Raw genomic sequence first — 56,245 nt, 5'->3', positions numbered from 1 at the left:
GACCGGGCGTCCAGGACCAGGCCGTCGGCGGCGGCCAGTTCGATCCGGAACTGGAGAAGCGGGTGCGCGTACTGGGGCGCCCAGCCGTACGCGTTGTGCTGCTTCTGCATCTCCCCCACCAGGGCGCGCGCCGTGTCGACATCGCCCCGGGCGAGCGCGATCCGCGCGAGACGCTGCGCGGCGAGCGCCGTGCTCACCGGTGTGCGGGCGGCGCAGCGCGACTCGTCCGCGGCCGTCTCCGCCTCCGCCCACCGGCCGAGCGAGAACAGGGAGTCGGAATGGTTGCCCAGCAGCCACGCCCTGCCGTCGCCCAGGCCGTGCCGGCGGACCAGGCTCAGCCCCTCCTCCGTCACGGCCAGCGCGTCCTGCGAGCGGCCCACCGACTCCAGGTTGGACTGGTAGTTCAGGTGGGTACGGGAGTAGAGGTTCACGACGCCCTCCCGCGTCGCGTCCGCGATGACCGCGAGGAAGAGGGGAAGCCCCTCGTCGCCCCGGCCGCTCTGCGTGAGCAGGCCACCGAGGCACAGCCGTGCCCCCAGCTCCAGCTCCCGGTCGCCGACCTCGCGGGCCAGCGCGACGGCACGCTCGGCGACGGCCACGTTCTCCGGCCGAGCGTCGAACACCGAGCACCACCCGGCGGACTCGGCGAGCACCTTGGCGTGCACCCGGGTCGGCGGCATGCCGGTCAGCAGCTCCTGCGCGGCGGCCAGCTCGTCGGCACCCGTGCCGCGCCCCGAGTTCCGCAGGAGCTTGGACTGCTCGGAGAGGAACCACGCGGCCCGGAGCGGATGCGGGCGCGCGAGACCGTCGAGCACGCGAAGGGCCGTACGGACGACGGGCAGGCCGCGCTCCGGTTCGCCCGCGTTGCGTGCGGTGAGGACGGTCTCCGCCAGCAGGTCGAGGAACGCCAGGTCGTCGTTCGGACACTGGCACAGCGGGTACGCCTCGGCCTCCTCGGCGAACGTCAGGTCCCGGCGCGTCTGCGGCGGCGCGTCGTCCCACAGCTCCAGCGCGCGGGTCAGCAGGCCGAGCTGCTCCGCGTACGCGTAGCGCAGGTGCGCGCCGCGCGCCGCGTCGAGCACGGCGGGGAGGGCGCGGGCGGGGTCCTTGGCGCAGTACCAGTAGACGGCGCGGCGGGCGACCAGCTCGTCCGGGTGCACGAGGGAGGGATCGGCTTCGAGCGCCTCCGCGAACCTGCGGCTGAGACGGGTGCGCTCGCCCGGGAGGAGATCGTCGTCGACGGCCTCGCGCAGCAGCGCGTGCCGGAAGGTGTACGTCTCGTCGTGGCCCGCGCGCAGGACATGGGCGCCGACGGCGGCGCGCAGGGCCTCGATCAGCTCGTCGTCGGTGAGGCCGGTGACGGCCCGCAGCAGGCCGTGCTCGACGCGCGAGCCGCCCGCCGCGGCGACGGCGACGACGCGGCGCGCCGCCGCCGGCAGCCCCTCGACCCGCAGCAGCAGCAGGTCGCGGACCGATTCGCTGAGCGCGCCCGGCGCGTGGTCCGGCGCGGTGGCCAGCTCCTCGACGAAGAAGGCGTTGCCCTCGGAGCGGCGGAACACCTGGTCGAGCTGCTCGCGGGTCGGTTCGGCGCCGCGGATGGCGGCGAGCTGGCCGCGGACCTCGTCGCGGGTGAAGCGCGCGAGATCGACGCGGCGCACGGTCGGCAGCCGGTCGAGTTCGGCGAGGAACGGGCGCAGGGGGTGGCGGCGGTGCAGGTCGTCGGAGCGGTAGGTCATGGCCAGGAGGAGCCGCCCCTGCCGCAGGGAGCGGACGAGGTAGCCGATCAGCTCGCGGGTGGAGCGGTCCGACCAGTGCAGGTCCTCGATGGCGAGGACGATGAGGCGGTCCTGCGCGAGGGACTCCAGGAGGCCGGCGATGAGATCGAACAGGCGGGTGCGGGCCTCCTGTTCGCCGGTGGCGGGGATCGCGGGCACCGCCTCGCCCGGCACCGCGAGTTCGGGGAGGAGGCGGGCCAGCTCCCCGCCGGATCCGGCCGTGGCCCGGCTCAGCTCCGCGCCGAGGGCGCGGTTGAGGAAGCGGAGGAGGGTTGCGACGGGCGCGAACGGCAGCCCGTCCGCCCCGGCCTCGACACAGGCGCCAAGCGCCGTCGTGGCGCCGGCCCGCCGGGCGTCCGCGAGGAACTCCTCCAGCAGACGGGTCTTCCCGACGCCCGCCTCGCCGCCGACGAGGACCGCCTGCGGCCGGCCCGCGTCGGCCCGCGCGAGCACGTCGGCGAGCGCGGCCCGCTCGGGGCCGCGTCCGATGAACACTGGGCTGACCGTCCTGCTCTCCATGTCGCGCAGCATCGCACACCCGTCCGACAACGGCACCGGACCGGCATCGCGGCCGTCAGGCACCGGGCTGCCTGCGCGGGACGAGCCGGGTCAGCTCCAGCAGAGCCCGGCCGAGCGGTGTCCGGCTTCCCGTGCCGGTGCGCTCGCGCGCGGCGCGGCGGAGGGCGCGGCGCCGGTCACGGCGGGCGCGGACGACGGCGGACACGAGCCGCTCGCGCTCGGCCTCGGCGAGGAACGCGTCGAGCCGGGCGCGGACGAGGATCGGGTCGGTGTGCATGGCGGCGCCTCCTGGGCTGTCCGGTGCCGGGGTCGTTCCCCGACGTCCACCAGACTCCCGTCCGAGGTGCCGCCGCCACATCGGGAAGCCGCCGCATACCGGCTCACCACAGGTACCTCAGATGCCCGCGGTCTCCGCCTCAGCCGCGCGCCGACCGGCGTAGAACGATGCACCACGACCGCGTCATGGGCGTCCGACCCGCCGCCCGAGCGGCGGTAGAACGATCCACGGAACGGAACCACAGCCAGCGGAACCGCCCGCCCACCGGGGAAGACACCCAAGCCACCCGTACAACGATGCACCTGCCGGGACCCGACTCCCCGAACGCACCACCACCGAGCCGGTACAACGATGCACAACGACCGCGGGGCGCCCACAGCTCCGCCTTGCGGTGACCGCGTCCGAACCCGTCCGAGGCCGCGGTAGAACGATCCACGGAACGGAACCACAGCCAGCGGAACCGCCCGCCCACCGGGGAAGACTCCCAAGCCGCCCGTACAACGATGCACCTGCCGGGACCCGACTCCCCGAACGCACCACCACCGAGCCGGTACAACGATGCACAACGACCGCGGGGCGCCTACAACTCCGCCTTGCGGTGACCGCGTCCGAACCCGCCCGAGGCCGCGGTAGAACGATGCACGGGCCGGGTCCGCCGCGCGACGGTGCCCCACCGCCCCGGGACACGGAAGCGCCGTCCCGCCGCCAGCCACTCGTGGCCGGAGGCCGGCCCGGTACAACGATGCACAGCGGCTGCGGGGCCGGTATGACCGCGCCCGTCGGGAGCGGTCGTAGAACGATGCACCCCCGCCCCGGCACGCAGCCGTGCGGGCACATGACGAGCGCCCCCCACCGGGCCGGTGGGGGGCGCTCGTCAGAACCGCTGCGGGGCTCAGGCGTCGGTGGACTCCGGCGCCAGGCGCTCAAGGATCAGCTCCCGTGCCCGGCCCGCGTCGGCCTGGCCCCGGGTGGCCTTCATGACCGCGCCGACCAGCGCGCCCGCCGCCGCGACCTTGCCGCCGCGCACCTTGTCGGCGATGGCCGGGTTGCCCGCGATGGCCTCGTCCACGGCCGCGCCCAGCGCGCCCTCGTCCGAGACGATCCGCAGGCCGCGCTTCTCGACCACGTCGTCCGGGCCGCCCTCGCCCGCGAGCACGCCGTCGATGACCTGGCGGGCCAGCTTGTCGTTGAGCGCGCCCTCGGCGACCAGCGCCGCGATCCGCGCGACCTGCTCCGGCGTGATCGGCAGCGCGGACAGCTCGACCGCCTGCTCGTTCGCCCGGCGGGCCAGCTCGCCCAGCCACCACTTGCGGGCCGCCGCGGCGTCGGCACCGGCCTCCGTGGTGGCGACGATCAGGTCGACGGCGCCCGCGTTCAGCGCGGACTGCATCTCGTGCGCCGAGATGCCCCACTCCTCGCGCAGCCGGTTGCGGCGGACGAGCGGCAGCTCCGGCAGACCGGCGCGCAACTCCTCGACCCACGCCCGGGACGGGGCGACCGGCACCAGGTCGGGCTCGGGGAAGTAGCGGTAGTCCTCCGCCTCCTCCTTCACACGGCCCGAGGTCGTGGTGCCGTTCTCCTCGTGGAAGTGCCGCGTCTCCTGGACGATGACACCGCCGTCGCCCAGCACCGCCGCGTGCCGCTGGATCTCGAACCGCACGGCCCGCTCGACGCTGCGCAGCGAGTTGACATTCTTCGTCTCACTGCGGGTGCCGAACGCCTCCCGGCCCAGCGGCCGCAGCGACAGGTTCACGTCGCAGCGGAGCTGGCCCATCTCCATGCGGGCCTCGGACACGCCGAGCGCCCTGATGACCTCGCGCAGCTCGGCCACGTACGCCCGCGCGATCTCCGGCGCGCGCTCCCCGGCGCCCGTGATCGGCTTGGTGACGATCTCGATCAGCGGGATGCCGGCGCGGTTGTAGTCCAGCAGGGAGTGCGACGCGCCGTGGATACGGCCCGTCGCACCGCCGATGTGCGTGGACTTGCCGGTGTCCTCCTCCATGTGGGCGCGCTCGATGCCGACCCGGAAGACCTCCCCGTCCTCCAGCTGCACGTCGAGGTACCCGTCGAACGCGATGGGCTCGTCGTACTGGGAGGTCTGGAAGTTCTTCGGCATGTCCGGATAGAAGTAGTTCTTCCGGGCGAACCGGCACCACTCGGCGATCTCGCAGTTCAGGGCGAGCCCGATGCGGATCGCCGACTCGACGCCCGTGGCGTTGACCACGGGCAGGGAGCCGGGCAGGCCGAGGCACGTGGGGCAGGTCTGCGTGTTCGGCTCGGCGCCGAGCGCGGTGGAGCAGCCGCAGAACATCTTCGTCGCGGTGCCAAGTTCCACATGGACCTCGAGGCCCATGACGGGGTCGTAGGACGCGAGCGCGTCCTCGTACGACACCAGGTCGGTGACGGTCACGGTTACCTCTCGGATGATGCTTGCGCGTCGTGGTTCATGCGGCGGATGTCGCGGGCCAGCAGCGCGACGCCGGTGACGATGGCGGCTGCGGACACGACCGCGTCGGCCAGCCGCAGCCTGTCCTGCTCGACCCGCGCCTCACGAAGCTGCCGCACGACGCTGATCGCGCCGAACAGAGTGGTGCCGATGGACAGGTAGGTGCTGGACTTCGACTTCTGCTTCCGCTTGCTCATAGCGCGGGTGCCTCCTCCAGGATCGGGTGCCCCCAGCGTGCCTGGTACGCGGCCTCGACCGCGGCTCCGACGCGGTAGAGGCGGTCGTCCGCCATGGCGGGCGCGATGATCTGCAGCCCGACGGGCAGACCGTCCTCCGGTGCCAGACCGCAGGGCAGGGACATGGCACTGTTACCCGCGAGATTCACGGGAATGGTGCACAGATCCGCCAGATACATGGCCATCGGGTCGTCCACCCGCTCGCCGATGGGGAACGCGGTGGTGGGGGTCGTCGGCGAGACGATGACGTCGACCCGGCCGAACGCCGCCTCGAAGTCACGGGCGACGAGGGTGCGGACCTTCTGCGCGCTGCCGTAGTAGGCGTCGTAGTAGCCGGACGACAGGGCGTAGGTGCCGAGCATGATGCGGCGCTTCACCTCGGGGCCGAAGCCGGCCTGGCGGGTGAGGGAGGTGACCTCCTCGGCCGACCTCGTGCCGTCGTCGCCCGTGCGGAGGCCGTAGCGCAGGCCGTCGAAGCGGGCCAGGTTCGACGAGCACTCGGACGGCGCGATCAGGTAGTACGCGGCGAGCGCCTTGTCGAACGACGGGCAGGACAGCTCCACGACCTCGGCCCCGAGGCCGCGCAGCAGCTCGACCGACTCGTCGAACCGCTGGAGCACCCCCGCCTGGAAGCCCTCACCGCGGAACTCACGGACCACGCCGACGCGCAGCCCCTCGACCGACCCGCTGCGCGCCGCCGCCACGACCGCCGGCACCGGGGCGTCGACGGACGTGGAGTCGAGCGGGTCGTGGCCGGCCATCACCTCGTGCAGCAGCGCCGCGTCCAGGACGGTACGGGCGCACGGACCGCCCTGGTCCAGGGAGGAGGAGAACGCGACCATGCCGTAGCGCGAGACGCCGCCGTACGTCGGCTTCACACCGACCGTGCCGGTGACGGCCGCGGGCTGCCGGATGGAGCCGCCGGTGTCGGTGCCGATGGCCAGTGGGGCCTGGAACGACGCCAGCGCCGCCGCCGAGCCGCCGCCCGAGCCGCCGGGGATGCGGGTGAGGTCCCACGGGTTGCCGGTGGGGCCGTAGGCGCTGTTCTCCGTGGACGAGCCCATGGCGAACTCGTCCATGTTGGTCTTGCCGAGGATGACGACCCCGGCGTCCTTGAGGCGCCGGGTGACGGTCGCGTCGTACGGGGGCAGCCAGCCGTCCAGGATCTTCGAGCCGACGGTGGTGGGCACGCCCTCGGTCGTGAAGATGTCCTTCAGGGCCAGGGGGACACCGGCGAGCGGGCCGAGCTTGTCACCGGCGGCGCGGCGCTCGTCCACGGCGCGGGCCTGCGCGAGGGCGCCGTCGCGGTCGACGTGCAGGAAGGCGTGGACCTTCTCGTCCACGGCCTCGATGCGGGACAGGTGGGCCTCGGTGGCCTCGACGGCGCTCACCGAGCCGTCGGCGAGCCGCTCGGACAGGCCGGCCGCGGTGAGGCGGGTCAGGTCGGACGTCACATCGCTCACGGTCACTCCTCCCCCAGGATCTGCGGCACCTTGAAGCGTCCCTGCTCCTGCGCCGGGGCGCCGGCGAGGGCCTGCCCGGCGGGCAGGCTGGGGCGGACGCGGTCCTCACGCATCACATTCGTGAGGGGCAGCGGGTGGGAGGTCGGCGGCACGTCCTGGTCGGCGACATCGGCGACGCGGGCGACCGCGCCGATGATGTCGTCGAGCTGTCCTGCGAAGTGTGCGAGTTCTTCGTCGGTCAGCTCCAGACGCGCCAGCCGGGCGAGGTGGGCGACCTCCTCGCGCGTGATGCCAGGCATGTGGCGATCCTCTTGCTCGTCGCGGGCTGGGTTTCCGCCGCCAATCCTATGGCGGTGCCGCGACGGGCCGCGCACGGATTCCCCGGGGGCCGGTACGGGGGGCGGTCAGGCGCCCGCCGGCAGGCTCCGCCCCGTGGGGCGGCCCCCCGCCCGGGCCTGCGCGGGGACGGCCGGGGCGCCGTCGCGGGCGCGGAGCCAGGCGGTGGCCTCGTCGGCGGGCATCGCGGCGGCGACCAGCCAGCCCTGGACGGCGTCGCAGCCGAGGTCGCGCAGCCGCTCCCACGTCCCGTCGTCCTCGACGCCCTCGGCGACCACGACGAGCCCGAGGGCGTGGGCCAGCTCCAGCGTGTGGCGGACGATCTCGGCGTCCTCGGGGTCGGAGGTGAGGCGGGCCACGAACGACCGGTCGATCTTCAGCTCGCTCACCGGCAGCCGCCGCAGGTGGACGAGGGAGGAGTAGCCGGTGCCGAAGTCGTCCAGGGAGACGCGGACGCCGTGCCCGGTGAGCCCGGCGAGAGTGTCGGCGGCCTGCTCGGGGTCCTCCAGCATGGCGTGCTCGGTGATTTCGAGCTGGAGCGCGGCGGGCGGCACGCCGTGGTGGGCGAGGCGGGCGGCGACGGCGCCGGCGAAGCCGGGGGTGTTGACGTCGCGGGGGGACACGTTCACGGCGACCGGCACGGTCAGCCCGGCGGACCGCCAGCGCGCGGCCTGGCACAGGGCCGTGTCGAGGACGTACTCCGTGAGGCGGGGCATGAGGCCGGACGCCTCGGCGATGGTGATGAACTCGTCGGGCGGTACGCGGCCCCGATCCGGGTGCTGCCAGCGGACGAGGGCTTCAAGGCCGGTGACACGGCCGTCGAAACCGACCTTGGGCTGGTAGTGGAGATCGACCTCGCCCGCGTCGAGGGCGCCGCGCAGGTCGCCGAGGAGGGCGAGACGGTCGGGGGTGTTGCCGTCGCGGCTGGCGTCGTAGACCTCGACGCCGGTGCGGTCGGCCTTCGCGTCGTACATGGCCACGTCGGCGCGGCGCAGCAGCCCTTCCGCCTCGGGGGCGTGCTCGGGGTAGACGGCGACGCCGGCGCTGGCCTCCACGACGATGGTGAGGCCGTCGAGGTCGAGGGGGGCGCCGAGGGTTCCGACGAGGGTGCGGGCGACGTGCTGGGCGCTGGTGGCGGAGGCGACGCGGGGCAGCAGGACGGCGAACTCGTCGCCGCCGAGCCGGGCGGCCTCCGCGCCGGGCGGCAGGGAGCGCTGGATGCGGCCGGCGATGCTCAGCAGGAGGCGGTCGCCGGCGAGGTGGCCGAGGGTGTCGTTGACGGCGCGGAAGCTGTCGAGGTCGATGAGGACGAGGGCGGCGCGGTCACCGGTGCGCTCGGCGTCCTCCAGGGCGGTGCCGGCGCGCTCCAGGAGCCACTGGCGGTTCGGCAGGCCGGTGAGGGGGTCGCTGAGCTGGTCCTCGGTGCGGGCGCGGGCCATCCAGAAGGTGGAGTCGAGGGCGATCAGGGGGACGGCGAACAGCGGCAGGAGGACGGGCGCCTGGTCGGCGACGACGGCCATCAGGGGCGCCGTGCACAGGAGGGCTATCGCGACCAGCCCCTGCTTGGCGAGGGCGCCGAAGGCCAGGGAGGGGAGCCCGCCGGGCGGGGGGCTGACCAGCCACAGCAGGAGGCGGGTGATGACGAGGTAGGCGCAGGCGCCGAGCAGGAGCTGCGGGAAGGTGGCGGCCTGCCACTCGCCGGGCTGCCAGGGATGTTCGACGGTGGGTCTTGTGCCCCAGGCCGCGAGGGTGAGGGCGGCGCCGCCGACGCCCAGTATGTCGATGGCACCGTGGCGGACGGCTATGAGGCGGCTCTCGCGGCGGGCGATGCCGGCGAGGGTGACGACGGCGAGGCTGACCAGCATGGCCGGGACCCAGCCGTACAGGAGGAGCATGGCGAGGGCGAGGGCGGCGCCCGAGCCGGAGCCGCCGCCCCACCAGCTGTCGCCGCCCAGTGCCACGAGGTGCGCGACGATGACGCCGGTGAGGACGGCGAAGCCCCAGCCGGGCCGGTCGCCGGGGAAGAGGGCGTGGCCGCCGCCGAGCAGCCGGCAGACGCCGATGAGCAGGGCGATGCCGGCGGCGGCGAGGACGGCCGTGCCGGCGGTGCGGGACCACCGGGTGTGGACGTGCGGCGAGGTCCTTCTCCCGTCGGCTGCTGTGTGCATTGGGGTCCCTCTCACGGCCGTGCCCCCGCGTCCGCGGCGGGCGCTCCGCCCCAGATTAGGGGGCGGAGCGCCCGGGGCGCCGGTCAACCCGGTCTGTTGCCGAAAGCATGGCGCTCCGGCGCGTGCCTCTGGTATATGCCGACGCGCCGGGGTGCGCCGTGGTCCCGACGGGCCTGCGGCGTCAGCTCTCTGACGCGCCGTCGGCCGGGGCCGCCTGCTCCTCCGTGGGGAGGGCCGCGGCGCGGGCGGCGTCGGGTCCCTCGGCGAGCAGGACGGCGAAGCCCGCCTCGTCCAGCACGGGCACCTTCAGCTGCACCGCCTTGTCGTACTTGGACCCGGGGCTCTCCCCCACGATGACGAAATCGGTCTTCTTCGAAACAGAACCGGTCACCTTCGCGCCGAGGTTCTGCAGGGCATCCTTCGCGGCGTCCCGGGTGTGGCTGCCCAGGGTGCCGGTGACGACCGTGGTGAGGCCGGCGAGGGGCCGCGGGCCGGTGTCCTCGCCGCGCTCCTCGGCGAGCCGGACGCCCGCCGCGCGCCAGCGCTCCACGATGGCGCGGTGCCAGTCCACGGTGAACCACGCCGTCAGGGACGCGGCGATGGTCGGCCCGACTCCCTCGACGGCCGCCAGCTCCTCCTCGCTCGCCTCGGCGATGCGGTCGATCGAGCCGAACTCGCGGGCCAGGGCGCGCGCCGCGACCGGCCCGACGTGCCGGATGGACAGACCGGTGATGAACGCCGCCAGCGGCCGGGTCTTCGCCGCCTCGATGCTCTCCAGCATCGCGAGGGCGTTCTTCTTCGGCTCGCCGCGCTGGTTCGCGAAGAAGCTGACGATCTTCGGCTCGCCCGTCTCCGGGTCGCGCTTCGGCAGACCCGTGTCCGGGTCGAGGACATAGGACCTGATGGGCAGCAGCTCGTCGACGGTCAGCTCGAAGAGGCGCCCCTCGTCCTTCAGCGGGGCCTCGGCCGGCGCCAGCGGCTGGGTGAGGGCCGTGGCTGCGACGTACCCGAAGTGGTCGATGTCGAGGCAGCGACGGCTCGCCAGGTAGAAGATCCGCTCCCGCAACTGGGCCGGGCACGACCGGGCGTTGGGGCAGCGCAGGTCGATGTCCCCCTCCTTCATGGGCTGGAGGCGGTGCCCGCACTCGGGGCACTCCTCCGGCATCACGAAGGCGCGCTCGGTGCCGTCCCGCAGGTCCGCGACCGGGCCGAGGATCTCCGGGATGACGTCCCCCGCCTTGCGCAGCGCGACCGTGTCGCCGATGAGGACGCCCTTCGCCTTGACGACCTCCTGGTTGTGCAGCGTGGCGAACTCGACCTCGGAGCCCGCCACCGTGACCGGCTCCACGACCGCGTACGGCGTGACCCGGCCCGTGCGGCCGACCCCGACGCGGATGTCGAGCAGCCTGGTGTTGACCTCCTCCGGGGGGTACTTCCAGGCGATGGCCCAGCGCGGCGCGCGCGACGTACTGCCGAGGCGGCCCTGGAGCCGGATCTCGTCCACCTTGACGACGACGCCGTCGATCTCGTGCTCGACGGCGTGCCGGTGCTCGCCGTAGTACGCGATGAACTCGCGGACGCCGGCCAGCGTGTCCACGACCTTCGCGGCGCGCGCGGTCGGCAGGCCCCAGGACTTCAGCAGCTCGTAGGAGCGGGACAGGCGATCGACGGACAGCCCCTCGTGGGCGCCGATGCCGTGCACGACCATCTGGAGCGCCCGGCCCGCCGTCACCTTGGGGTCCTTCTGCCGCAGCGAGCCGGCGGCGGCGTTCCTCGGGTTGGCGAACGGCTTCTCGCCCGCCTCGACGAGCCGCGCGTTCAGCTCCTCGAAGCGCTCCATCGCGAAGAACACCTCGCCCCGGATCTCCACGAGGTCCGGCACGTCGTCGCCGGTGAGGCGGTCGGGCACCTCCTCGATGGTGCGGACGTTGGGCGTGATGTCCTCGCCGGTCCTGCCGTCGCCGCGGGTCGCCGCGCGGGTGAGCCGGCCGTGCTCGTAGGTGAGGTTGACGGCGAGGCCGTCCACCTTCAGCTCGCACAGGTAGTGGTAGGGGATGCCGGACAGCTCATCGGCGACGCGGTCCGCCCAGGCGCCCAGCTCCTCGTCGTCGAAGGCGTTGTCGAGGGACAGCATGCGCTCGCGGTGCTCGACGGAGGTGAACTCCGTCTCGTAGTGCCCGGCGACGGCCTGCGTCGGCGAGTCGGGGGTGCGCAGCTCGGGGTGCTCCTCCTCCAGGGCCTGCAACTCCCGCATCAGCGCGTCGAACTCGGCGTCGCTGATCACCGGGGTCCGCACGTAGTAGCGGAAACGGTGCTCCTCGACCTGCTCGGCGAGGCGCGCGTGCCGCTCGCGCGCCTCGGCGGGCACGGAGGACTCCGCCGCACCGGACCGTGTCCCAGCCACCACTTCTCGTCTCCCGTCACTCAGGGTCGTCCGCGAGGGATCGTGCCGCCCGGACGCAGTGCGTCAGCGCGGCTCGCGCGTACGCCGGGGAGGCACCCGCGAGCCCGCAGGCCGGGGTGACCGTCACGGACGCCGCGAGCGTGCCCGGTGACAGCCCCAGCCTGCGCCAGAGCGATCTGACTCCACTGACAGTACCGGCCGGGTCCGACAATTCCCGGGGCTCGGTGCCGACGGCGGGCACGACTCCGGCGAACAGGCCGATACCGGCTTCCACCGCCTCCCCGACCGCGTCGTAGTCACGCTCGGTGAGCAGCCCCAGGTCGAAGGAGACGGCCGCCGCGCCCGCGCGCCGCAGCAGGGCGAACGGGACGCCCGGCGCGCAACTGTGCACGATCACCGGGTCGTCCCCGGCCGCGCCCAGCACGCCCCGCAGCGTCTCCTCCACCACCGCGCGGTCCACGGCGCGGTACGTGCGGTAGCCGCTGGCGGTGGGGACGCGGCCGGTCAGGACGGCGGTCAGCGACGGCTCGTCGAGCTGGAGGGCGATCCGGGCGCCCGGCACGCGCCGCCGCACGTCGGCGAGGTGCGCGGCGAGTCCCTCGGTGAGGGAGGCGGCCAGGTCGCGGCAGGCGCCGTGGTCGCCGAGCATCGCCTCGCCGTTGCGGCGTTCCAGGGCCGTGGCGAGCGTCCAGGGTCCGGTGGCCGCCACCTTGAGGACGCCGGTGAAGCCCTGCGTGAACTCCTCGATGGCGTCCAGGTCCTCGCGCAGCCAGCCGGTGGCCCGCCGGGTGTCGCGGCCCGGCCGGTCGCTGACGCGCCAGCCGCTCGGTTCGACGTGCGCGTACAGCTCGGTGAGGAGGCCCGTGGTCCGCCCGATCATGTCGGCGCCCGGGCCGCGGGCGGGCAGTTCCGGCAGGAACATCAGGGTCTCCAGGGACCCGGTGACGATCCGTGCCGCCTCCCTGGCGTCCTCGCCGGGCAGGGAGCCGACGCCCGTGGCGGCGGCGGGACCCCAGGGGCGCTTGTCGGCTGCTGTGTCGTTGGTCGTCGTGTCGGTCACGGGGACAACGTAGGTCACCGCCGGGCGGCCCCCGCCACCGCCGCCGTCAGCCCGTGGGGCGGACCGTCAGGTCGGTGACCTCGGCGCCGCGCGGCAGGTCGAGGGCGGTGAGGACGGTGGTGGCCACGTCGTCCGCCGTCATCCAGCGGTCCGGGTCGTACGCCTTGCCCTCCTGCTGGTGGATCTTCTCCTGCATGGGGGTCGCGGTGCGGCCCGGGTAGACGGAGGTGACGCGCACGCCGTTCGCCGCCTCCTCGCCGCGCAGGGCGTCGGCGAGGGCGCGCAGCCCGTGCTTGCTCGCCGCGTACGCGCTCCACTCGGGGTTCGCGCGGAGCCCGGCGCCCGAGTTGACGAAGACGACGTGGCCGCGGGCCGCGCGGACCTGGGGCAGCAGCAGCCGGGTCAGCTCGGCGGGGGCCACGAGGTTCGCGGCGAGGGTGGCGCGCCAGACGGCGGGCGTCAGGTCGCCGACGGGACCCAGCTCCGCGACGCCGGCGCAGTGGACGAGCCCGTCGATGCGGTCGGGCGGTGACTGGTGGCCGAGCGCCCAGGAAAGGCGCTCCGGCTCGCCGAGGTCGCCCACGAGAGTGCGCGCGCCGGGGAAGTGCTTCTCCAGCTCCCGCGCGCGCCCCGCGTCGCGCGCCCACAGCCACAGGTCCTCGCCGCGCTCGGCGAGCCGGCGCGCGAGCGCCGCGCCGATTCCGGAGCCCGCCCCGGTGATCAGGTGTGTTGCCATACGACCATGGTCCCCCACGGTGTCCCGGCACGCTGCGGCGGGCGCGGAACGCGGTGAGCGGTGACGACGGACGGAAAGGGGAGAGGTCATGCGGATCGCGGTGGTGCAGATGCTGTCGGGCACTTCGCCGGCGGAGAACCTGCGGGAGGTGCGCGCCGCCGTCGCCGGGGCGGCGGCGGGCGCGGACGTGGTGGTGCTGCCCGAGGCGGCGATGGCCCGGTTCGGCATCCCGCTCGGGCCGGTCGCCGAGCCGCTGGACGGGCCGTGGGCCGAGGGGGTGCGCGAGGCGGCGGCGAGCGCCGGGGCGCTCGTCGTGGCGGGGATGTTCACGCCGGCGCCCGACGGGCGGGTACGCAACACCCTGCTGATCACCGGGCGCGGCGTGGACACCTCGTACGACAAGCTGCACCTGTTCGACGCGTTCGGCTTCGCGGAGTCCGCGACGGTGGCGCCGGGCGACCGCCCGGTGACCGTGGAGCTGGACGGCGTCGGCCTCGGGTTCGCGACCTGCTACGACGTGCGGTTCCCCGGGCTGTTCACGGGGCTCGCCGATCGCGGGGCGCGGGTGATCCTGCTGCCGGCGTCCTGGGGCGCGGGGCCGGGGAAGGCGCGGCAGTGGGAGCTGCTGGTGCGGGCGCGCGCCCTGGACAGCACCTGCTGGGTCGTGGCGGCGGGCCAGGCGGACCCGGCGACGGTCGGCGATCCACCCCGGACGACGGCGCCGACCGGCATCGGGAACAGCATGATCGTCTCGCCGCTGGGCGAGGTGCGAGCGCGCCTGGGCGGGGAACCCGGCACGCTCGTGTTCGACCTGGACCCGGCGGAGACGGACGCGGCGCGCGCGGCCGTCCCCGTCCTGGCGAACCGGGTGGACCTCCCCCCGGCGCCGCCGCCCGCCGGCTGAGCGGCCCGGGGAGCGCCCGTCAGACGCGGGAGGCGCCGGCGCGTTCGGTCGTGGCGATGGTCGCCGAGCCGACGACGCGCGTGCCGTCGTACAGGACGACCGCCTGGCCGGGCGCGACGCCGCGCACCGGGCGCTCGAACCGCACCCGCAGCCCCTCCCCGCCGTCGGTCGGCTCGGCCACCACCGGCGTCTCGCCGCCGTGGGCGCGCAACTGCGCCGTGTACGCGGCGGGACCGGCCGGTGCGGCGCCGCACCAGCGGGGGCGGATCGCGGTGAGGACGGTGACGTCCAGCGCCTCGGCCGGGCCGACCGTGACGGTGTTGGCGACGGGCGAGATGTCGAGGACGTAGCGGGGCTTGCCGTCCGGCGCGGGGCGGCCGATGCGCAGGCCGCGCCGCTGCCCGACCGTGAAGCCGTACGCGCCGTCGTGCGTGCCGATCTTCTCGCCGTCCTCGTCGAGGATGTCGCCCTCGGCGGTGCCGAGGCGGCCGGCGAGGAAGCCCCGGGTGTCGCCGTCGGCGATGAAGCAGATGTCGTGGCTGTCGGGCTTCCGCGCGACGGCGAGGCCCCGGCGCTCGGCCTCGGCGCGGATCTCGTCCTTGGTGGCGCGGGTGTCGCCGAGCGGGAACAGGGCGTGCGCGAGCTGCCGCTGGTCCAGGACGCCGAGGACGTAGCTCTGGTCCTTGCCCGCGTCGGCGGAGCGGTGCAGTTCGCGGGTGCCGTCCGGTGCGGTGGTGACGGTGGCGTAGTGGCCGGTGCAGACGGCGTCGAAGCCGAGGGCGAGCGCCCGGTCGAGGAGGGCGGCGAACTTGATGCGCTCGTTGCACCGCAGGCAGGGGTTGGGGGTGCGGCCCGCCTCGTACTCGGCGACGAAGTCGTCCACCACGTCCTGCCGGAAGCGTTCGGCGAGGTCCCAGACGTAGAAGGGGATGCCGATGACGTCGGCCGCGCGGCGGGCGTCGCGCGAGTCCTCGACCGTGCAGCAGCCCCTGGCTCCGGTGCGGAACGACTGCGGGTTCGCGGAGAGCGCGAGGTGGACGCCGGTCACGTCGTGGCCGGCCTCGGCGGCGCGGGCCGCGGCGACGGCGGAGTCGACGCCGCCCGACATGGCGGCGAGGACCTTCAGGGGGCGTCCGGCGCGGGGAGTGAGAGTCATAGCGCCTCCAGGGTACGGGCCGCCGCCGGGTCAGCTCAGGCCGGCGGCGCGCGCCCGCTCGACGACGGGGCCGATGGCCCGTGCGACGGCGGCGACGTCGTCGGCCGTGGTGGTGTGCCCGAGGCTGAACCGCAGCGTCCCGCGGGCCAGTTCGGGTCCCGCTCCGGTGGCCAGCAGGACGTGGCTCGGCTGGGCGACGCCGGCGGTGCAGGCGGAGCCGGTGGAGCACTCGATGCCCTGCGCGTCGAGGAGGAGGAGCAGGGCGTCGCCCTCGCAGCCGGGGAACGCGAAGTGGGCGTTGGCCGGGAGGCGCCCGGCCGGGTCCGGGTCGCCGCCGAGGACGGCGTCCGGCACGGCGGCGGTGACGGCGGCGACGAGGTCGTCGCGCAGGGCGCCGACCCGGCGGGCGAACGCGTCGCGGCCCGCGACGGCGGCCCCGGCTGCGGCGGCGAACGCGGCGATGGCCGGCACGTCCAGGGTCCCGGAGCGGACGTCCCGTTCCTGGCCGCCGCCGTGCAGGACGGGCATGGGCGTGACGTCACGGCCGAGCAGCAGCGCGCCGATGCCGTACGGGCCGCCCACCTTGTGGCCGGAGACGGAGAGCGCGGCGGCGCCCGAGGCGGCGAAGCCGACGTCGAGCTGGCCGACGGCCTGGACGGCGTCGGAGTGCAGGGGGACGCCGTACTCGGCGGCGACGGCGGCGAGTTCGGCGACGGGCTGGACGGTGCCGATCTCGTTGTTGGCCCACATGACGGTGACGAGCGCGGTGCCGTCGGGGTCGCGGGCCAGCGCCTCCCGCAGGGCGTCGGGGTGGACGCGGCCGTACGGGTCGACGGGCAGCCATTCGACGGCGGCGCCCTCGTGGTCGGCGAGCCACCGGACGGCGTCGAGGACGGCGTGGTGCTCGACCGGGCTCGACAGGACGCGGACGCGGCGCGGGTCGGCGGCGCGGCGGGACCAGTACAGGCCCTTCACGGCGAGGTTGTCGGCCTCGGTGCCGCCGGAGGTGAAGACGATCTCGCCGGGGCGGGCGCCGAGCGCGGCGGCGAGGGACTCGCGGCTCTCCTCGACCACGCGCCTGGCCCGCCGTCCCGCGCCGTGGAGGGCCGAGGCGTTGCCGGTCGCGGTGAGCTGGGCGGTCATCGCGGCGATGGCCTCGGGCACCATCGGAGTGGTGGCTGCGTGATCGAAATACGGCATGGTGACCAGATTCTACGAGCCTGCCGGGAACCGGTGGTGCCGCGCGGACGTTGGGCGGAGCGGGAGGAAGCGGTGGGTGAGCGCATGATCACGGATGGGGAGGCGGCAGGCGAGCGGTCCGGCGCGGGCGGCCCGGACGGCTCCGGCCGCGGTTCGCCGGGGCGCAGACGGCTGCTCGTCGCGGGCGGCGCCGCCGTGACGCTCGGCGTCGGCGGCGTGCTGGCCCGTGGCCCGCTGGAACGCCTGTGGTGGCGGTACGGCGCGCAGGACGTCGCGCGCACGGAGGGCGAGGTCGACCACCCGGGCGCCGAGTGGGTGCCGGCGTCGGCGGCCAACTACCGGCGGGCGAACCGGCCGCGCGACTACCCGGTGGACCGTGTCGTGATCCACATGCCGGAGGCCACGTACGACGTCACGCTGCGCGTCTTCCAGGACCCTTCGCACGAGGCGGCCGCCCACTACGTGGTGCGGTCGGAGGACGGGCACGTGGCGCAGATGGTGCGGGAGCTGGACGTCGCCTACCAGGCGGGCAACCGCGCGTTCAACGAGCGCAGCGTCGGCATCGAGCACGAGGGCTGGGCGGACGACCCGTCGTACCTCACGGACACGCTGTACGAGTCGTCGGCGCGCCTGGTCGCCGGGATATGCGGCCGGTACGGCATACCGGTGGACCGGCAGCACATCGTCGGGCACAACGAGGTGCCGGACGTGGTGCGGATCTGCCCCGGGCCGCACTGGGACTGGGACCGCTACATGGAGCTGGTGCGCGCGGCGGCGGGCGCGGGTTCGGGGGCGGGGGCGGACGCGGAGGCGTGATCAGCTCAGGGTGCCGAGGCGGCTGAGTTCCTCGGCGCAGCGCTGGGCGTCGGCCTCGCGTTCGAAGATGGCGGCCCGCAGTTCCCGGGTGTCGGGGTCGGGGACGTGGGCGAGGTGTCCCTCGTCGGACACGACGTACCAGCCTCGGTCGGCGCTGTGGCGTGCTTCGTACTGCATGCGGAAACGGTAGCGGTGCCCGCGTCCCGCCCGGGCCGTTACGCGGGAGACGCACGGGACGGGCGGGACGCGGGGCGGGTTCATTCCGCCGGCCTCGCGAACCGGGCGATGTCGACCGGCGCGCAGTCGCCCGGATCCCCGGCGAAGAACCGGTAGTCGACCAGGTCGAGATCGCTGTAGTTGGCGATGACCACCGTGTCACCGGCCCGGAGCGAGATGTACGGTTCCGACTGCTCGGCGTCTTCCCCGTGCCGCACGGGCCGCGGCCTCCCCTCCTCATCCGCGTCCAGGTCCATCGCCCGCAGGTCCACCGCGCCGACTGAGTTCAGCGTTCCCGGGGCGAACACGGCATCGGGCCAGGTGCACACCTGTCCCTCGGACGCGGGGTCGATCAGGACGCGCACCCCGTGCGCCTCCAGGTCCTCGGCGAACGCGCGCTGGGCGTCCCGGTCGAACGTGGGCTCCGCGTCGGACATGGTGAGGGTCACGGAGCCGTCGGGGTTCTCCTCGATGGCGTACGCCGGGGTGGCGCCGCCGCCCGGCAGGAGGATGTAGCCGCCCGCGACGGCCGCCGCCGCGGTCAGGCCGGCGGCGACGCGCAGCGGTGTCCTGGCGCGGCGGCCGGCCGGCGCGGGGTCGGCGGCGGCGGCGATGCGGACCTCGTTCTTCAGCTCGTCCAGGAGGCGGTCCTCGAAGGTCGTGGTCACGCTGAACTCCCTGCGGTGACGGGAAGGGTGGTGGGTTCGGCGGGCGGTGCGGCCGCCTCGGCCAGGGACTTGCGGGCGCGGTGCAGCCGCACGCGTGCGGTGACCGGCCGGATGCCGAGTGCCCGCGCGGCCTCGGTGACGGTGAGCTGGTCGACCGCGATGAGTTCCAGGACGGCGCGTTCGCCGTCGGGGAGCGTCGCGAGGGCGCGCAGGGCGCGGCGGCCGGCCTCCTCGGCGGCGAGCCGTTCCTCCAGGCGCGCGATGTCGTCGGCGGCGAGCAGGCGGCGGCCGGCGATCCGGGTGGCGGCGGCGGTCGCGCGGGCGGCGCGGCGGCGTTCGGCGGCGACGGTGTTGCGGGCGATGCCGTACAGCCAGGCGATCTCGCTGCCGCGGGCCGCGTCGTAGGTGTGCGCGGAGTCGATGGCCGCGAGGAAGACCTCGGCCGTCAGGTCCGCGACGGTGTGCGGGTCGTCCACGCGCCGGGCGAGGAACCGTGTCACGGCGTCGATGTGCCGCCGGTAGAACTCCTCGAACAACGCCGGGTCCCGCGCCACGGCGGCCGGGCCGCCGCGGCCTCGTACGGGGATCTTCACAAGGGGGTGCTCCCGTCCTCGTCCTGCTTTCTGCCTCTACTTGGCGGGAGGACGGGAGAACGTTACGGCGGGCCGTCAGGCGGGCCAGTACAGCGACTCGGCGCGCGCCCAGTCGATCTCGACCGGGGTGTCGCCGACGGTCTTCACCTCGACGCGGATGCGTCCCTTGTCGGTGGCGGAGATGAAGCCCGTCCAGGTGTACGTGAAGTGGCCGTCGCCGCCGTCGTGGACGGGTGAGGTGATCGGCATGGTCCCGGTGCGTTCGAACGATCCGTCGGCCGCCTCCCGGTACTCGGCCAGCCGGATCTGGAACTCCTCACCCGCCACCAGGCCCCGCACCCGCACCCCGACCGACGCCGTGTAGTGGCAGGGGCCGAACAGGATCGACGGTTCGGCCTCCTTGTCGACCCAGCCGCTGCCGTCGTGCCGCCGGTTGAACTTGAGGGTGGTCCAGGTGTCCGGCTCGGCGGTCCGGACGTAGTCGGTGGTGCCGTAGACCGTCCACTCGGGCATCTCGTCCTCCTCGCCCGGCCCGCTGCCGGGGGTCCAGTCCGCGTCGTGCCGGAGGCGTTCGGCCACGCGCGCGCGGACGTCCTTCATGGTGATGCCGGGGCCGCGCGGGTCGATCTTGCCCGGCTGCCACTCCAGGTGGCCGATGACGGAGGTGTCGCCGTCCTTGCCCCAGCCGTGCGCGCGGCAGACGGCGGCGGACGCGCGCACGATGGCCTCGACCTGCTCGGCCGGCCACGGGTCCTTGTTGTCGCCGAGGTTGACGCACTCCCAGCCGTAGAAGTGGGTGTTGCCGTCGGTGTCGGCCTCGTTGTCGGCGGGCAGGGACGCCTCGGCGATGACGGCGTCGAGGACGTCCCCGTCGCCGGCGCCCGCGTGGTTGGCGCGGCCGTGGCCGACGAGGTACAGCGTGCCGTCCTTGGCGATCACGCCGTGGCACAGCGGTCCGGGGAGGTCGGAGCGTCCGTCGTAGCACAGGTCGACGGAGGCGTCGGTGCCGGTGGTGACGGTGTGGTGGACCATCACCCCGTGGACCGGCCCCCATGCGCCGGCGCCATTGCGGTTGTGCGTGCGCCAGTTCTTGTGTTCGACGACTTTCACTCCCTCGTCCTTGAGCGCCTTCAGGATCGCGTCGGCGGAAAGCGGAGTGGCCATGGAGTGACCCCCTCGGCGGACGGGTGGAATGGGTGGGGGAACGCGCCCGGAATGCGCGGCCGGGCACGGTACGAGATGTACGGCCGACGGCCCGCGACGCGCAAGAGGGCTGTTCACGCCCCCAGCGCCGGAATCACCCAATGACCTTTCCCATAACGGCAGTTGACCCGACGAAAGGGAAATGTGAAAACTTGGCGGCCGGCCGCGTAACTTCAACACACGCTCCTGGACGGCATTCCCGGGCTCGGGCAGTGTTCCTCCCGCCCGGCGCGCGGTGCGCCGGGCGGCGAAAGGCGAGGAGGATTCACATGGCCGTGACACGGCGAGGCGTACTGGGTGCCACGGGCGCCGCCGCGGGACTGCTGGCGGCGACCGCCGGCACCGCACGCGCCACCGGCCGGCCGCGCCCGGTCATCGGTGAGGCCACCGGCGACCGGCTGCACATCATGTCCTTCAACATCCGCTACGACGCGAACGCCGCTCCCGGCACCGACGACGCCTGGACCGACCGGCGGCCCGTGCCAGGGTCTGTCCGGCGGATCTTGCCTGTCTCGCGACGCCGGCTACGGCACCTCGCTGCGTTGCCGTATCGCGCGAATACGGTCGGGTATGAGCTGCGATCCGGCGCCTTGCGATGCACCGCATCCGACGCCGCGAGCCGCGACAAGACCCACCGGACAGACCCTGGCCGCGCTCCTCGACCGGGAACGGCCGACGGTGCTGGGCGTGCAGGAGGCCCTGTACCACCAGGTCGGGCAGATCGCCGCCGACCTGGGGGACGGCATGGACTGGATCGGCCTCGGCAGGGAGGGCGGCGGCCGGGGCGAGTTCATGTCCGTGCACTACGACACCCGCCGCCTCGAACCGCTCGACTTCGACCACTTCTGGCTCTCGGACACCCCGAACGTGATCGGTTCCGCCTCCTGGGGGAACAACGTCGTCCGCATGGTGACATGGGTGCGCTTCGCCGACCGCCGTACCGGCAAGGAGTTCGTGCACGTCAACACGCACTTCGACCACCAGTCGGAGAACGCGAGGCAGCGCTCCGCCGCCCTGGTGCGCGACCGGATCGCCGCCTTCGACGCGGACCTGCCGGTACTGCTGACCGGTGACTTCAACACACCCGCCGAGTCCTCGGCGTCCTACGGCATCCTGGTGACGGACGGCGGCCTCGTGGACACCTGGAACACCGGCCGCCGGGTGACCGAGGCGTGGGGCACGTTCCCCGGCTACGGCGAACCCGTCGCCGGCGGCGACCGCATCGACTGGATCCTCGCCCGCCCGAACGTGGAGGTCCTGCGCGCCGCGATCAACACCTACCGCGCACGCGACGGCCGCTGGCCGTCCGACCACACGCCCGTCCAGGCCCTCGTCCGGCTGCCCTGACCTACGCCGGACGGGTCGCGGTTTCCCTCGTTCGAGGGATTGCCGGAAGAAAAATGTTGGGGAACGGCATACGGGGGTAACCGGAGAACACCCCCCAGGGACCCCGGGCGGGGCCGCCGGAGGCGGGTCCTCCCCGCCGGCGGTACGCGCCCCGGCCCCGGCACCGCTCAGGCGGTGCCGGGGCCGACGTCGTCCGGGACCTGTGCCCGGCAGGCCGGGCACCCCTCGATCAGCCCGGGGTGCGACGCCGCCGCCCGCCGTACGTCCGCCGCCCGCAGGTCGGGCTCACCGGGGCACCAGCAGCCGCGCCGGTGCAGTACGGCCCGCGCCGGCCGGCCCGCCGGCACCCGCATCCACTGGAGCCACCAGTGCGGCCGGTCCGCCTCCTCGGCCGCGCGGCGCTCGGCGGCCTCGATGGCCTCCCTGACCCGGTCGAGGTTCAGTTCCAGCCAGGTCGCCAGGACCCGGAGGCGCGGCAGATCGGGCGGCATTTCGGACACGTGTTCGATAATAGGCGGTGGGGGTGTCCCGTGCCGCGCACCGGGCCGGGGCGGCCGTCAGCCGAGCGGCTCGGCCAGGCCGACGAGGACGCCCTCGGGGCCGCGCAGATAACAGAGCAGATAGCTGTCCTCGTAGCGCACCACCTCGCCCACGAGTTCGGCACCGTGGGCGCGCAGGCGGGCGACGGTGTCCTCGATGTCGTCCACGGCGAACATGACGCGGCGCAGGCCCAGCGTGTTCACCGGCGCGTCCGCCGGCCGGGCGGCGACCGCCTCCGGGGTGTGGAAGCGCGCCAGCTCGATCCGGCCATGGCCGTCCGGGGTCCGCAGCATCGCGATCTCCTGCCGGGCGCCGTCGATCCCGATGACCCGCTCGGCCCACCGCCCCTCCACCGGCGTCCTCCCCTCCGGTTCCAGGCCGAGTTCGACGAAGAACGCGACGGCCGCGTCGAGGTCGGAGACGACGATGAGGACGTTGTCCATCCGCTGGACCGCCATGCTGGTCCTCCTGGGCGCGCTGCCGGCCGGTGCGTGGTCGGCATCACTTTTCCACGGCTCCCTCCTACTGGGGCTGGAATCCGCGCCGTTCGGGTGCCTTGCCGTTGTAGTCGTCCCACGCGTTCCCCATCCAGCCCTCGTGGCTGTCGAGCAGCGCGAGGAGCGACGCGGTCACGCGGTCGTCCCACCCCTCCGCGACCTCCAGCAGGAAACCGTCGCCCACTCCGCTGCGGTAGTCGAGCACGACCCGCTCCCCGGCGCGCCACCGTGTACGGCGCGGCATCCGCGCGACGTCCCCGCTGCCGGCGACCACGCTGCCGACCGCGATGACGAGCTGGATCGGGGAGATCAGCCACCACACGACCCACCAGAAGGCCCGGCCCTTGAGCCCGGAGACCGGCGGCCACCCGGCGGGCCGGACGGTCCAGCGGGTGCGGATCCCGCCACCCCGCATGGCCGGTTCACGCTCGATGCGCGCCAGGTGCTCGTCGGCCTCGCCCAGCACCTCGTACGTCGCGGGGCCGCCCTTGGTCGCCGACGTGGTCACGACGTGGGCGAACACCCGCGTGCGGTGCGGATCGGCCCACAGGACGAAGGTGCGGACGCCCTGCTTGCGGCCGGCGCGGTACTCCTTGACGCCGCCGGGCGGCAGCCGCCGCTCGGGGAACGCCACGGTCCGGTAGGCCGGGCCGCCCTCGGGACGCGGGTCGTCGGAGACGCGTATCTCCAGGGGCACGCGGCCGTCGTCGGGCGGTGCCGGCTGCCCGTTCTTCCTGGCCCACGTGTGCTGGCCGCCGACATCGTTCAACCCCAGAGTCCGCGTCATCAGGACTTCCCGCCTCCGCCGCATCGATCGCCTGCCTGGGACGGACTCTAATCCGCGCGGGTGAAGCGGGAGCGGCCGGTCAGGCGTGCTGCGCGGCCAGCCACTGCCCGTACCACGCGAGGGTGGCGTCCAGCGTGTCCGCCAGGGGCGTCGGCGCCGTGCGGAAGGTCTCCTCGAAGGCGTCGGAGACCATGATCTGCGGCTCGGTGTGCTGGTAGAACATCTCGGCGTACTCGGCCATGAACGTCGCGTCGAACGGGCCGAACGGGCGGGGCTCGTCCAGGACGACCAGTTCCAGCGGTCGGCCGACGCGTTCCCCGACCATGTCGAGGACCTCCCGCGTGGTGCGCGCCGGGGCCGTCGGCAGGTGCCACACACGGCCGTCACCGTCGGGGCGTTCGCCGAGGACGGCGAGCCCGGCGGCCACGTCCCCGATGGCGGTGTAGCTGTGCGGCAGGTCGATGTCGCCGATGCCGGCGACCTCGCCGCCCGTGAGCGCGCCGGGGAAGACGGCCCCGCCGAGCGTGGAGCCGATGACGCCGGGGCCGACGAAGTCGGCGGACCTGCCCATGACCACGCGGACGCGGCCCGCGCGGTGGGCGTCGAGGTACGCCTCGTCCAGCTCGGCGCGCATCCGGCCCTTGCGCGAGGTCGCCCGCCAGGGCGTGTCCTCCGTCATCGGGCGGCCCCCGGTCGGGCCGTACGGGTAGAGGGTGTCGAGGACGACGAGGCGCGCCCCGGCGTCGGCCACGGCGGGCAGCAGCGCGCGCTGGACGGCCGGCATGACGGCGGTCTGCAGGTGATAGGGCGCGTTGGCGCAGTGGTAGACGACGGCGGCGCCGGCCACGGCCGCGCGGGCGCCGTCGGGCGAGGTGAGGTCGGCGGCGCGGCGGGTGACGCCGGGCAGCGCGGGGCCGTCGCCGGACCGGTTGACCAGCCGTACGGCACGGCCTCGGCCGACGAGTTCAGCCGCCAGCGCGGTGCCGGCCGGTCCCGAGCCGAGGACGACGTGCGGCGCCGCGGCATCGGATGACGGTGTCGACATGGGAACCCCTCTCGCGACCGGTCCGGACGGCACGGCGCCGCCCGAGGAGCGACCCGATCGCTTTCGTTAGAGACAATAACTAAAGTTACGCCCCCTAACAAGACTCCGCCGTGAAGCCCTCTCACGACCGCTAAGCTGTTTCACCATGACGACGGCGAACACCCCGCGGGCGCGCTACCGCGAGCAGACCCGCGCCGAGATCAAGGAGGTCGCCCTCCGCCGGCTCGCCGAGGGCGGCCCCGAGGCCGTCGCCCTCACCCGCATCGCGAAGGAACTCGGCGTCTCCGGCCCCGCGCTCTACCGCTACTTCGACGGCCGCGACGCGCTGCTCAGCGACCTGATCAGGGACGCGTACGACGCCTTCGCCGAGGCCGTGACGGCCGCCGAGGCGACCGCGGCGCGCGCCGGGGACGGCCCGCGCGCGCGGCTGCGGGCGTGCGGCGACGCGTACCGGGCGTGGGCGCTGGCGCAGCCGCACCGCTACCAGCTCATCCAGGGGACGCCCGTCCCCGGCTACGCGGCGCCGGCCGACACCCGGGACCGCGCGCGGGCCGGCATGCTGCCGCTCCTCGCCGTCTTCGGCGCGGCGGACCCGGCCGTGCCGCCGGACGACCGGGTCCTGCCGCTGGTGGCGGAGATGACCGCGTGGGTCGGGAACGACGCGGCCGTCGCCGAGTGGGTCGCGCGGGCCGGGCTCGGCGCGGACGGGCGGGCGGGCCGTGCGCTCGCCGGCGCCACCCTCACCTGGTCCGCCGTGCACGGCACGGTGAGCCTGGAGGTGTCGGGTCACTTCAGCGGCATGGGGCACCGGCCCGGGACCATGCTCGCCGCGCAGCTCACGGAGCTGGCGGACACCTTCCGCCTGCCGGACTGACCGGTGGCGCCGCCGGGGCTCGGCCGGCGGCGGCGCCGAACCACGTCCGCAGCGGGCCGAGCAGGTCCCGCCGGTCGTCGCCGACCCACGCCACATGGCCGTCGGGGCGCATCAGCACGGCCGGCACGTCCAGTTCCTCGCAGGGGTCCACGACGTGGTCGACGCGGTCCGCCCAGCCGGTGACCGACAGCCGGCCCGTCCGGTCGAGCAGCAGTCCGCGACCGGCGTGCGTCAGCCCGTACAGGCGCCCCTCCTTCAGCCGCAGGTCGCGCAGCCGCCGGCCGACCAGGTCGTGGCCGCCGCCGAGGTCGTAGCGGACGTCGACGGCCGTGATCATGCCGGTGATGTGGCGGTTCACCTCATCGAAGTCCATCAGCCGCGAGAACAGCGCCCGCAGCGCGGTCGCGCCGGGACCGTCCCCGAGCAGCGTCATCTGCGCGCGGGAGTTCTCCAGCACGCGGGCGGCGACCGGGTGCCGTTCGGCGTGGTAGCTGTCCAGCAGCCCCTCCGGCGCCCGGCCGGTCACCTCGGCGGCCAGTTTCCAGCCGAGGTTGAACGCGTCCTGGATGCCGAGGTTGAGCCCCTGCCCGCCGGTCGGCGGGTGGATGTGCGCCGCGTCGCCCGCCAGGAGGACACGGCCGACCCGGTAGCGCTCGGCCTGCCGGGTGGCGTCGCCGAACCGGGACAGCCAGCGTGGCGAGTGCACGCCGAAGTCCGTGCCCGCGACCGCCCGCAGCCGTGCCCTGAAGTCGTCGATGGTCGGCGGGACCGCGCGGTCCCCGGACACGGTGCCTGCCGGGACGATGACGCGGTACACGCCGTCGCCGAGGGGCGCGAGGCCGAACCGGAGCTGCGTCCTGTGGATGTCGGCGACGACGGCGGCGATGGTCTCCGGCGCCTCGGTCGCCGCCATCTCGCCGAGCAGCGTCTCGACCGTGGCGGGCTCGCCCGGGAAACCGACGCCGAGCAGCCCGCGCACCGTGCTGCGGCCGCCGTCGCACCCGACGACGTAGCGCGAACGCAGCCGCGTGCCGTCCGCCAGCAGCACGGTCACCCCGTCGCCGTCCTGCGTCAGCCCGGCCACCTCGTGACCGCGCCGGATGTCGGTGGCGAGTTCGACGGCGCGCTCGCCGAGCAGCCGTTCGGTGACGGGCTGCGGGACGGCGAGGCCGTACGGGTGCGCCGTGTCGAGCCGGTCGGGCCACGGTTTGACGACGCCGCCGAAGAGGCCGCCGGCGCTGAACCTCCTGCTGACCGCGAGGAACCGGTCGAGCAGGCCGCGCTGGTCCATCATCTCGACGCTGCGGGCGTGCAGGCCCTGTCCCCGGGACTGTCCGGTCGGCTCCGTCAGTTTCTCCAGCACGACCACGCGCACGCCGTGCAGCCGCAGTTCGGCCGCCAGCATCAGCCCGGTCGGCCCGCCGCCGACCACGATCACATCGGTCATCCCGCCCCCACACGTACAGGTTCCGCTTACGGCCGGTGATTGTGCGGCGGATGGGGGGTCTTGCCGCAAGCCCCCGGGTGCGCTATAGGTTGAGAGTGGCAGGGAGAGATGTCTCCTTGCCTTTCGTGTTCCCGCTGTTCGTGAGCAGCCGGGTGACGTTCCGTGCGGAAGTCGTGACAGGGCCGGTCGGCTCCTGGCGGGCCGGGCCGGTGCGGGTGGACCCTTGCGGAGGTGGCCCGGCGGACCGCGTGGGCGCGAACACGAGGGGGACGGCATGGCCGATGGATCGCACGACTGCCCGGGTCCGCACCGGCAGTGCCAGGCGTGCACGGGGCAGCGCGTGGAGTTCAGGGAGACGCTGTACGTGCCCGCGTCGGGACCGGCGCAGGGCGTCGCGGCACCGCATAGCTGCTGGCACTGCAAGGGTCGCGGCTACTACTGCCAGGCCCCGGCGCGCTGCACTCCCCCGCACGAATGACCGGCGCGGGGACGGTCGTTCAGGGCTTGTAGCCCGCGTCCCGGCAGATGCGCCGGACGTGTTCGCGGGAGAGACCGGTGGCGTCGACGATGGCCCGCTGCATGACCCCGCCACGGGCGGCGGCGACGATGGCGGCCCGCAACTCACGGGCGGCGTCGTCCGCCTCCTGACGCCGCTGGGCCAGCACGGCCTGCGCAGCGGCGAGCTGTCGCATGAGATCTTCGGTCACCACATCACCATGCCATACTCACCACATTCCCAACCACGCCTTCACACAAAGCCGTTGAACCGAACCGGCGTCGTCCCGGGTACACCGGGAACATGGGCCGCCACGCGGCGGCCGGGAGGGAAAGCCATGGCGGAACTCGTGGTGGGGATCATCGTCGTTCTGGCCATCGCCGGGCCGCTGATCTGGTTCTTCGAGATCGACAACGGGGGAAACGGCAGCTCCTCATGCCCACCCCACGACGGAGCGGGCGGCGACTTCGGCAGGAGCGACGGCGGCCATGGCGACGGTGGTGACGGCGGCGGCGACTGATCACGGCACTGGGTCGCCTGATCACTGGGACAGTGCCGCGATCGCAGCACTCCAGTCGCCCGCCCCCGTGCCCCCCCCATGGAGCCAGTGCCCCGGCGTTCATCCCAACAGCGCAATGGTCCCCTGTGCGCGGGGCCGTTGTGGGAAGTCCCCGAAGGGGATGGCTGCACCAGTATTCCCGTCGCCCCTGACTTCCGGTCGTACTCTGGGCGTTGAGTGCTCACACCCCGAAGGGGGATTCATGATCGACGTTCCAGAGCTGTCCATCGGCAAACGCATCAGGTACTACCGGATCAAGAGCGGTAAGAGCCAAGCCGTATTGGGCGGCCTCATCGGCCGCTCCGAGGACTGGGTCTCGAAGGTCGAGCGCGACCTCATCCCGGTTGACCGTCTGTCCCTGCTCCTGGACGTCGGGCGCGTCCTCGGCGTGACGGACCTCAGCGACCTGATCGGGCCATCCGTCAACCTCAGTCTCACGGGCAGCCCGGAGCATCCAGCCGTCCCCGGCATCCGGCGTGCTCTCAACACTCCGCCCAGCCTGCTCAGCCGGAACTTGCCGGGCGACCCCCTGACCGTCCTGGAGCTGAGCAAACGGGTCACGGAGGCATGGCGGATCTACGAAACCCAGACCGAGCGGTACGGCCCAGTGGGCGGGCTGCTGCCGGGACTGCTGGCCGAGGCGTACCTGACACTGCGCAGCACGACGGGTGCTGATGAGACGGGAGCCGTTCGCGCGATCGTGTCACTGCTGCACCTCCATCAGGTGTACCTGCGACGTGTGGGCGAGCGGAAGCTTTCCCTCCTGGCGGCGGACCGGGCGATGCAGATCGCGGACGAGACAGGCGACCCGACGCTGATCGCAGCGGCGGCCTGGAATGTCGCCGGCATTCTCGTCAGCTCGGGGGACGTGCGGGAGTCGCTGGACCTCGCGCGTTCCACCATCGAGCACGTCCGCCCCGGAGACGACGCGACTCAGGACCACCTGTCCGCATACGGCGCGCTCCACCTCGTCGGCGTCATCGCGGCCGTGCGAGGCAGCAATGCGCCCGCCGCGTGGGACCTCTTGCGGGAGGCGGACAGGATCGCCGACCGGATCGGGCATGACCGGAACGACTGGCACACCGCGTTCGGCCCGACGAACGTCAAGATGCACGCCGTGCACCTGGCGGCCGAGGAAGGAGACGCGGCGGAAGCGCTGCGCCTGGCGGACGATGTCGAAGTACCGGAGCCCGGCGGGGTCCTCCCCCTGGAGCGGACAACCCGCTACCTGGTCGAAGTCATGCACGCGAACCGACTGGTCGGCGACGATTTCGCGACCATCTACATGCTGAAAAAGATCCGCGAGGCGTCACCCGAGGAGATCCAGTACTTCCCTCTTGTGCGTGAAGCAGTACAGCACCTCATGAAGCGGGAACGGCCGCAGTACCGTGCTGACCTGCGCGATCTTGCGCAGCATGTGGGGGTGCTCGCCACAGCCTGACCCGGAAGCCACTGCACCCCGGAAGATTTTTCCGGGATGCAGAGTCACGTTGCGACCACTATCAGCAACATGACGGCAATTCAGAAACGAGCGGCGGGGATCACCGCGAACCCGGCTCAGGGCATGCGTGTCGAGCGCGGCCCGCAGCCCACACGACTCACCGAGGCCGGACGCATCGCGCTGTCCCTGCGGGTACACAGGGACGGTATGGACCTCGGCGTGGCCGAGCTGGTCATGACCCATGAGGACGCGGCGCAGCTCGTCCGCGAGCTGCACCGCCTTCTCTCCGCCTCGACGCGCAAGCAGGAGACCGGCCGGTGAGCGGCAGCGGCATGCCCAGGACGCGGCGAGCAGCGATCGCGGATGCGGCGTCCGGATATTACGCCGGCCCTGTCCTGACTCCCGCCCCGAGGCGGGAGGAGAACCCGCACATCACCGTCATCACCGGCCTGGAAGGGCCGGTCGTGCCGCTCGGTTCCGCGCCGCGCGCATCGGCCGGCCAGAGCACGGACGAGTCGGAGGCGGGGGCGTGAGCATGAATCTTCGTTGTGGTGGGTGTGGGGAGACCGGTCCGGCGTTGACGGTGATCTCGTTGATGCAGGCGGAGTCGGCGGCCGGGTGGTCGCAGCACGCGTGTCGTCCGTGTCTGCTGGCCTGTCGTCTCATCCCGGTCGTCCACCACCCCGTGTCGAGTTGGGGTGAGCCGCACCAGTGGCCGGACGAGGTGCCGGACGACTTGGTGGTGCGGTTGGCCGACCTGGCGCCGGGGGTGACGCTCCAGCCGGTGGTGACCCGCCTGTTCGTCGCGGTGCGTGCGAAGGCCGAGCACGGGATCACAGCAGCCGTGGACGAACTGCGGGCCGCCGTCGATGCCGCGCCCGGGCCGTTGTGCATGTATTGCGAGACCACCACCGGGCCACTGACAACCGTCGCCGCGGGGGAGGCGACGGCCGGTCCCGGGCGTGGGTTCCAGGCGTGCCGCCCGTGTCTGGTGGAGCAGCGGCTTGTTCCGTTCCTCGCCCACCCGAGCAGCAGCCGGGGGGACCTCCACTACTGGCCGGACGTTGTTCCGACGGAACTCGTGCGGCGGCTCGCCGATCTGGACGAGGACCAGTTGGCCGACGTACAGCCCGCCGTGGACCGACTCTGGCCCGCCGCCACCCTCGCCACCGCACGGACGACGGCCGACCTGGAACGCGACGCCGCCCGCGCCATCGCCGCCGACGCCGTCGATGTCCTGCGCACCGCCGTCCGTGACGTGGTTCCCGAGGGCGACCGGTGACCGCAGCCTGGATCGTCCTCGGGCTGGCGAGCGGCGCGCTCGTCGCGTGGACCGGGCTCACGTTCCACATCGCCCGCACCGTCGCCCGAGCACTCGACCACGACACCCCCTGAACCGGCGGCGCCCCCGCGCCGGCCATGAGCCGGAGGCGCCGCCACCCACCCGTCCGTGTTCCCGGTTTCCCACCGCCATGCGCACTCTCCGCCTTAGACTGCGCACCGTCCGTCACAACAGGAGGGGACCCGACAGCCGATGCGTCCCGAGCGCTTCCAGCAGTTCGCCATCGCCACGTACCAGGCCGCCGGTCTCCGGGCCGAACCGTGGGCGGACGGCACCACCCGGCCCCACGGTGTCCGGCTCCACCTGCCGTCGGGCGCCGAGATCCGGCACGCGATCACCGCGCAGGCGCGCGAGGGCGACCGGTACGACGGGCCGGAGGAGCCGGTCGAGAAAGACGCCCCGGAGCCGGTGACCGTACCCGAACTGGGGGAAGGCCGAGTCGCGTTGACGGACGTCGAACGGCACCTGGCCGCCCTGCTGACCAACACCGGTCTCCGCGAGATGGCCCGCTGCTGGGCCTACTCCGACCGGGAGCAGGCGCCGAAGACACCCGGCGTCGGCTGCGCGTTCCACAACGGCGCCAAGATCTTCACACCGTTCGTCCACGCCGCCGGCCCCGGCAAATCCCCCGGTCCGGCCTACGACATGCCGCAGGAGATCTGACGGACGCGGCGAGGCCCGGGCGCACCGCGATGGATGCGCCCGGGCCTCGCCGCGCACGGCGCTCCGGAGTCGTTCCGGTCGTCTCAGGTGGCGTTCTCCGCCTGGAACATCCAGTGGTGCTTCTCGAGATCCTGCGTGATCGAGATCAGCAGGTCCTCCGTCACCCGGTCCGCCTCGCCGGCGTCCGCCATGCGGTCGCGCATGCGGACGATCACGGCGTTCAGCGCGTCGACCATGGTCGCCACGGCGTCGGTGTCCCGCTGCCAGCCCTCCGCGACCGAGCCGATGCTCGTGCCCTTCGCGACAGTGGCGGCGCGGCCGTCCGGGGAGATCCCGAGGGCGGCGGCGCGCTCGGCGACCGTGTCCGAGTGCTCCCGGGCCGAGGAGACGACCTCGTCGAGCTGCAGGTGGATCGAGCGGAACCGGGGACCGATGACGTTCCAGTGCGTCTGCTTCGCGACCAGCGACAGGTCGACCAGGTCCACGAGCGCGCCCTGGAGCGCCTCGCCGACCGTCTTGAGCGCGGCGTCCGGCAGCGTACTCTTCACGGCGTTCATGCGGCGTCCCCTTTCGTGGTGATGTGCCTACCCGGATCCGGTTAACCCGGGAACGCCGGACGAAACGGGGGGCGCTCAGTGCGGGCGGGGGTAGCCGTAGCCGTGCTGCCGCAGGTCGGCCGGGTCCTGGCCCGGCGCGTCGCGGTCGTAGAACGGCCGCGCGTTCGCCCGCAGCCACATCGCCACCGGGTCGTACGCGTCGGCCATGGCGACCGTGCCGACCGGCAGCCCCTCGGGGACGGCGGGGACCGCCTCCAGCATCATCTGCCGCACGGCCTCGGCCGCCTCGTCCCCCGAGTCGTCCACGTCGAGCCCGATCACGAGGTACGCCGCCCCCACGGCCGGCCGCACCCAGCCGCGCCGCAGGCTCCGCAGCGCCGGAGTGCGGCGGGCACGCTGGACCAGGAGGTCGTAGAACGCGTCGGCGCGGACCGACGGCTCACCGATGCGCAGCGGACCGGCCGGGAGCCGGTCGAGGCCGCCCGCTATCCGCCGCAGGTCGAGCCAGGGAATGCCGAGGCCACCGCCGGGGGCGTGGGGATTCAGCCACAGGCCCCAGTGTTCGGGGAAGAGGGCGGCGGCGATGTCGCGGCCACCGATGACCTCGTGCTCGCGGGTCCAGCCGCTGACCGCCAGCTCGCGGGCGGACGTCACGCAGGGGGCGTAGCCGTGGCCCGCGATCTCGACGCTGCCGTACTGGGCGTCCGGCTCGCCCGGCTTGCCGTCCCACAGGAGCATGAGGACGTCGCTGCGGGCGAGGGCCGCGAGGAGGTCCTCGTAGGCGTCCAGGCGGTCGGGCGTGATCAGGGGGAGCAGGTCATCGATCTCGTGCGCCGCACTCACCTGGGCCGTTCCTCCTCGCTGGTTCGGCTGCGCGTGACATGGCGCCCGGGGCCTCAGACACCACGGATGTAGAACGGCTGGACGCACTCCCTCAGCCAGTCCACCACAGGGTCGTCGGCCGCATCCAGCAGCACGAGCTGTACCGGCCACACGACCGGGTGACGGGCCAGCGCGCGGCCGAGGGCGTCGTGCACGGCGAGGCGGTGGCCGTCGTCCAGGCCGTCGAGTTCTACGCCGACGTACAGCGCCGGCGCGGCGCCCTCGGCGCTGGCCAGGCCGCGCCGCGCGGACCGGACGCCGGGCAGTGCGGACAGCTCGCCGGTGACGGCGCCGAGGAAGTCGACGGGGTCGTCCTGCCAGTCCGGCTGGAAAAGACGCATCCGGGCGCCGGTGGGCACGCCGGGCAGCCGTTCGCCCGGGGTGGCGCGGCACAGTTCGGCGACGGCGCCGGGCGGGACGGGCAGGCCGACGGTGCCGCCCGGGTTCAGGGCGACGCCGATCCCCGGCGGCAGGCCGCGCGCGAACTCCCAGGCGGGCGCGACGGCGAACGGCAGGTGCGAGGCGCCGCCCAGGTGCAACTGCTCGGCCGAGCTGAACACCGGGACGAACGTGCCGCCGTTCACCTGCACGGTCGGCAGGTCGAGGGTGCGGCTCTCGCGGCCGCCGCCCTCGGGGAGCGGCACCCACAGGGCGCTGCGGGCCAGGGTCTTCAGCAGCCGGGGTCCCGCGTCGGGTACACCGAGGGAACCGGCGAGAACCTCTTCCAGCTCGTTGCTCGGCCATCCGCCGCCGAAGCCTGGCTGCTGCCTGGGAACGGTCATGCACGCACCCTAACGGCTGAGCCCGTCCGGCCGTGCGCGGTGGTTCGTGCGATGATGTGCCGACAACCGCATACCGGCCGTTCGACCCCGCGCGGGAGAGTCCCCGGCGCGACCGGGGCGCCGAAGGAGCAAGTCCTCCCTTGAATCTCTCAGGCCCCGATACCGCGCGCGGAAGGCGAATCTGGAAAGCGGACCGATCCCGCCACGGCGCGGGCGCGTCCCACCCACGGTGCAAGCCGCCGGCCCGTCTCCCGGGCCTGCACGGCGAACCTCTCAGGTGCAGATGACAGATGGGGAGGGCCTGGCCGTTCCCCCGACCGACCGCCCAGCCCTCCGTTCCGCCTCACCGGGAGCCCGCCCATGCCGGACGACATCCTCCGCAGCACCGCCCTCGACGCGACGCACACCGCGCTCGGCGCGGTCATGACCGACTTCGCCGGCTGGCGCATGCCGCTGCGGTACGGCAGCGAGCGCGCCGAGCACCAGGCCGTGCGGACGGCGGCCGGCCTCTTCGACCTCTCCCACATGGGCGAACTCACCGTCACGGGCGCGCAGGCGGGCGCGTTCCTCGACCACGCACTGGTCGGGCACCTCTCCGCGCTGGCGGTCGGCCGGGCGCGGTACACGATGATCTGCGCGCCGGACGGCGGCATCGTCGACGACCTGATCGTGTACCGGACGGCGGACGACACGTACCTCGTCGTCGCGAACGCCTCCAACGCCGGGACCGTCCTGGCCGCCCTGCGCGAGCGGGCGGCCGGCTTCGACGCGGCGGTCCGCGACGACCGGGACGCGTACGCGCTGCTCGCCGTGCAGGGGCCGCGCGCGCAGGAGATCCTGACGCGGCTCACGGACGCCGACCTGGGCGGGCTGCGGTACTACGCCGGGCTGCCGGGGGACGTGGCGGGGCGGCCGGTGATGATCGCGCGCACGGGCTACACCGGTGAGGACGGGTTCGAGCTGTTCTGCGCGCCGGGTGACGCGCCCGCGCTGTGGGAGGCGCTGACGGAGGCGGGGCGGGACGACGGGCTCGTGCCGTGCGGTCTCGCGTGCCGGGACACGCTGCGCCTCGAAGCGGGCATGCCGCTGTACGGGCACGAGCTGACGGCGGAGGTCACGCCGTTCGACGCGGGGCTCGGGCGGGTCGTCGCGTTCGGCAAGCCGGGGGACTTCGTCGGGCGGGCCGCGCTGGTGGCGGCGAAGGCGGAGGCGGGCGGTGAACGGGCCGCCGGCGGGGGGCCGCGCGTCCTGGTCGGGCTCGCCGCGCGCGGGGGCGGCGTGTGCCGCGCGCCGGGTACGCGGTGGTGGACGCGGCGGGCGAGGTGATCGGCGAGGTGACGTCGGGGGCGCCGTCGCCGACGCTGGGGCGGCCCATCGCGATGGCGTACGTGGCAGCCGGGCACGCGACGCCGGGCGGTGACGGTGTGGCGGTGGACATCCGGGGCGCGCGGGAGCCGTACGACGTGGTGGACCTGCCGTTCTACCGGCGGCGCAAGTGACAGCGGTTCAGCAGCGATCCAGGAGAATCACCCCATGAGCGACAATCCCGAGCAGTACCGGTACAGCAAGGAGCACGAGTGGCTGTCGGCCGCCGACGACGGTGTGGCGACGGTCGGCATCACCGAGTACGCGGCGACCGCGCTGGGCGATGTGGTGTACGTGCAGCTCCCGGACGTGGACGCGACCGTGACGGCGGGTGAGCCGTGCGGCGAGCTGGAGTCCACCAAGTCGGTGAGCGACCTGTACGCGCCGGTCAGCGGCACCGTCACCGAGATCAACCAGAACGTGGTGGACGACCCGGCCCTGGTGAACTCCGCGCCCTTCGGCGACGGCTGGCTGTTCCGCGTGCGGACCGACCCGGAGGCGCCCGAGCCCGAGGGCCTGATGACGGCCGGTGAGTACGCCGACTTCACGGCCCAGTGACCGAGGCATGAGCGCGGGGGGCACGGTCCCGGCCGTCCCCCGCCGCCCGCGCACGAGGTAAAACGTTGCACACTCCCCAGCCGCTCGCCGGTGGAACGTTTTCCAGCCCGGCGGCGCCTGGGTGCCCGGACGGCAGGCCGCAGCAGCCCGACGCCACCGAGTAAAACGTTGCACGCACGCTCGCCGCCTACCGGTAGAACGTTCCACCCCTGCACGGCACCGCAAGTGGCGACCAGCGGCTCGGCCCCAACGGGCAGAAGTCAGGGGGTCGCGGTCGGTGGGATGGCGCGCAGGAGCAGGACCGAGCGGGGTGGCAGGTCCAGTGTCGTGCCGGCGGGGTGCAGCGTGCCCGGTTCCGTCTCCTGTTCCTCCAGCGATGTGTCCACGATCAGCTCGTACCCGTCGGCCCAGGGAGGACCGGGCAGCGGGAACCGCGCCGGCTCGTCGTCGGCGTGCAGCAGCAGCAGGAAGCTGTCGTCGACGACCGGCCGGCCCGTGCAGTCCCGCTGCGGGATGTCCCGGCCGGACAGGAACATGCCGAGGGTCCGGCTCGGCGCCCACCAGTCCTGCTCCGTCATCTCCGTGCCCTGCGCCGTGAACCAGCCCAGATCCCTTATCCCCTCCGGCCCCTGCCGCCGCCCGGAGAAGAACGCGCGGCGCCGCAGCACCGGGTGCTCCCGGCGCGTGCGGATGAGGCGGCGCGTCAGGTCGAGCAGCGGGCGCCACGCGGGGTCGCCGGCGAGCGACCAGTCCATCCAGCCGGTCTCGTTGTCCTGGCAGTAGCCGTTGTTGTTGCCGCCCTGGGTGCGGCCCATCTCGTCCCCCGCGACGAGCATCGGCACGCCCGTGGACAGCAGCAGGGTCGTGAGCAGGTTGCGGAGCTGGCGGCGGCGCAGGGCACCCACGCCGGCGTCGTCCGTCTCGCCCTCGGCGCCGCAGTTCCACGAACGGTTGTCGTCGCTGCCGTCGCGGTTGTCCTCGCCGTTGGCCTCGTTGTGCTTGCGCTCGTAGCTCACCAGGTCGCGCAGCGTGAAGCCGTCGTGGGCGGTGATGAAGTTGACGGAGGCGTACGGGCGCCGGCCGCCCCACGCGTACAGGTCGCTGGAGCCCGACAGGCGGTACCCCAGGTCGCGGACGTCGGGCAGCGCGCCGCGCCAGTAGTCGCGGACGGTGTCGCGGTAGCGGTCGTTCCATTCCGTCCACAGCGGGGGGAACGCGCCCACCTGGTAGCCGCCCGTGCCGACGTCCCACGGCTCGGCGATCAGCTTGGCGCGCCGAAGCACCGGGTCCTGCGCGATGACCGCGAGGAACGGCGACAGCATGTCCACGTCGTGGAACGAGCGGGCGAGGGCCGCCGCGAGGTCGAACCGGAAGCCGTCCACCCCCATCTCCTGCACCCAGTAGCGCAGTGAGTCGGTGATGAGGCGCAGGACCTGCGGCTGGACGACGTGGAGGGTGTTCCCGCAGCCGGTGTAGTCGGCGTAGCGGCGCGGGTCGTCGGTGAGGCGGTAGTAGCCCGGGTTGGCGATGCCGCGCAGCGACAGGGTGGGGCCGAACTCGTTGGCCTCGGCGGTGTGGTTGTAGACCACGTCGAGGATGACTTCGAGGCCGGCCCGGTGCAGGGCGCGCACCATGTCGCGGAACTCGGCGACCTGCTGGCCGCGCGTGCCGGAGGCGCTGTAGGCGGCGTGCGGGGCGAAGTAGCCGATGGAGTTGTAGCCCCAGTAGTTGCGCATGCCGCGGCGCAGGAGGTGGTCCTCGTGCGCGAACTGGTGGACGGGCAGCAGCTCGACGGCCGTGACGCCGAGGCTGGTCAGGTGCTCGATCGCGGCGGGGTGGCCGAGGCCCGCGTACGTGCCGCGCAGCTCGGGCGGGATGTCGGGGTGACGCATGGTGAAGCCGCGGACGTGCAGCTCGTAGATGACGGAGTCGGCCCATGACGTGCCGGGGCGTTCGTCCTCGGTGGTCCCGTCGGTGTCGGCGACGACGACGCCCTTGGGGACGAACGGGGCGGAGTCCCGCTCGTCGCGGACGGTGTCGGCGAGTTCCTGCTTGGGCCAGTCGCGGGAGTGGCCGTAGACCTCGGGCGGGAGGGGCCCGTCGGTGGCGTAGTCGCCGTCGACGGCCCGTGCGTAGGGGTCGAGGAGGAGCTTGGCCGCGTTCCAGCGGGCGCCGGACGGCGGGTCCCAGCGGCCGTGGACGCGGTAGCCGTACCGCTGGCCGGGACGCACCCCGGGCAGGAAGCCGTGCCAGATCTCGTGGGTCAGCTCTTCGAGGGGACAGCGCGTCTCGCGGCCGTCGTCGTCGAAGAGGCAGACCTCGACGGCGTCCGCGCCGCCCGCCCACAGGGCGAAGTTCGTGCCCTCCACACCGCCGGGCCCGGCCTGGAACCGGGCGCCGAGCGGTTGCGGCCCGCCGGGCCAGACCTCGGTCCTCACGCGCTCGGGTGCCTGTGACACGCGCCCTCCCAGGTGTCTTGTCACGGTGATGCTTCCCTGCGCCGGGGCTCCGCTCACGCGTCGGGCCGGACATGGCGTGACGCCGCGCGTGACCGGACGGTCTCCGGCGTGGGAATGGGGCATTTTGTCACGATCGATGGCGCTCGCGCCCCCGCGCCCGCCGGAACTGCAGCGGAACGGTGACAATGATCGGCCTCCTCGCCCGGTTTCCCTCGCGCATCAGTGTGATTGTGTGACGCCGAAGATCGGCGGGGCGTCGGCGTGACACGCCGTGCGCGAGGGGAGAGAACCGGACGTGCTGAGGAAGCCGGGGCGGGGCGCGGGCGTCATCGCGGCGCTGCTGGGACTGCTCGCACTCACCGCGTGCAGCGGGGAGAACGGGGCGACGGAGGAGGTGGCCGCCGAGCATTCGGCCGCCCCCGACGTGCGGATAGCCATCGAGCCGGGGGACGGCGCCGAGGACGTGGCGACCTCCGGCGCGCTGGCCGTGTCCGCCGAGGACGGCACGCTGACGCGCGTCACGGTCACCGACCCCGGCGGCGAGGAGGTCCCCGGCGCCCTCACCGAGGACGCGACCGCCTGGGCGCCGTCGGGGCACCTGGCGAACGACACCCGCTACACCGTCGCCGCGGCCGGCGAGAACGCCGACGGCCGCGCCGCCGAGGCGAGCGCCGCGTTCACGACCGTCGCGGCCGACGAGACGTTCACCGGCGCCTGGAACATCGCCGACGGCGCCGAGGTCGGCGTCGGCATGGTCCTGTCGGTCGTCTTCGACGAACCGGTGGAGGAGACGGCGGCCGTGCGGGACGCGATCGCCGTCACGACCGACCCGCCCGTCGAGGTGCGGGGGCACTGGTTCGGCGATCAGCGGCTCGACTTCCGGCCCGAGGACTACTGGGCGCCCGGCACCGAGGTGTCCGTCGCGTTCGGGCTGCGCGGCGTCGAGGGCGCGCCCGGCCGGTACGGCACCCAGGACGAGGAGATCACCTTCACCGTGGGGCGCGCGCAGATCAGCACGGTCGACGCGGACACGCTCACGATGGAGGTCGTGCGCGACGGTGAGACGGTGCGCACGCTGCCGGTCACGACGGGGGCGGCCGGCACCCCGACGTGGAACGGCCGGATGGTCATCAGCGAGATGCTGACGGAGACCCGGATGGACGGCGCGACGGTCGGGTTCGCCGGCGAGTACGACATCCCGGACGTGCCGCACGCGATGCGGCTGTCCACCTCGGGGACGTTCATCCACGGCAACTACTGGGCGAGCGGTTCCACGTTCGGCGAGCAGAACGTCAGCCACGGCTGCGTGGGCCTGCGCGATGTGCGCGGGGGCGGCGACCCGGACGCCCCGGCCGCCTGGTTCTTCGCGCAGTCGATGATCGGGGACGTCGTCGAGGTGATCAACTCCGATGACGACGTGATCGCTCCCGACAACGGTCTGAACGGATGGAACATGGACTGGGACGACTGGGGCGCCGGCCAGTGACGCTTCCGCGCTCGGCCCCCCGGGGCCGGGCGCAGGCGGACGGACGGCACCGGCAGCCCGAGCCCGCACTCGGCGAGCGCCTGCTCGAACGCGTCGCGCACGTCGCGGACGTCCGCGCTGCGGGGCAGGCTGGCGAGTTCGCACAGTGCCGGGGTGTCCAGCCCCGCCGCGAGCGCCTCGGCGGCGATCATCGGCAGGTCCTCCGGACGTACCTCGTCCGCCCGGTAACGGCACGCCACCTCACCGAGGATTGTGCGCGCGCACGGTGTCGCCGCTTCCGCCGTCATGGCTCCCACAGTGCCGGACCGTGTCCCGGCGGTACGCCCCCGAGGGCGCGGCTCCGGCCGGGGCGGAAACGCGGAGGCTTCGGCCGGGACAGTGTTCTAGGTTGCTCCGCATGGCATCGACCACTGGTCCTGGAGAGCCGGCCGCAGGGGCGCGGCCGCGGCTGGTGACCCGTCCCCTGGCGCTGCGCTTCGTGACGGTCGTCGGGTCCTCGGCGAGCTTCTTCCTGCTGCTGTCGGTCGTCCCGGCGTACGCGCAGGACGCGCCGGGGCGGGGCAGCGGCACAGCGGGGCTGGTCACCGGCTCGCTGATGCTGGCCACGGTGGCCGGCGAGCTGGCGGCCCCCTGGCTGGCCGCGCTCTGTGGCTACCGCCTGATGCTGGGAGCCGGACTCCTGCTGCTGGGCGCGCCCGCGCTCGTCCTGCCCGTGTCGCGGAGCGTGGCGTGGATCGTGGCGGTGTGCGTCGTCCGCGGCATCGGCTTCGCGTTCACGCTGGTGGCGGGCGGTGCTCTGACGGCCTCGCTCATCCCGCCCGAACGCCGCGGGGAGGGGCTGGCCCTGATCGGCGTCATGGCCGGAGTGCCGTCGCTGGTGTGCCTTCCGCTCGGAACCTGGCTCGCGGCACACACGGGGTACGGGCCGGTCTGCACGGCGGCGGCGCTCGCCTCGCTGGTCGCCATCGCCGCCGTCCCGGGCCTGCCCGGCAGGGAGGCGGCTTCGGGGCCGTCCCCGGGTGTCCTCGCCGGGGCGCGCTCCGGGGCGCTCGGCCGCCTCACGGCCGTGTTCGCGGTGACGGCGGTGGGCGCGGGGATCGTCGCCACCTTCCTGCCGCTGGCCGTGGCGCCGGACGACACGGGCGTGGTCGCCGCGGCCCTCTTCGTGCAGCCGGCCGCCGCGACCGCGTCCCGCTGGTTCGCCGGCCGGCACGCGGACCGGCACGGAGCACCCGGGCTGCTCGTGCCGGGGGTGGTCGTCTCCGCCGCCGGCATCCTCGTCACCGCCCTCACGGGCGTCCCCGCCGCGGTCGTCCTGGGCGCGGCGGTGTTCGGCGTCGGCTTCGGGATCACCCAGAGCGCGACCATCACGCTGATGTACTCCCGCGTCACGGCCCCCGCGTACGGAACGGTGAGCGCCCTGTGGAACGTCGCCTACGACGCGGGGATGGGCATCGGCGCGGTCGGCTTCGGCGCGGTGGCCGATCTGACCGGCTACCCCTGGGCATTCGCCCTGGCCTCGTCCCTCATGCTGACCGCGCTCGTCCCGGCCCTGCTGGACCGGGCTGCGACGCGCGACGACGTCGCGGCGGCCGGCGGGGACCGGACGGCGCCGGCGCGGGGGAAACACTGAACCGCCGCCGGGCGCCCCCCGGGGGGGTGCGCGGGCGCGCATATGCCGCGTGTCGTACGCGCCCCCGCCACCCGTCGCCGCCGGTCGGGGGCGTTGTCCCGGAACGGCCCACGCGCGCGGCATATGCGCGCCATGATGGGGGGCATGACGGCGTCGGCGGACACACGGGAAGTCATGGGTGAAGCGGCACGAACCGAGGAGGACCCCTCGACGGGCGAGGTGACGCTGCCCTCACTGCCCGAATCGGCCCGGTACGCCCGGCAGCTCGTACGGCGCCTGCTGGTGACCCGGTGGCGGCTCGCCCCCGAGCTGACGGACCACGCCGTCCTGCTCGTCTCCGAACTGGTCGCCAACGCCGTGCGGCACGCCGGCGCCGGCTCGCTCGGCCTGCGCGTCCGCCGCCGCAGGGGCTGGCTCCGCGTCGAGCTGACGGACCCCTCGCGCGCGCTGCCCTGCCTGCTGCCGGTGCGCGAGCTGGACATCACCGGCCGGGGGCTCTTCCTGGTGAACGAGCTGTCCGACCGCTGGGGCGTCGACCTGCTGCCGGACGGGAAGTCCACCTGGTTCGAGATGCGCGTACCGGTCCGCTGACGGCCCGCCCGGCGCGGGGCTCAGCGGCGCGCGGCGAGTCCCCGGCCGGCGCGGCGGCGCCGGTCGTTGCACAGCAGGCACTTGCCCCAGCCGGGGGGCAGCGGGTCCTCCTTGTCCCCCCACAGCGGATCGACGGCGCCGCGCGGGTGCTCGCGGCAGCCGGTGCCGCCCGGCCCGTCGGCCAGGCTCTGCGCGGCCGCCAGGGCACGGCGCAGCGCGTCGACCAGGACATCGGCCTGCTCCCCGGCGGGCGCCTCCTGGTCGAACGCGATGTCGGACGCGGTCCGCAGGGCTGCCTGCAGGTCCCGCAGCTCACTTCGCTGTCGCGGCTGACTCATGGGGTCCAGCGTAGGCACCACCACTGACAGCGGCGCCGGGTCCCGGCGGCCCGGGACGCGCGGACGAGGACCAAGGAACCAGGACGCCCGGGGCGAAAACCCGTGTGCAGCGCCGGACCGGGTACGTACTCTCGATCCGATGTCTGCCTCAGCCCCCTCCCCCAGCCCTGCCCGAAAACGCTCCGCCGTCCGCTCCCTCCTCCGGCTGTGGCCCTATGTGCGGCCCGTCCGCGCGCGCGTCTTCGGCGCCGCCACGGTCACCGTCGTCGCCTCCTGCCTCGGCCTGATCATCCCGCTGGTCCTGAAGTGGATCGTGGACGGTCCGGTCGAAGACGGCGACACGGCCGGCGTGTGGCTCGGCGGCGCGCTGCTCGTCGGGATCGGGCTGGCGGAGGCCCTGCTGTTCGGGCTGCGGCGGTTCCTCATCGCGCGCCCGCTGGCCCGGGTCGAGGCGGACCTCAGATCGGACATCTACCGGCACCTGCAGCGGCTCCCGGTCGCCTTCCACGACCGGTGGCCCACCGGGCAGCTCCTGTCCCGCGCGACGGGCGACCTGCAACTGCTGCGGATGTTCCTCGCGTTCGGCCTCACCTTCCTCATCGTGAACAGCACGACGATCCTCATCGGCTTCGGCGTGCTGATCGCGCAGGACTGGATCCTCGGACTCGTCCTGGTGCTGCCGGTGGTGCCGCTGATCCTGCTGTGCGCGCGGTTCGAGCGCCGGTTCAGCGGTGTCGCGCGGCGCGCGCAGGACCAGACGGGCGACCTGACGACCGTGATCGAGGAGTCGATCCTCGGCATCCGCGTCATCAAGGGCTTCGGCCGGCACCGCAGCCAGGCCAGGGCGTTCCGCGCGCTGTCCGGGCGGCTGCGGGACACCGAGCTGTACAAGGCGCGCCTGCTGGCCGGCATCTGGTTCATGATCATGGCGGTTCCGGAGCTGTTCCTCGGCGCCGCGCTGATCCTCGGTGTCACCGAGGTGGCCGACGGCGACCTGACCGCCGGCACGCTGGTGGCGTTCATGACGACCGCGATGGCGCTGCGCTGGCCCGTGGAGTCGATGGGCTTCCTCCTCGCGCTGTGCAACGAGGCGGCCACCGCCACCGACCGCTACTTCGAGGTGATGGACACCCCGCTGCCCGCCGACGACCCGGAGGAGCCCTCCGGCGAGGCCAGGCCGGACGGCCTGCGCCTCACGGGCGTCGTCTTCCGGTACGCGGACGCCCCGCAGGACAGCCCGCCCGTGCTCGACGGCGTCGACCTGCATGTGCGGCCCGGCGAGACGATGGCCCTGGTCGGCGGGACCGGCAGCGGCAAGACGACGCTCATCGGCCTCGTGCCCCGGCTCCACGAGGTGACGGCCGGCCGCATCACGCTGGACGGCGTGGACACCGCGACGCTGCCGCGCGAGGAGGTGCGCGCCCAGGTCGCCGTGGCCTTCGAGGAGCCGACGCTGTTCTCCGCCACGGTCCGCGAGAACGTCGCGATGGGCGGCGACACCCCGGCCGACGACGACGTGGCGCGCGCCCTGCGGGTCGCGCAGGCCGACGGGTTCGTCGCCGCCCTCCCGCACGGGGACGCCACCGAGGTCGGCGAGCAGGGCCTCAGCCTGTCCGGCGGCCAGCGGCAGCGCCTCGCGCTGGCCCGCGCCGTCGTGGGCCGACCCCGGTTCCTCGTCCTGGACGACCCGCTCTCCGCGCTGGACGTGCACACCGAGGCGCGCGTCGAGGCGGCGCTGCGCGACGTGCTGGCCACGACGACCGCGCTCGTCGTGGCCCACCGGCCGTCCACGGTGCAGCTCGCCGACCGTGTGGCGCTGCTGTCCGGCGGCCGGATCGCCGCCGTCGGCACCCACGCGGAACTGCTGCGCGACAGCGCCGAGTACCGCCACCTCATGACGGGCGCGCCGCTGCCGCCCGATCCCCCGGCCGGCGGAGCACCGCACGATCCGCAGGGCCCGTACGACCCGTTCGACTCGTTCGACCCGCGTGACCCGTACGACCCGCGCGACGAGCTTCCGGAGGTGTCCGCCCGATGACGACCACCGTCGAGGACGACCACGGGCACCCGGCCCGGCGGCCCGGGGAGGACGGCGACGCCGCGGCGGCGGTCCCGGTCGCGCCGCCCCCCGACGCGTTCGACCAGGACACGCTGCCCACCCCGAAGGGCGCCTCCCGGCGGCTCCTCGGTTCACTTCTGCGCCCGTACCGCGGCCGCATGGTGGTGGCTGCCCTCCTGCTGCTGTCCCAGCAGGCGGCGGTGCAGGCGGCACCCCTGCTCGTCGCCTACGCCATCGACACTGCCGTCCCCGCCCTGCGCGAGGACAACAACGGTCCGCTCATCGCCGTCGCTGTCGCCTACCTGCTGTGCGCCGTCGCCGGGGGCGGGCTGCAGGCCGTCTTCATCCGTGCCGCCGCCCGCATCAACCAGGGCGTGCTGCTCGACCTGCGCGGCAGGATCTACCGGCACGCCCAGGCCCTCAGCCTCGACTTCCACGACCGCTACACGTCGGGCCGCCTCATCTCGCGCGCCACGAGCGACGTGCAGTCCCTGCGGGAGCTGCTGAACGAGGGCCTCCAGGAACTCCTGATGATCATCGTGTCCGTCGTGTACATCGGCGGCCTGCTGTTCTACCTGGACCTCGGGCTCGGCGTCGCCGCGATCGCGTCGTTCGTGCCGCTCTACCTCGTGGTGCGCAGCTACCGGCGCCGGTCGGCGCGGCGGTTCAGCGCCAAGTCCACGGCGATCGCCGCCGTGATCGTGAAGTTCACCGAGACGGTCGGCGGCATCCGGCCGGTGCAGGCGTTCCGGCGGGAGCGGGCGAACGACGCGGAGTTCGAGCGGCTGAACCGCGCCCACGAGCGGATCAACGGCAGCACGATCCTGGAGATGGCCCGGTTCGTCACCATCTCCCGGTCCATCGCCGCCCTCACGATCGCCGCGATCGTCCTGTGGAGCGCGCAGCGGGTCGCGGCGGGCGATCTGGCGCTCGGCGTGCTGGCCGCGGGCGCGCTGTACATCCGGCGGCTGTTCGACCCGCTGGACCAGTTCGCGATGATCCTGAACAACTACCAGTCCGCCGTCGCCTCGCTCGACAAGATCGCCGGCCTGCTCGCCCAGCGGCCCGACGTGCCCGAGCCCGAGCGGCCGGTGGAGCTGCCGCCGCGCGCCGGCGGCACGCCGGGCCGCGAGGTCGTCTTCGACGACGTGCGGTTCGCGTACCGGACGGGCGGCGAGGTGCTGCCCGCGTTCCGGCTGCGGCTGCCCGCGGGAGAGACGACGGCCCTCGTCGGGGCGACGGGCGCGGGCAAGTCCACGCTGGTGAAGCTCCTGGCCCGGTTCTACGACCCGACCGAGGGCCGCGTCCTGCTCGACGGCACGGACCTGCGCGACCTCTCCACCGCCGAACTGCGGCGCGGCGTCGTGATGGTGACGCAGGAGGCGTTCCTCTTCACCGGCACCGTCGCGGAGAACATCGCCCTCGGCCGGCCGGACGCGAGCCGCGAGGAGATCGAGGCGGCCGCGCGGGCCATCGGCGCGCACGACTTCATCGCCTCCCTGCCCGACGGCTACGACACGGACGTCCGCAAGCGCGGCGGCCGGATCTCGGCGGGGCAGCGGCAGCTCGTGGCGTTCGCCCGGGTGCTGCTGGCCGACCCGGCCGTGGTGATCCTGGACGAGGCGACGTCGTCGCTCGACATCCCGGGCGAGAAGGCCGTGCAGGACGCCATGGAGACGGTGCTGCGCGGCAGGACGGCGGTGCTGATCGCGCACCGCCTGTCCACCGTCTCGATCGCCGACCGGGTGCTGGTGATGGAGGCCGGCCGTGTCGTGGAGGACGGCGCGCCCGCCGATCTGATCGCGGGCACCGGCCGGTTCTCCGACCTGCACCGCGCGTGGCGGGACAGCCTGGCCTGACCACGGCACGGCCGGCGCGCGCCGGCACCCCGGTCAGCGCAGCGTGACCGTCCGGGTGTCGGCGCGGTCGGGGTGCTCGGCCCGCTCGGCGGGCGGCAGGGCGACGAGCCCCAGCTCGGCGCGCGCCGCCAGCAGCGGATGGGTGGGCAGGACGCGCACCGTGCAGCCGAACGGCCCGGCCCGGTGCAGGGTGATGTCGCCGGTGTACGTCCAGCGGCCCGACAGGTCCGGGCCGCCCTCCGGCTTCAGGGGCACGGGCACCGGGTCGGTGAGCGTGTCGTCGCCGCCGACCCGGCCGACGACGGCCTGCACCTCCACGTCGGACGGGCCGAGGTCGCCCAGGGTGACGCGGACCCGCAGCGGGACGGACGCGCCGAGGGTGGTCGCCTCGCCGCCGGTCTCGACATGGTCGACGGCGACCCCGGGCCACTGCCCGGCCACCCGGTCGGCGAACGCCGCCAGGTCCGCCGCCGCCTCCGGCGTCAGCGCGCGGTGCGCGACGGACGCGGGGGCGTAGTAGCCGGTGATGTACTCGCGCAGCATGCGTTCCGCCAGGACGCGGGGGGCGAGCCGCTCCAGGGTGGCGCGGACCATCTCCAGCCACCGGTCGGGGAGTCCGGACCGGCCGCCGGTGCGGTCGTAGAACCGCGGCGCGACCTGCTCCTCCAGCAGTGTGTAGAGGGCGGCGGCCTCGATGGCGTCGCGGCGTTCCGGTTCGGCCGCGGCCAGGCCGTCGGCGGTGGGGATCTCCCAGCCGAAGTCCGGGTCGAACCACTCGTCCCACCAGCCGTCACGGACCGAGAGGTTGAGACAGCCGTTGAGCGCGGCCTTCATGCCGGAGGTGCCGCACGCCTCCAGGGGGCGCAGCGGGTTGTTGAGCCACACGTCGCAGCCGGCGTACAGGGCGCGCGCCATCGCCATGCCGTAGTCGGGCAGGAAGACGATGCGGTGGCGGATCGCGGGGTCGTCGGCGAAGCGGACCAGTTCCTGGATGAGGCGCTTGCCGCCCTCGTCGGCGGGGTGTGCCTTGCCGGCGACGACGATCTGCACGGGGCGGGTGGGGTGGAGGAGGAGCGAGGTGAGGCGCCGCGGGTCCTGCAGCATGAGGGTGAGGCGCTTGTAGGACGGGACGCGGCGGGCGAAGCCGATCGTGAGGACGTCCGGGTCGAGGACGTCGTCGATCCAGCCGAGTTCGGCCTGCCCGGCGCCGCGCTGGCGCCAGGAGGCGCGCAGGCGGGCGCGTACGTCGTGGACGAGCTGTTCGCGCAGGGTGCGGCGGAGTTCCCACAGTTCGGCGTCGGTGCGGGTGGTCTCCTGGGCACGCTGCGCGGCGTCCGCCGTCCAGGTGGGCGCGTGCACGCCGTTGGTGACGGACCCGATGGGGGCCTCCTCGGCGTCGAAGCCGGGCCACAGGCCGGCGAACATGCCGCGGCTGACCGTGCCGTGGAGGGCGGAGACGCCGTTGGCGCGCTGCGCGGTGCGCAGGCCGAGGACGGCCATGTTGAACTGCGGTGTCTCGCCCTCGCGGGTGAGCGAGGCGGGTTCGCGGCCGAGGGCGAGTAGCTCGGCGGTGTCGAGCCCGGCGAGTTCGGCGCCGTCGCCGAAGTGGCGGGCGACCAGTTCCTCGTCGAACCGGTCGATGCCAGCGGGAACGGGCGTGTGGGTGGTGAAGACGGTGCCGGCGCGGACGGCGCGCAGGGCGGCGGGGAACGCGACGCCGGCCTCGCCCAGCTCGCGGATCCGCTCGAAGCCGAGGAAGCCCGCGTGGCCCTCGTTCATGTGGAACACCTCGGGCGCCGCGTGGCCGGTGATCCGGCTGAACGCCCGCACCGCGCGCATGCCGCCGATGCCGAGCAGCATCTCCTGGAGCAGCCGGTGCTCGCTGCCGCCGCCGTAGAGGCGGTCGGTCACGTCGCGTTCGGCGGGCGCGTTCTCGGCTACGGCGGAGTCGAGGAGGAGCAGGGGGACGCGGCCGACGCGGACCTGCCAGATCCGCGCGGTGAGGGTGCGGCCGGCGGGGAGGGCCAGGGTGACGGCGGCGGGGCTGCCGTCGGCCTCGGTGAGGGGGGTGAGCGGCAGTTCGTGGGGGTCGATGACGGGGTAGTGCTCCTGCTGCCAGCCGTCGGGGGAAAGACTCTGGCGGAAGTAGCCGTGGCGGTAGAGGAGGCCGACGCCGATGACGGGCGCGCCGAGGTCGCTGGCGGCCTTGAGGTGGTCGCCGGCGAGGATGCCGAGGCCGCCGGAGTACTGCGGGAGGGCGGCCGTGATGCCGAACTCGGGTGAGAAGTAGGCGATGGCGCGCGGCAGGTCGCCGCCGGCGCGGGAGTCGGCCCGCTGGTACCAGCGGGGTTCGGTGAGGTAGTCGCGCAGGTCGCCGACGGCCACGCCGAGGCGGCGCAGGAAGCCGCGGTCCGCGGCGAGGGCCGCCAGCCGGTCGGCGGTGACGGTGCCGAGGAGCCGTACGGGGTCCTCGCCGGCGCTCTGCCAGGCGTCGGGATCGACGGCGCGCAGCAGCTCACGGGTCTCGGGGTGCCAGGACCAGCGGAGGTTCAGCGCCAGTTCCTGGAGGGGTCGCAGGGGTTCGGGCAGGACGGGGCGAACGGAGAAGCGACGAATGGCCTTCACGGTCCCCGACCGTAGCGGGGGCGGGGTGGGTGTGCGGGCGTTCCGGGCCGAATGGGCTGGAATCGGGCGGTAAACCACTCAGCGGGACCACCGCCGGCGCGCGGTCAGGGGGCCGCTTCCCCGTCCGCCGGGGCGTCGCCGCCGAGGAGACGGGGGGCGAGGTCGCGCACGGGCCGGACGGTGCCGGCGGCGATCTCGTCGGCGAAGTGGCAGGCCACCCGGTGGCCGGGGGCCGTCTCGGTCAGCGCGGGGCGTTCGGTGGCGCAGCGCTCGGGCTGCCGCCACGGGCAGCGGGTGTGGAAGCGGCAGCCGGCGGGCGGATCGGCCGGTGAGGGGAGGTCGCCGCGCAGAAGGATGCGTTCCCTGGCGTCCTCCAGGTCCGGGTCGGGCACGGGCACGGCGGACATGAGGGCGCGGGTGTACGGGTGGCGCGGCGCGGCGTACAGCGTGTCGCTCGGCGCCTCCTCCACGAGCGTGCCCAGGTACATGACGCCGACGCGGTCGGAGATGTGGCGGACGACGGCGAGGTCGTGGGCGATGACGAGGTAGGTGAGGTTCAGGGAGCGCTGGAGGTCCTCCAGGAGGTTCAGGACCTGCGCCTGGATGGAGACGTCGAGGGCGGAGACCGGCTCGTCGCAGATGATGAGGTCGGGTTCGAGGACGAGGGCGCGCGCGATGCCGATGCGCTGCCGCTGGCCGCCGGAGAACTCGTGGGGGTAGCGCGACAGGGCGCCCGCGGGCAGGCCCACGCGGTCCAGGATCTCGGCGCTGCGGGCGCGGCGTCCGGCCCGGTCGGTGCCGATGCCGTGGGCCGCCATGCCCTCGGCCAGGAGCGATTCGATGTTCTGGCGCGGGTCGAGGCTGCCGAGCGGGTCCTGGAAGACCATCTGGAGGCGGCGGCGCGTGCGGCGCATCTCCTCGGCGGGCAGGGCGGCGAGGTCGGTGCCGTCGAAGACGACGCGGCCCGACGTGATGTCGGTCAGCCGCAGGACGGCGCGGCCGAGCGTCGTCTTGCCGCAGCCCGACTCGCCGACCAGGCCGTAGGTGCGGCCCGCCTCGACGCCGAGGGAGACGCCGTCGACGGCGCGGACGTGGCCGACGGTGCGGTCGAAGAACGCGCCGCGCCGCACGGGGAAGTGGACCTTGACGTCGTCGAGTTCGAGCAGGCTCATCGGGAGTCCTCCGTGGCGTCGGCGGAGTTGCGCACCGGATGGACGCACCGGACGTGGTGGCCGCCGGCCGGGGCGCCCGCGCCGGCGCGGGGACGTTCGGTCAGCGGGGGCGTGCCGTCCAGGCAGTCGTCGGCGGCGAAGTCGCAGCGCGGGGCGAACGCGCAGCCGTCGCGCCAGGCCACGCGGTCGTTGACCGATCCCCGGATCGGGCGCAGGGGGTCGCCGCGGGGGGCGTCGAGCCGGGGGATGGAGTCCAGCAGGCCGTGGGTGTAGGGGTGCGCCGGGTCGGCGAAGAGGCGGCGGCGGTCGGCGGACTCGACGGCCTTGCCGGCGTACAGGACGTTCACCCGGTCGCACAGCCCGGCGACGATGCCGAGGTCGTGCGTGATCATGAGGAGCGCGGTGCCCTGGTCGTCGACGAGTTCGCGGAGGAGTTCGAGGATCTGCGCCTGGATGGTGACGTCGAGGGCGGTCGTCGGCTCGTCGGCGATCAGCAGGCGCGGCGCGCAGGCGACGGCCATGGCGATCAGGGCGCGCTGCCGCATGCCGCCGGAGAGCTGGTGCGGGTACTCCTTGAGGCGGCGCGTCGGGTCGGGGATGCCGACGCGGTCCAGCAGCCGTGCGGCCTCGGCACGGGCGGCCCCGCCGCGCAGCCCGCGGTGGCGGGTGAGGATCTCGGTGACCTGCACGCCGATGGGGACGACCGGGTTGAGGGACGACAGCGGGTCCTGGAAGATCATCGCGAGCCGGCTGCCGCGCAGGTCGCGCAGGGCGGACGGCCGCAGTGCCAGCAGGTCGACGCCCTGCTCGCCGGGTGCCGCGCCGCCCGTGTAGTACGCGGTGCCGCCGACCGTGACGCCGCGTTTCGGCAGCAGGCCCATGAGGGCGAGCGACGTGACGCTCTTGCCGCAGCCGGACTCGCCGACCAGGCCGACGACCTCGCCGGGACCGATGCTGAAGGAGACGCCCGAGACGGCGGCCGTCGCGGGACCGCCCCGGCCGGCGAACGTGACCGAGAGGTCGTCCACGGTGAGCAGGGGCATGGGCGTCAGCTCCGCAGTTTCGGGTCGAGGGCCTCGCGCATCGCCTCGCCGAGGAGGGTGAAGCCGAGGGCGGTGACGATGATGCCGAGCGCCGGGTAGACGGCCATCGCGGGCGCGGCGTCGAAGAAGCGCTGCGCCTGGGAGAGCATGACGCCCCACTCGGGCTGGGACGCGTCGGGGTTGCCGAGGCCGAGGTAGGACAGGGCCGCGGCCTCGATGATGGCGGTGGCCAGCGCGAGGGTGGTCTGCACGATGACCGGGCCGAGGGAGTTCGGCAGGACGTGCGCGAGGACGACGCGGCGCCGCCGTACGCCGAGGGCGCGCGCCGCGAGGACGTAGTCGGCGCCCGCCTGGGCGAGCATCGAGCCGCGCAGGAGCCGGGCGAACGTCGGGATCTGGACGACGCCGACGGCGATCATGACGGTCGTCAGGCTCTGTCCGAGGATCGCCGCGACGCTGACCGCGAGCAGCAGCGACGGCATCGCCAGCATGATGTCGATGAGCCGCATCAGCACCGTGTCGAGGCGCCGTCCCGCGGCGCCGCCGAACGCGAGGGCCGCGCCCGACACCCCGCCGACCAGGGCGCCGACGGCGAACCCGAGGATCGTGGAGACGACGCCGACCAGCAGCGTCTGCCGCGCGCCGACGAGCAGCCGGGAGAACAGGTCGCGGCCCAGGTGGTCGAGTCCGAGCCAGTTCCCCGAGCGCGGGCCGACGAACTCGCCCCGGTTGACGAACACCTCGTCGCGCCATGTCTGGGCGGTCGGGTCGTGCGGCGCGAGCCACGGCCCGACGACGGCGATCACGACGAACAGCGCCATGACGCCGCCGCCGATCCACGCCATCCTGCTGACGCGCAGCCGCCGCCACGCCTCCTGCCACAGACTGCCGCCGCCGGCCGGCTGCTCCGCGGCGGCCAGCTCGGCGAGCCGGTCGAGTTTCGCGGTCCTCGTGGTCATCAGTTCACCCGCACTCTCGGGTCGATGAGGCCGTAGGCGAGGTCGACCAGCAGGTTGATGGCGACGTAGAGCAGGGCGATGAAGAGGATGAAGCCCATCAGCACCGGATAGTCGCGGTTGTCGATGGCGTCGCGGATGAACGAGCCGATGCCGCCGAACGCGAACACCGACTCGGTGAGCACCGCACCGGACAGGAGGCTGCCGGTGAGCAGGCCGATCGTGGTGACGACCGGCAGCAGGGCGTTGCGCAGGACGTGCCGGGTGCGGACGACGCGGCGGCGCAGGCCCTTCGACTCGGCGGTGCGGACGTAGTCCTCGCCGAGGACGTCGAGGACGCTGGCGCGCGTGATGCGGACGACGACGGCCAGCGGGATCGACGCGAGCGCGAGGCCGGGGAGTATCAGGTGTTCGACGGCGTCCCAGGAGGCGTCCCACTCGCCGGTCAGCAGGCCGTCCAGGACGTAGAAGCCGGTGACCTCGGTCGCGTCGATGCCGGTGGACTGGCGGCCGAAGCTGGGCAGCCAGCCGAGGTTGACGGCGAAGACGGCGCGGAGGATGAAGCCGAGGAAGAAGACAGGGATGCAGATGCCGACGAGGGAGCCGGAGACGGCGGCGACATCCAGCCAGCCGCCGCGCCGGCGGGCGGCGAAGTAGCCGAGGGGTATGCCGATCACGACGGCGACGAGCAGGGCGGTGAAGGCGAGTTCGACGGTGGCGGGGAACCGCTGGGTGAACTCCTCCCACACCGGGCGGCCCGTGCGGACGGACTCGCCGAGGTCGAGCCGGAGCAGGCGCTCCATCCAGCGGCCGTACTGGACCCACACGGGGTCGTCGAGGCCGAGGGACTCCTCGATGGCGCGGCGGTCGGTCTCGGTGGCGCGTTCGCCGAGGAGCGCGGACGCGGGGCCGCCGGGCAGCTGGTGCAGCCAGGCGAAGAGGAGGACCGACAGGCCGAGCAGCGTCGGGACGAGCTGCAGGAGTCGGCGGACGATCAGTCGGAGCACCTGGGGTCGGCCTTTCGTCGTCGGTCGGTGCCGGGGCGTGCCGGTGCGCGGCCGGGCCGCCCGGCCACGGGTGTGCCGTGGCCGGGCGGGCCGCCGACGGGCGGGCGCCTACTTGAAGGTGACCTCCGCGAAGTTCTCCTGGGTGAGCGGGGAGACGGTCGGCGGGTTGACGTCGGGCGAGAACGCGATGGACGGCGGCGACGACGAGATCGGGACGCCGGGCAGGAAGTCCATGATGTAGGCGTTGAGTTCCTGGTAGAGCTGGGTGCGGGTCGCCACGTCGGGCTCGGAGGACGCCTCGGCCATCATGGTGAACAGCTCCTCGTTCTCGAAGCCCCACTCCTCGCTGTAGGCGGCGAACCAGGTGCCGAGGAAGTTGTAGGCGTCGTTGAAGTCGCCGGTCCAGCCGAGGAGGTAGACGCTGCACCCGCCGGAGCGCGTGGTCTCCTGGTAGTCCGGGTTCCACTTGAGGGGGACGGGGTTGACCGTGATGCCGGCCGCCTCCAGGTCCGCCTTCAGCAGTTCGAAGATGTCGGCGGGGGCGGGCATGTACGGGCGGGTGACCTCGGTCGGGTAGCAGAAGTCGAGGGTGAGGTCATCGGCACCGGCGTCGGCCAGCAGCTCACGGGCGAGGTCGGGGTCGTGCGCGTACGTGGTGACGTCCTCGGAGTAGCCGTCCACCGTGTCCGGGATGAACTGCGTCGCGACGACACCGCCCTCGGGGAGCTGGGTGTTGACGATGTTCTCGCGGTCGACGGCGTGCGCGATGGCGTGGCGGACGTCGGGGTCCTGGAGCGCAGGATCGTGCTCCTGGGTGATGCCGAGGTAGAGGATGTTGAAGACGTCGCGGATCGGGACCTGGAAGCCGTCGTCGGCGAGTGTCTGCACGTCGGCGGGGGCGACGAGGTCGTAGCCGTCGATGTCGCCCGCCTGGAGCGCCTGGCGGCGGGCGTCCTCCTCCGGGATGGTGCGGAACACCAGCTTCTCGACGCCGGCCTTCTCGCCCCAGTAGTCGTCGAACCGCTCCAGGGTCACCTCGCCGTTGGTCCGGTCCCACTCGGCGACGCGGAACGGGCCGGTGCCGGCGACGGTCCCGGCCTCCTGGCTGTAGTCGGGGAAGGTGATGTTCTCGCCCTCACCGCTCGGGTCGTCGGCCTCGAACGCCTCCAGGGCGGCGGGCGACTGGATCGAGAACGCCTGGAGGGAGAAGGCGCCGGGGAAGTTGGCGGAGGGCGCGGCCACCTCGATGGTGGCGGTCAGCTCGTCGGGGGCCGTGCAGCCGACGTAGGACGACTCGGGGGTGTCCTCGCTCTCGTTCTCGGCGAAGCCGCCGAAGATGGTGCGCCAGTAGTAGGAGAGCGTCGGGTTCTGGTAGGTGCCGGCCCAGTGGTACCAGCGCTCGTAGTTCTGGCAGACGACCTCGCCGGTGAGCCGTTCGCCGTCGTGGAAGGTCACGCCGTCCCGCAGGTGGAACGTCCACTCGGTGCCCTCGGGGTTGCTCTCCCAGTGCTCGGCGAGGCCGCCGACCAGCTCGGTGCCGCCGGGTTCGTGCTTCAGCAGGGCCTCGAACGCCTGGCGGGTGATGCGGAACGTCTCGCCGTCGCTGGCGAGGGCGGGGTCGAGGGAGGCCGGGTCGCCGGCCGCGCCGAAGACGAAGGTGTCGCCGCCACCGCCGTCCGACGCGTCGTCGCCGTCGTCGCGCTCGCTTGCGCACGCGGTCGCGAACAGGCCGATCGCCAGGGCCGACGCGAACATCCTCGCCGCCTTGGATCTTGCTGAGCGCATGGGTCCACCTCATGGGGTCGCGGTGGTCGGGGGCGTTCCGGTGGAACGGCACCCTACTGCCGGTACCGATGCCTGGGAAGCGCGCGTAGACCCCGAGATGGAGCTGATACATCGTCACAGCTGACGAGCAACTCCCCACCTGTTTCAGGTAGTTGACAAGATCATTGCGACGGCTTGTCCACCGCGGCGCGCGGGTCGCGCTCCCGTGACCCCCTCGTGCGCCGCACCCCGGCGCACTGCGCCGCCGGGCTCCGACGACGCCCCGCGCACGCCCGGCACCCGCCCGGCGCGCCCCCCACCGCACAGATGTGCGTCACACGCAACGCTCCCGCAACGCGCGCGACCGCCGGCGGCGGAAAACTGGTGCCGCGCCCGCTCCGCGGCGCCGCCCCGCCCGCGCGACCCGGCACCGGACCGCCGTACCGCCGGACCACTCCCCCCTCATGAGCCACAGACGTGACGACGCCCGCCGTACGTCCGAAGCTGACCGGTGTGGTCGGGCGAAGGCAGGAAAGCCTTTCCCAAGGCATAAGCGTCCCTGGCGCAGCGATGCGCCACCCCCACCCGAGTGAACGCGCAGGGGAGCGCCCATGCTCGACACCAGCCAGTCACGCGCGAAGCAGATACAAAGGACAAAACCGCCCAACACCGGGGAAATGTCCCCTGATGCCGCAATGCGTCCGCCCTCTACGCCCCCAGGTGATTTCCAGATGATCGGTCGTATCCCCGTCCTCGACGTCCAGCCGCGCGTCGACTGCGGCAGGCGCCCCGCGAAGGCGGTTCCCGGCGAGACCTTCCAGGTGAGCGCGACCGTCTTCCGGGAGGGTTCCGAGGCCGTCGGCGCGAACGTCGTGCTGCGCGATCCCAAGGGCCGTCTCGGCCCGTGGACCCCGATGCGCGAACTCGCCCCCGGCACCGACCGCTGGGGCGCTGACATCACACCCGACAGCGAGGGCCGCTGGACGTACGCGGTGGAGGCGTGGGGCGACCCGGTCACCGGCTGGCGCGGGACGGCGCGCATCAAGGTGGAGGCCGGTGTCGATGTCGAGCTGACGCTCCGCGAGGGCGCCGAACTGCACCGGCGCGCGGCGGCCGGAGTGCCCAAGAGCGAGGGGCGCGCGAGCGTCGAGGAGGCGGCGCGCGCGCTGGCGGACACGACGCTCGCGCCGGCCGACCGGCTCGCCGCCGCGTCCGCCCCGGCCGTCGTCGCGGTCCTCGACCGCTTCCCGCTGCGCGAACTCGTCACGTCCTCGCGCCCCCTGCCGCTCACCGTGGAGCGGGAACGCGCGCTGTACGGCTCGTGGTACGAGATGTTCCCGCGCTCCGAGGGCGCCAGGGTGCGCCGGGGCAGGCCGCCGATCCCGGGCACGCTGCGGACCGCGGCCGAACGCCTGCCCGCCATCGCCCGCATGGGCTTCGACGTGGTGTACCTGCCGCCGATCCACCCGATCGGCACGTCGTTCCGCAAGGGTCCCGGCGGCTCCCTCACCGCCGGGACCGACGACGTGGGCAGCCCGTGGGCGATCGGCTCGGCGGACGGCGGGCACGACGCCGTCCACCCCGACCTCGGCACCCTGGAGGACTTCGACCACTTCGTGGCGACGGCGTCCGCCCTCGGCATCGAGGTGGCGCTCGACTTCGCGCTCCAGTGCAGCCCCGACCACCCGTGGGTGAAGACCCACCCCGAGTGGTTCCGCAGGCGGGCGGACGGGACCATCGCCTACGCCGAGAACCCGCCGAAGAAGTACCAGGACATCTACCCCATCTCGTTCGAGCAGGACTTCGCGGGGCTCGTCCGGGAGACGCTGCGGCTGCTGCGCCACTGGATGGCGCACGGGGTGCGGATCTTCCGCGTGGACAACCCCCACACGAAG

General features: G+C 73.8%; 50 protein-coding genes, 2 pseudogenes and 2 riboswitches (2 of these 54 cut by a window edge). Of the genes and pseudogenes, 19 read left to right on the top strand and 33 right to left on the bottom strand.

The genetic code is table 11. The features are described from left to right. The 10 genes from EMA09_RS21580 to EMA09_RS21535 form a co-directional block, all read right to left on the bottom strand. A protein-coding gene (locus EMA09_RS21580) for a helix-turn-helix transcriptional regulator (protein ID WP_129842636.1) crosses the window boundary here: on the bottom strand, positions 1–2,294 show its 5' portion. It extends 724 nt beyond the left edge of the window; the window shows 2,294 of its 3,018 coding nt (coding positions 1–2,294); its start codon is at positions 2,292–2,294; its stop codon lies beyond the left edge, outside the window. A gap of 55 nt (positions 2,295–2,349) precedes the next feature. After that, positions 2,350–2,571: a hypothetical protein gene (locus tag EMA09_RS21575; protein WP_129842635.1), complete on the bottom strand. Its 222-nt coding sequence runs from the start codon at positions 2,569–2,571 to the stop codon at positions 2,350–2,352. An 892-nt stretch (positions 2,572–3,463) separates the two neighbouring features. After that, complete coding sequence (gatB, locus tag EMA09_RS21570; RefSeq protein ID WP_129842634.1) at positions 3,464–4,981, bottom strand: Asp-tRNA(Asn)/Glu-tRNA(Gln) amidotransferase subunit GatB; 1,518 nt, start codon at positions 4,979–4,981, stop codon at positions 3,464–3,466. Positions 4,982–4,983: 2 nt separating this feature from the next. Next, a complete protein-coding gene (locus EMA09_RS21565; protein ID WP_129842633.1) occupies positions 4,984–5,214 on the bottom strand; it encodes a hypothetical protein in 231 nt (76 codons plus the stop codon). Then, positions 5,211–6,716: an Asp-tRNA(Asn)/Glu-tRNA(Gln) amidotransferase subunit GatA gene (gene gatA, locus EMA09_RS21560; protein ID WP_168220778.1), complete on the bottom strand. Its 1,506-nt coding sequence runs from the start codon at positions 6,714–6,716 to the stop codon at positions 5,211–5,213. The genes EMA09_RS21565 and gatA overlap by 4 nt, the downstream gene beginning before the upstream one ends. 2 nt (positions 6,717–6,718) lie before the next feature. After that, positions 6,719–7,015 (bottom strand): Asp-tRNA(Asn)/Glu-tRNA(Gln) amidotransferase subunit GatC, encoded by a 297-nt coding sequence (gene gatC, locus EMA09_RS21555; protein ID WP_129842632.1) that lies wholly within the window; start codon positions 7,013–7,015, stop codon positions 6,719–6,721. A gap of 105 nt (positions 7,016–7,120) precedes the next feature. After that, entirely contained in the window at positions 7,121–9,220 is a 2,100-nt protein-coding gene (locus tag EMA09_RS21550) for a bifunctional diguanylate cyclase/phosphodiesterase (RefSeq protein ID WP_129842631.1), read from the bottom strand. 181 nt (positions 9,221–9,401) lie between these two features. Beyond that, positions 9,402–11,588, bottom strand: coding sequence for an NAD-dependent DNA ligase LigA (ligA, locus tag EMA09_RS21545; RefSeq protein WP_129842630.1), 2,187 nt, complete (start codon positions 11,586–11,588; stop codon positions 9,402–9,404). A 52-nt stretch (positions 11,589–11,640) separates the two neighbouring features. After that, a complete protein-coding gene (locus tag EMA09_RS21540) occupies positions 11,641–12,684 on the bottom strand; it encodes a methionine synthase (RefSeq protein WP_129842629.1) in 1,044 nt (347 codons plus the stop codon). Between the two features lie 46 nt (positions 12,685–12,730). Next, positions 12,731–13,420: an SDR family oxidoreductase gene (locus tag EMA09_RS21535; RefSeq protein WP_129842628.1), complete on the bottom strand. Its 690-nt coding sequence runs from the start codon at positions 13,418–13,420 to the stop codon at positions 12,731–12,733. A gap of 88 nt (positions 13,421–13,508) precedes the next feature. Between EMA09_RS21535 and EMA09_RS21530 the strand changes: the two genes are divergently transcribed. After that, positions 13,509–14,324 (top strand): carbon-nitrogen hydrolase family protein, encoded by an 816-nt coding sequence (locus tag EMA09_RS21530; RefSeq protein WP_129842627.1) that lies wholly within the window; start codon positions 13,509–13,511, stop codon positions 14,322–14,324. Between the two features lie 19 nt (positions 14,325–14,343). Here the strand turns inward: EMA09_RS21530 and mnmA are convergent, their stop codons facing one another. Both mnmA and EMA09_RS21520 read right to left on the bottom strand, forming a co-directional pair. Continuing rightward, positions 14,344–15,480 (bottom strand): tRNA 2-thiouridine(34) synthase MnmA, encoded by a 1,137-nt coding sequence (gene mnmA, locus EMA09_RS21525; protein ID WP_129842626.1) that lies wholly within the window; start codon positions 15,478–15,480, stop codon positions 14,344–14,346. Positions 15,481–15,510: 30 nt separating this feature from the next. Further along, the gene (locus EMA09_RS21520) at positions 15,511–16,680 is read right to left on the bottom strand and encodes a cysteine desulfurase family protein (RefSeq protein ID WP_129842625.1); all 1,170 of its coding nucleotides are present in this window, start codon (positions 16,678–16,680) and stop codon (positions 15,511–15,513) included. 84 nt (positions 16,681–16,764) lie between these two features. Here EMA09_RS21520 and EMA09_RS21515 point away from each other — a divergent pair, with 84 nt between their 5' ends. After that, complete coding sequence (locus EMA09_RS21515; RefSeq protein ID WP_129842624.1) at positions 16,765–17,496, top strand: N-acetylmuramoyl-L-alanine amidase; 732 nt, start codon at positions 16,765–16,767, stop codon at positions 17,494–17,496. Here the strand turns inward: EMA09_RS21515 and EMA09_RS28475 are convergent, their stop codons facing one another. The 4 genes and pseudogenes from EMA09_RS28475 to EMA09_RS29495 form a co-directional block, all read right to left on the bottom strand. Continuing rightward, on the bottom strand, positions 17,497–17,673 hold the full coding sequence (locus EMA09_RS28475) for a hypothetical protein (RefSeq protein ID WP_168220777.1): 177 nt from the start codon (positions 17,671–17,673) through the stop codon (positions 17,497–17,499). A gap of 80 nt (positions 17,674–17,753) precedes the next feature. Then, complete coding sequence (locus EMA09_RS21510) at positions 17,754–18,380, bottom strand: hypothetical protein (RefSeq protein ID WP_129842623.1); 627 nt, start codon at positions 18,378–18,380, stop codon at positions 17,754–17,756. Beyond that, entirely contained in the window at positions 18,377–18,973 is a 597-nt protein-coding gene (locus tag EMA09_RS21505; protein WP_129842622.1) for a sigma-70 family RNA polymerase sigma factor, read from the bottom strand. The genes EMA09_RS21510 and EMA09_RS21505 overlap by 4 nt, the downstream gene beginning before the upstream one ends. A gap of 564 nt (positions 18,974–19,537) precedes the next feature. Then, positions 19,538–20,137 (bottom strand): annotated as a pseudogene (locus tag EMA09_RS29495) (N-acetylmuramoyl-L-alanine amidase); the annotation flags it as partial. 609 nt (positions 20,138–20,746) lie between these two features. Here EMA09_RS29495 and EMA09_RS21490 point away from each other — a divergent pair. Beyond that, positions 20,747–21,523 (top strand): endonuclease/exonuclease/phosphatase family protein, encoded by a 777-nt coding sequence (locus tag EMA09_RS21490; RefSeq protein WP_129842620.1) that lies wholly within the window; start codon positions 20,747–20,749, stop codon positions 21,521–21,523. A gap of 167 nt (positions 21,524–21,690) precedes the next feature. On the opposite strand, the gene EMA09_RS21485 is transcribed toward EMA09_RS21490, so the two are convergent. The 4 genes from EMA09_RS21485 to EMA09_RS21470 form a co-directional block, all read right to left on the bottom strand. Continuing rightward, on the bottom strand, positions 21,691–22,023 hold the full coding sequence (locus EMA09_RS21485; RefSeq protein ID WP_129842619.1) for a hypothetical protein: 333 nt from the start codon (positions 22,021–22,023) through the stop codon (positions 21,691–21,693). 57 nt (positions 22,024–22,080) lie between these two features. Beyond that, positions 22,081–22,521 (bottom strand): VOC family protein, encoded by a 441-nt coding sequence (locus tag EMA09_RS21480; RefSeq protein WP_129842618.1) that lies wholly within the window; start codon positions 22,519–22,521, stop codon positions 22,081–22,083. A 64-nt stretch (positions 22,522–22,585) separates the two neighbouring features. Then, on the bottom strand, positions 22,586–23,347 hold the full coding sequence (locus EMA09_RS21475) for a hypothetical protein (RefSeq protein WP_240796507.1): 762 nt from the start codon (positions 23,345–23,347) through the stop codon (positions 22,586–22,588). 79 nt (positions 23,348–23,426) lie between these two features. Continuing rightward, a complete protein-coding gene (locus EMA09_RS21470) occupies positions 23,427–24,392 on the bottom strand; it encodes an NAD-dependent epimerase/dehydratase family protein (RefSeq protein ID WP_129842617.1) in 966 nt (321 codons plus the stop codon). A 145-nt stretch (positions 24,393–24,537) separates the two neighbouring features. Between EMA09_RS21470 and EMA09_RS21465 the strand changes: the two genes are divergently transcribed. Then, positions 24,538–25,266 carry a TetR/AcrR family transcriptional regulator gene (locus EMA09_RS21465; protein ID WP_129842616.1) on the top strand — a complete coding sequence of 243 codons (729 nt, stop codon included), beginning with the start codon at positions 24,538–24,540 and terminating at the stop codon, positions 25,264–25,266. Here EMA09_RS21465 and rox read toward each other — a convergent pair. Next, positions 25,229–26,713 carry a rifampin monooxygenase gene (rox, locus tag EMA09_RS21460; RefSeq protein WP_129842615.1) on the bottom strand — a complete coding sequence of 495 codons (1,485 nt, stop codon included), beginning with the start codon at positions 26,711–26,713 and terminating at the stop codon, positions 25,229–25,231. The two genes, EMA09_RS21465 and rox, sit on opposite strands and share 38 nt — an antisense overlap. A 274-nt stretch (positions 26,714–26,987) precedes the next feature. Between rox and EMA09_RS21455 the strand changes: the two genes are divergently transcribed. After that, positions 26,988–27,191 (top strand): hypothetical protein, encoded by a 204-nt coding sequence (locus EMA09_RS21455; protein ID WP_129842614.1) that lies wholly within the window; start codon positions 26,988–26,990, stop codon positions 27,189–27,191. A 19-nt stretch (positions 27,192–27,210) separates the two neighbouring features. Here EMA09_RS21455 and EMA09_RS21450 read toward each other — a convergent pair whose 3' ends face one another. Further along, on the bottom strand, positions 27,211–27,420 hold the full coding sequence (locus tag EMA09_RS21450; RefSeq protein WP_129842613.1) for a hypothetical protein: 210 nt from the start codon (positions 27,418–27,420) through the stop codon (positions 27,211–27,213). A 126-nt stretch (positions 27,421–27,546) separates the two neighbouring features. On the opposite strand from EMA09_RS21450, the gene EMA09_RS21445 reads away from it, so the two are divergent. The 6 genes from EMA09_RS21445 to EMA09_RS21420 all read left to right on the top strand — a co-directional run bounded on the left by EMA09_RS21445 (position 27,547) and on the right by EMA09_RS21420 (position 31,214). After that, positions 27,547–27,729: a hypothetical protein gene (locus EMA09_RS21445; protein ID WP_129842612.1), complete on the top strand. Its 183-nt coding sequence runs from the start codon at positions 27,547–27,549 to the stop codon at positions 27,727–27,729. A 241-nt stretch (positions 27,730–27,970) separates the two neighbouring features. Then, the gene (locus tag EMA09_RS21440; protein WP_240796506.1) at positions 27,971–29,209 is read left to right on the top strand and encodes a helix-turn-helix transcriptional regulator; all 1,239 of its coding nucleotides are present in this window, start codon (positions 27,971–27,973) and stop codon (positions 29,207–29,209) included. Between the two features lie 69 nt (positions 29,210–29,278). Further along, positions 29,279–29,530, top strand: coding sequence for a hypothetical protein (locus EMA09_RS21435; protein WP_240796505.1), 252 nt, complete (start codon positions 29,279–29,281; stop codon positions 29,528–29,530). Next, on the top strand, positions 29,527–29,742 hold the full coding sequence (locus EMA09_RS21430) for a hypothetical protein (RefSeq protein ID WP_129842611.1): 216 nt from the start codon (positions 29,527–29,529) through the stop codon (positions 29,740–29,742). The genes EMA09_RS21435 and EMA09_RS21430 overlap by 4 nt, the downstream gene beginning before the upstream one ends. Before the next feature lie 44 nt (positions 29,743–29,786). After that, on the top strand, positions 29,787–30,491 hold the full coding sequence (locus tag EMA09_RS21425) for a hypothetical protein (RefSeq protein WP_129842610.1): 705 nt from the start codon (positions 29,787–29,789) through the stop codon (positions 30,489–30,491). Between the two features lie 252 nt (positions 30,492–30,743). Further along, positions 30,744–31,214 carry a hypothetical protein gene (locus EMA09_RS21420; protein ID WP_129842609.1) on the top strand — a complete coding sequence of 157 codons (471 nt, stop codon included), beginning with the start codon at positions 30,744–30,746 and terminating at the stop codon, positions 31,212–31,214. A gap of 83 nt (positions 31,215–31,297) precedes the next feature. Here the strand turns inward: EMA09_RS21420 and EMA09_RS21415 are convergent, their stop codons facing one another. The 3 genes from EMA09_RS21415 to EMA09_RS21405 form a co-directional block, all read right to left on the bottom strand. Then, on the bottom strand, positions 31,298–31,771 hold the full coding sequence (locus tag EMA09_RS21415; protein ID WP_129842608.1) for a DNA starvation/stationary phase protection protein: 474 nt from the start codon (positions 31,769–31,771) through the stop codon (positions 31,298–31,300). 75 nt (positions 31,772–31,846) lie between these two features. Further along, the gene (locus tag EMA09_RS21410; protein WP_129842607.1) at positions 31,847–32,614 is read right to left on the bottom strand and encodes an enhanced serine sensitivity protein SseB C-terminal domain-containing protein; all 768 of its coding nucleotides are present in this window, start codon (positions 32,612–32,614) and stop codon (positions 31,847–31,849) included. A gap of 53 nt (positions 32,615–32,667) precedes the next feature. After that, entirely contained in the window at positions 32,668–33,435 is a 768-nt protein-coding gene (locus EMA09_RS21405) for an enhanced serine sensitivity protein SseB (RefSeq protein ID WP_129842606.1), read from the bottom strand. Positions 33,436–33,517: 82 nt separating this feature from the next. Then, positions 33,518–33,610, top strand: a riboswitch (glycine riboswitch). 4 nt (positions 33,611–33,614) lie between these two features. Further along, positions 33,615–33,727, top strand: a riboswitch (glycine riboswitch). A gap of 68 nt (positions 33,728–33,795) precedes the next feature. Here EMA09_RS21405 and gcvT point away from each other — a divergent pair. Together gcvT and gcvH are read left to right on the top strand one after the other, a co-directional pair. Then, a pseudogene (gene gcvT, locus EMA09_RS21400) lies at positions 33,796–34,934 on the top strand (glycine cleavage system aminomethyltransferase GcvT). 34 nt (positions 34,935–34,968) lie between these two features. Next, positions 34,969–35,358 (top strand): glycine cleavage system protein GcvH, encoded by a 390-nt coding sequence (gene gcvH, locus EMA09_RS21395; RefSeq protein WP_129842605.1) that lies wholly within the window; start codon positions 34,969–34,971, stop codon positions 35,356–35,358. Between the two features lie 260 nt (positions 35,359–35,618). Here the strand turns inward: gcvH and glgX are convergent, their stop codons facing one another. Continuing rightward, positions 35,619–37,817 (bottom strand): glycogen debranching protein GlgX, encoded by a 2,199-nt coding sequence (gene glgX, locus EMA09_RS21390; protein ID WP_240796504.1) that lies wholly within the window; start codon positions 37,815–37,817, stop codon positions 35,619–35,621. Between the two features lie 295 nt (positions 37,818–38,112). On the opposite strand from glgX, the gene EMA09_RS21385 reads away from it, so the two are divergent. The 3 genes from EMA09_RS21385 (at position 38,113) to EMA09_RS21375 (ending at position 41,527) form a co-directional block, all read left to right on the top strand. After that, positions 38,113–39,303 carry an Ig-like domain-containing protein gene (locus EMA09_RS21385; RefSeq protein ID WP_240796503.1) on the top strand — a complete coding sequence of 397 codons (1,191 nt, stop codon included), beginning with the start codon at positions 38,113–38,115 and terminating at the stop codon, positions 39,301–39,303. A gap of 397 nt (positions 39,304–39,700) precedes the next feature. Further along, positions 39,701–40,936 carry an MFS transporter gene (locus EMA09_RS21380; RefSeq protein ID WP_129842603.1) on the top strand — a complete coding sequence of 412 codons (1,236 nt, stop codon included), beginning with the start codon at positions 39,701–39,703 and terminating at the stop codon, positions 40,934–40,936. Positions 40,937–41,080: 144 nt separating this feature from the next. Next, positions 41,081–41,527, top strand: coding sequence for an ATP-binding protein (locus EMA09_RS21375; protein WP_240796502.1), 447 nt, complete (start codon positions 41,081–41,083; stop codon positions 41,525–41,527). 20 nt (positions 41,528–41,547) lie between these two features. Here the strand turns inward: EMA09_RS21375 and EMA09_RS21370 are convergent, their stop codons facing one another. After that, positions 41,548–41,865 carry a hypothetical protein gene (locus EMA09_RS21370; RefSeq protein WP_168220776.1) on the bottom strand — a complete coding sequence of 106 codons (318 nt, stop codon included), beginning with the start codon at positions 41,863–41,865 and terminating at the stop codon, positions 41,548–41,550. 139 nt (positions 41,866–42,004) lie between these two features. Between EMA09_RS21370 and EMA09_RS21365 the strand changes: the two genes are divergently transcribed. Beyond that, positions 42,005–43,903 carry an ABC transporter ATP-binding protein gene (locus EMA09_RS21365; RefSeq protein WP_129842601.1) on the top strand — a complete coding sequence of 633 codons (1,899 nt, stop codon included), beginning with the start codon at positions 42,005–42,007 and terminating at the stop codon, positions 43,901–43,903. Further along, positions 43,900–45,783, top strand: a complete 1,884-nt coding sequence (locus EMA09_RS21360; RefSeq protein ID WP_129842600.1) for an ABC transporter ATP-binding protein — start codon at positions 43,900–43,902, stop codon at positions 45,781–45,783. The genes EMA09_RS21365 and EMA09_RS21360 overlap by 4 nt, the downstream gene beginning before the upstream one ends. A 33-nt stretch (positions 45,784–45,816) precedes the next feature. Here the strand turns inward: EMA09_RS21360 and glgP are convergent, their stop codons facing one another. The 6 genes from glgP to EMA09_RS21330 form a co-directional block, all read right to left on the bottom strand. Then, complete coding sequence (gene glgP / locus EMA09_RS21355; protein WP_129842599.1) at positions 45,817–48,408, bottom strand: alpha-glucan family phosphorylase; 2,592 nt, start codon at positions 48,406–48,408, stop codon at positions 45,817–45,819. Between the two features lie 104 nt (positions 48,409–48,512). Further along, entirely contained in the window at positions 48,513–49,580 is a 1,068-nt protein-coding gene (locus tag EMA09_RS21350) for an oligopeptide/dipeptide ABC transporter ATP-binding protein (protein WP_129842598.1), read from the bottom strand. Beyond that, positions 49,577–50,623 (bottom strand): ABC transporter ATP-binding protein, encoded by a 1,047-nt coding sequence (locus tag EMA09_RS21345; RefSeq protein WP_129842597.1) that lies wholly within the window; start codon positions 50,621–50,623, stop codon positions 49,577–49,579. The genes EMA09_RS21350 and EMA09_RS21345 overlap by 4 nt, the downstream gene beginning before the upstream one ends. Before the next feature lie 5 nt (positions 50,624–50,628). Next, complete coding sequence (locus EMA09_RS21340; RefSeq protein ID WP_129842596.1) at positions 50,629–51,582, bottom strand: ABC transporter permease; 954 nt, start codon at positions 51,580–51,582, stop codon at positions 50,629–50,631. Then, positions 51,582–52,586, bottom strand: a complete 1,005-nt coding sequence (locus EMA09_RS21335) for an ABC transporter permease (RefSeq protein ID WP_129842595.1) — start codon at positions 52,584–52,586, stop codon at positions 51,582–51,584. Before EMA09_RS21335 ends, EMA09_RS21340 begins: the two co-directional genes overlap by 1 nt. A gap of 108 nt (positions 52,587–52,694) precedes the next feature. After that, on the bottom strand, positions 52,695–54,371 hold the full coding sequence (locus EMA09_RS21330; protein ID WP_129842594.1) for an ABC transporter substrate-binding protein: 1,677 nt from the start codon (positions 54,369–54,371) through the stop codon (positions 52,695–52,697). A gap of 710 nt (positions 54,372–55,081) precedes the next feature. On the opposite strand from EMA09_RS21330, the gene EMA09_RS21325 reads away from it, so the two are divergent. Continuing rightward, positions 55,082–56,245, top strand: the 5' portion of a protein-coding gene (locus EMA09_RS21325) for an alpha-1,4-glucan--maltose-1-phosphate maltosyltransferase (protein ID WP_129842593.1). It continues 873 nt past the right edge of the window; 1,164 of the gene's 2,037 nt are visible here — the first part of the coding sequence; the start codon lies at positions 55,082–55,084; its stop codon lies beyond the right edge, outside the window.

The sequence above is a fragment of the Streptomyces sp. RFCAC02 genome, assembly GCF_004193175.1.
In the GTDB taxonomy this organism is placed as follows: domain Bacteria; phylum Actinomycetota; class Actinomycetes; order Streptomycetales; family Streptomycetaceae; genus Streptomyces.
This window is presented reverse-complemented; position numbering and strand designations above follow the sequence as displayed.

Excerpts from the sequence above, each read along its gene's own strand:
- EMA09_RS21475 (WP_240796507.1), bottom strand. The coding sequence starts at position 23,347 with ATGACGCGGACTCTGGGGTTGAACGATGTCGGCGGCCAGCACACGTGG.
- EMA09_RS21365 (WP_129842601.1), top strand. The coding sequence starts at position 42,005 with ATGTCTGCCTCAGCCCCCTCCCCCAGCCCTGCCCGAAAACGCTCCGCC.
- EMA09_RS21515 (WP_129842624.1), top strand. The coding sequence starts at position 16,765 with ATGATCACGGATGGGGAGGCGGCAGGCGAGCGGTCCGGCGCGGGCGGC.
- EMA09_RS21550 (WP_129842631.1), bottom strand. The coding sequence starts at position 9,220 with ATGCACACAGCAGCCGACGGGAGAAGGACCTCGCCGCACGTCCACACC.
- EMA09_RS21520 (WP_129842625.1), bottom strand. The coding sequence starts at position 16,680 with ATGCCGTATTTCGATCACGCAGCCACCACTCCGATGGTGCCCGAGGCC.
- EMA09_RS21470 (WP_129842617.1), bottom strand. The coding sequence starts at position 24,392 with ATGTCGACACCGTCATCCGATGCCGCGGCGCCGCACGTCGTCCTCGGC.
- EMA09_RS21465 (WP_129842616.1), top strand. The coding sequence starts at position 24,538 with ATGACGACGGCGAACACCCCGCGGGCGCGCTACCGCGAGCAGACCCGC.
- gcvH (WP_129842605.1), top strand. The coding sequence starts at position 34,969 with ATGAGCGACAATCCCGAGCAGTACCGGTACAGCAAGGAGCACGAGTGG.
- EMA09_RS21370 (WP_168220776.1), bottom strand. The coding sequence starts at position 41,865 with ATGAGTCAGCCGCGACAGCGAAGTGAGCTGCGGGACCTGCAGGCAGCC.
- EMA09_RS21575 (WP_129842635.1), bottom strand. The coding sequence starts at position 2,571 with ATGCACACCGACCCGATCCTCGTCCGCGCCCGGCTCGACGCGTTCCTC.
- EMA09_RS21530 (WP_129842627.1), top strand. The coding sequence starts at position 13,509 with ATGCGGATCGCGGTGGTGCAGATGCTGTCGGGCACTTCGCCGGCGGAG.
- rox (WP_129842615.1), bottom strand. The coding sequence starts at position 26,713 with ATGACCGATGTGATCGTGGTCGGCGGCGGGCCGACCGGGCTGATGCTG.
- EMA09_RS21565 (WP_129842633.1), bottom strand. The coding sequence starts at position 5,214 with ATGAGCAAGCGGAAGCAGAAGTCGAAGTCCAGCACCTACCTGTCCATC.
- EMA09_RS21405 (WP_129842606.1), bottom strand. The coding sequence starts at position 33,435 with ATGACCGTTCCCAGGCAGCAGCCAGGCTTCGGCGGCGGATGGCCGAGC.
- EMA09_RS21380 (WP_129842603.1), top strand. The coding sequence starts at position 39,701 with ATGGCATCGACCACTGGTCCTGGAGAGCCGGCCGCAGGGGCGCGGCCG.
- EMA09_RS21350 (WP_129842598.1), bottom strand. The coding sequence starts at position 49,580 with ATGAGCCTGCTCGAACTCGACGACGTCAAGGTCCACTTCCCCGTGCGG.
- EMA09_RS21435 (WP_240796505.1), top strand. The coding sequence starts at position 29,279 with ATGACGGCAATTCAGAAACGAGCGGCGGGGATCACCGCGAACCCGGCT.
- EMA09_RS21415 (WP_129842608.1), bottom strand. The coding sequence starts at position 31,771 with ATGAACGCCGTGAAGAGTACGCTGCCGGACGCCGCGCTCAAGACGGTC.
- EMA09_RS21340 (WP_129842596.1), bottom strand. The coding sequence starts at position 51,582 with ATGACCACGAGGACCGCGAAACTCGACCGGCTCGCCGAGCTGGCCGCC.
- EMA09_RS28475 (WP_168220777.1), bottom strand. The coding sequence starts at position 17,673 with ATGCAGTACGAAGCACGCCACAGCGCCGACCGAGGCTGGTACGTCGTG.
- EMA09_RS21535 (WP_129842628.1), bottom strand. The coding sequence starts at position 13,420 with ATGGCAACACACCTGATCACCGGGGCGGGCTCCGGAATCGGCGCGGCG.
- EMA09_RS21330 (WP_129842594.1), bottom strand. The coding sequence starts at position 54,371 with ATGCGCTCAGCAAGATCCAAGGCGGCGAGGATGTTCGCGTCGGCCCTG.
- EMA09_RS21420 (WP_129842609.1), top strand. The coding sequence starts at position 30,744 with ATGCGTCCCGAGCGCTTCCAGCAGTTCGCCATCGCCACGTACCAGGCC.
- EMA09_RS21360 (WP_129842600.1), top strand. The coding sequence starts at position 43,900 with ATGACGACCACCGTCGAGGACGACCACGGGCACCCGGCCCGGCGGCCC.
- mnmA (WP_129842626.1), bottom strand. The coding sequence starts at position 15,480 with ATGACTCTCACTCCCCGCGCCGGACGCCCCCTGAAGGTCCTCGCCGCC.
- EMA09_RS21345 (WP_129842597.1), bottom strand. The coding sequence starts at position 50,623 with ATGCCCCTGCTCACCGTGGACGACCTCTCGGTCACGTTCGCCGGCCGG.
- EMA09_RS21375 (WP_240796502.1), top strand. The coding sequence starts at position 41,081 with ATGACGGCGTCGGCGGACACACGGGAAGTCATGGGTGAAGCGGCACGA.
- EMA09_RS21480 (WP_129842618.1), bottom strand. The coding sequence starts at position 22,521 with ATGGCGGTCCAGCGGATGGACAACGTCCTCATCGTCGTCTCCGACCTC.
- EMA09_RS21490 (WP_129842620.1), top strand. The coding sequence starts at position 20,747 with ATGAGCTGCGATCCGGCGCCTTGCGATGCACCGCATCCGACGCCGCGA.
- EMA09_RS21455 (WP_129842614.1), top strand. The coding sequence starts at position 26,988 with ATGGCCGATGGATCGCACGACTGCCCGGGTCCGCACCGGCAGTGCCAG.
- EMA09_RS21445 (WP_129842612.1), top strand. The coding sequence starts at position 27,547 with ATGGCGGAACTCGTGGTGGGGATCATCGTCGTTCTGGCCATCGCCGGG.
- gatC (WP_129842632.1), bottom strand. The coding sequence starts at position 7,015 with ATGCCTGGCATCACGCGCGAGGAGGTCGCCCACCTCGCCCGGCTGGCG.
- EMA09_RS21440 (WP_240796506.1), top strand. The coding sequence starts at position 27,971 with ATGATCGACGTTCCAGAGCTGTCCATCGGCAAACGCATCAGGTACTAC.